At 65.6% G+C, this 57,671-nt stretch carries 48 protein-coding genes, 1 tRNA gene and 1 pseudogene (2 of these 50 running past the window's edge); 32 read left to right on the top strand and 18 right to left on the bottom strand.

Features of this window, described 5'->3' with window-relative positions; translation table 11 throughout:
• The 6 genes from AB1281_RS18960 to AB1281_RS18935 all read left to right on the top strand — a co-directional run.
• Positions 1–318, top strand: partial view of a DUF3658 domain-containing protein gene (locus AB1281_RS18960; RefSeq protein ID WP_430346689.1) — the 3' portion only. It extends 252 nt beyond the left edge of the window; the window shows 318 of its 570 coding nt (coding positions 253–570); its start codon lies beyond the left edge, outside the window; its stop codon occupies positions 316–318.
• Positions 319–461: 143 nt separating this feature from the next.
• Positions 462–1,007, top strand: a complete 546-nt coding sequence (locus tag AB1281_RS18955; protein WP_430346688.1) for an NIF family HAD-type phosphatase — start codon at positions 462–464, stop codon at positions 1,005–1,007.
• A 122-nt stretch (positions 1,008–1,129) separates the two neighbouring features.
• A complete protein-coding gene (locus AB1281_RS18950) occupies positions 1,130–2,470 on the top strand; it encodes a chloride channel protein (RefSeq protein ID WP_430346687.1) in 1,341 nt (446 codons plus the stop codon).
• An 84-nt stretch (positions 2,471–2,554) separates the two neighbouring features.
• Entirely contained in the window at positions 2,555–3,250 is a 696-nt protein-coding gene (locus tag AB1281_RS18945; RefSeq protein WP_430346686.1) for a ComF family protein, read from the top strand.
• A 58-nt stretch (positions 3,251–3,308) separates the two neighbouring features.
• Positions 3,309–3,860 (top strand): HdeD family acid-resistance protein, encoded by a 552-nt coding sequence (locus tag AB1281_RS18940; protein WP_049400854.1) that lies wholly within the window; start codon positions 3,309–3,311, stop codon positions 3,858–3,860.
• A complete protein-coding gene (locus tag AB1281_RS18935) occupies positions 3,857–4,327 on the top strand; it encodes a SecDF P1 head subdomain-containing protein (protein ID WP_430346685.1) in 471 nt (156 codons plus the stop codon). The genes AB1281_RS18940 and AB1281_RS18935 overlap by 4 nt, the downstream gene beginning before the upstream one ends.
• Before the next feature lie 52 nt (positions 4,328–4,379).
• Here the strand turns inward: AB1281_RS18935 and AB1281_RS18930 are convergent, their stop codons facing one another.
• From AB1281_RS18930 to AB1281_RS18905, 6 genes are all read right to left on the bottom strand, one after another.
• The gene (locus AB1281_RS18930; protein WP_430346684.1) at positions 4,380–6,182 is read right to left on the bottom strand and encodes an MFS transporter; all 1,803 of its coding nucleotides are present in this window, start codon (positions 6,180–6,182) and stop codon (positions 4,380–4,382) included.
• Positions 6,183–6,375: 193 nt separating this feature from the next.
• Entirely contained in the window at positions 6,376–7,491 is a 1,116-nt protein-coding gene (gene nagA, locus AB1281_RS18925) for an N-acetylglucosamine-6-phosphate deacetylase (protein ID WP_430346683.1), read from the bottom strand.
• Positions 7,488–8,264 (bottom strand): DeoR family transcriptional regulator, encoded by a 777-nt coding sequence (locus AB1281_RS18920; protein ID WP_014038836.1) that lies wholly within the window; start codon positions 8,262–8,264, stop codon positions 7,488–7,490. Before AB1281_RS18920 ends, nagA begins: the two co-directional genes overlap by 4 nt.
• Positions 8,265–8,297: 33 nt before the next feature.
• Positions 8,298–9,632, bottom strand: a complete 1,335-nt coding sequence (locus AB1281_RS18915) for a D-tagatose-bisphosphate aldolase, class II, non-catalytic subunit (RefSeq protein WP_430346682.1) — start codon at positions 9,630–9,632, stop codon at positions 8,298–8,300.
• Positions 9,633–9,648: 16 nt separating this feature from the next.
• Complete coding sequence (locus tag AB1281_RS18910; protein ID WP_430346681.1) at positions 9,649–10,587, bottom strand: ROK family protein; 939 nt, start codon at positions 10,585–10,587, stop codon at positions 9,649–9,651.
• A complete protein-coding gene (locus AB1281_RS18905) occupies positions 10,580–11,734 on the bottom strand; it encodes an SIS domain-containing protein (RefSeq protein WP_430346680.1) in 1,155 nt (384 codons plus the stop codon). Before AB1281_RS18905 ends, AB1281_RS18910 begins: the two co-directional genes overlap by 8 nt.
• Positions 11,735–12,056: 322 nt before the next feature.
• On the opposite strand from AB1281_RS18905, the gene AB1281_RS18900 reads away from it, so the two are divergent.
• The 12 genes and pseudogenes from AB1281_RS18900 to AB1281_RS18845 all read left to right on the top strand — a co-directional run bounded on the left by AB1281_RS18900 (position 12,057) and on the right by AB1281_RS18845 (position 28,924).
• Positions 12,057–15,416 carry a TIM-barrel domain-containing protein gene (locus AB1281_RS18900; RefSeq protein ID WP_430346679.1) on the top strand — a complete coding sequence of 1,120 codons (3,360 nt, stop codon included), beginning with the start codon at positions 12,057–12,059 and terminating at the stop codon, positions 15,414–15,416.
• Between the two features lie 132 nt (positions 15,417–15,548).
• On the top strand, positions 15,549–18,524 hold the full coding sequence (locus AB1281_RS18895; RefSeq protein ID WP_430346678.1) for a TonB-dependent receptor: 2,976 nt from the start codon (positions 15,549–15,551) through the stop codon (positions 18,522–18,524).
• A gap of 65 nt (positions 18,525–18,589) precedes the next feature.
• Entirely contained in the window at positions 18,590–19,945 is a 1,356-nt protein-coding gene (locus AB1281_RS18890; protein ID WP_430346677.1) for a Gfo/Idh/MocA family protein, read from the top strand.
• Between the two features lie 332 nt (positions 19,946–20,277).
• Positions 20,278–24,717 (top strand): annotated as a pseudogene (locus tag AB1281_RS18885) (RHS repeat-associated core domain-containing protein).
• Positions 24,714–25,169 carry a hypothetical protein gene (locus AB1281_RS18880; protein WP_049420889.1) on the top strand — a complete coding sequence of 152 codons (456 nt, stop codon included), beginning with the start codon at positions 24,714–24,716 and terminating at the stop codon, positions 25,167–25,169. The pseudogene AB1281_RS18885 and the gene AB1281_RS18880 overlap by 4 nt, the downstream one beginning before the upstream one ends.
• Before the next feature lie 372 nt (positions 25,170–25,541).
• Positions 25,542–25,949, top strand: a complete 408-nt coding sequence (locus AB1281_RS18875; protein ID WP_430346676.1) for a hypothetical protein — start codon at positions 25,542–25,544, stop codon at positions 25,947–25,949.
• Positions 25,950–26,033: 84 nt separating this feature from the next.
• Positions 26,034–26,663, top strand: coding sequence for a hypothetical protein (locus AB1281_RS18870; RefSeq protein WP_232289661.1), 630 nt, complete (start codon positions 26,034–26,036; stop codon positions 26,661–26,663).
• Positions 26,664–26,676: 13 nt separating this feature from the next.
• Complete coding sequence (locus AB1281_RS18865) at positions 26,677–26,853, top strand: hypothetical protein (RefSeq protein WP_430346675.1); 177 nt, start codon at positions 26,677–26,679, stop codon at positions 26,851–26,853.
• A 207-nt stretch (positions 26,854–27,060) separates the two neighbouring features.
• Positions 27,061–27,327 carry a hypothetical protein gene (locus AB1281_RS18860; RefSeq protein WP_430346674.1) on the top strand — a complete coding sequence of 89 codons (267 nt, stop codon included), beginning with the start codon at positions 27,061–27,063 and terminating at the stop codon, positions 27,325–27,327.
• Between the two features lie 24 nt (positions 27,328–27,351).
• Positions 27,352–27,849, top strand: a complete 498-nt coding sequence (locus AB1281_RS18855; protein ID WP_430346673.1) for a hypothetical protein — start codon at positions 27,352–27,354, stop codon at positions 27,847–27,849.
• A complete protein-coding gene (locus AB1281_RS18850; RefSeq protein ID WP_430346672.1) occupies positions 27,846–28,295 on the top strand; it encodes an adhesin in 450 nt (149 codons plus the stop codon). The genes AB1281_RS18855 and AB1281_RS18850 overlap by 4 nt, the downstream gene beginning before the upstream one ends.
• Positions 28,296–28,465: 170 nt before the next feature.
• Complete coding sequence (locus AB1281_RS18845; protein WP_087923905.1) at positions 28,466–28,924, top strand: hypothetical protein; 459 nt, start codon at positions 28,466–28,468, stop codon at positions 28,922–28,924.
• Between the two features lie 77 nt (positions 28,925–29,001).
• Here the strand turns inward: AB1281_RS18845 and AB1281_RS18840 are convergent, their stop codons facing one another.
• Positions 29,002–30,879: an aspartyl protease family protein gene (locus AB1281_RS18840; RefSeq protein ID WP_430346671.1), complete on the bottom strand. Its 1,878-nt coding sequence runs from the start codon at positions 30,877–30,879 to the stop codon at positions 29,002–29,004.
• 82 nt (positions 30,880–30,961) lie between these two features.
• A complete protein-coding gene (locus tag AB1281_RS18835) occupies positions 30,962–32,092 on the bottom strand; it encodes a helix-turn-helix domain-containing protein (RefSeq protein WP_430346670.1) in 1,131 nt (376 codons plus the stop codon).
• 241 nt (positions 32,093–32,333) lie between these two features.
• Between AB1281_RS18835 and AB1281_RS18830 the strand changes: the two genes are divergently transcribed.
• Positions 32,334–34,181 (top strand): endonuclease NucS domain-containing protein, encoded by a 1,848-nt coding sequence (locus AB1281_RS18830; RefSeq protein ID WP_430346669.1) that lies wholly within the window; start codon positions 32,334–32,336, stop codon positions 34,179–34,181.
• A gap of 79 nt (positions 34,182–34,260) precedes the next feature.
• Here AB1281_RS18830 and AB1281_RS18825 read toward each other — a convergent pair.
• A tRNA-Arg gene (locus AB1281_RS18825) sits at positions 34,261–34,337 on the bottom strand.
• A gap of 149 nt (positions 34,338–34,486) precedes the next feature.
• Here AB1281_RS18825 and ubiA point away from each other — a divergent pair.
• The 3 genes from ubiA to AB1281_RS18810 all read left to right on the top strand — a co-directional run bounded on the left by ubiA (position 34,487) and on the right by AB1281_RS18810 (position 37,423).
• The gene (ubiA, locus tag AB1281_RS18820; protein WP_049444132.1) at positions 34,487–35,380 is read left to right on the top strand and encodes a 4-hydroxybenzoate octaprenyltransferase; all 894 of its coding nucleotides are present in this window, start codon (positions 34,487–34,489) and stop codon (positions 35,378–35,380) included.
• A gap of 186 nt (positions 35,381–35,566) precedes the next feature.
• Complete coding sequence (locus tag AB1281_RS18815) at positions 35,567–36,991, top strand: short-chain fatty acid transporter (RefSeq protein ID WP_430346668.1); 1,425 nt, start codon at positions 35,567–35,569, stop codon at positions 36,989–36,991.
• A 273-nt stretch (positions 36,992–37,264) separates the two neighbouring features.
• Positions 37,265–37,423, top strand: coding sequence for a hypothetical protein (locus tag AB1281_RS18810; RefSeq protein WP_014038817.1), 159 nt, complete (start codon positions 37,265–37,267; stop codon positions 37,421–37,423).
• 54 nt (positions 37,424–37,477) lie between these two features.
• On the opposite strand, the gene AB1281_RS18805 is transcribed toward AB1281_RS18810, so the two are convergent.
• Positions 37,478–38,104, bottom strand: a complete 627-nt coding sequence (locus AB1281_RS18805) for a YiiX/YebB-like N1pC/P60 family cysteine hydrolase (protein WP_430346667.1) — start codon at positions 38,102–38,104, stop codon at positions 37,478–37,480.
• A gap of 82 nt (positions 38,105–38,186) precedes the next feature.
• Between AB1281_RS18805 and AB1281_RS18800 the strand changes: the two genes are divergently transcribed.
• Positions 38,187–38,699, top strand: coding sequence for a hypothetical protein (locus AB1281_RS18800; protein ID WP_430346666.1), 513 nt, complete (start codon positions 38,187–38,189; stop codon positions 38,697–38,699).
• A 73-nt stretch (positions 38,700–38,772) separates the two neighbouring features.
• On the top strand, positions 38,773–40,605 hold the full coding sequence (locus AB1281_RS18795) for a M3 family metallopeptidase (RefSeq protein WP_430346665.1): 1,833 nt from the start codon (positions 38,773–38,775) through the stop codon (positions 40,603–40,605).
• Positions 40,606–40,632: 27 nt separating this feature from the next.
• Here the strand turns inward: AB1281_RS18795 and AB1281_RS18790 are convergent, their stop codons facing one another.
• The 4 genes from AB1281_RS18790 to AB1281_RS18775 form a co-directional block, all read right to left on the bottom strand.
• Positions 40,633–41,967, bottom strand: coding sequence for a PD-(D/E)XK nuclease family protein (locus tag AB1281_RS18790; protein ID WP_014038813.1), 1,335 nt, complete (start codon positions 41,965–41,967; stop codon positions 40,633–40,635).
• Positions 41,968–42,096: 129 nt separating this feature from the next.
• Positions 42,097–42,771, bottom strand: coding sequence for a VOC family protein (locus AB1281_RS18785; protein WP_430346664.1), 675 nt, complete (start codon positions 42,769–42,771; stop codon positions 42,097–42,099).
• Positions 42,772–42,825: 54 nt separating this feature from the next.
• Entirely contained in the window at positions 42,826–43,905 is a 1,080-nt protein-coding gene (locus tag AB1281_RS18780) for an alpha/beta hydrolase family protein (RefSeq protein WP_430344867.1), read from the bottom strand.
• A 13-nt stretch (positions 43,906–43,918) separates the two neighbouring features.
• On the bottom strand, positions 43,919–44,746 hold the full coding sequence (locus tag AB1281_RS18775) for an AraC family transcriptional regulator (RefSeq protein WP_430344868.1): 828 nt from the start codon (positions 44,744–44,746) through the stop codon (positions 43,919–43,921).
• Here AB1281_RS18775 and AB1281_RS18770 point away from each other — a divergent pair.
• The 3 genes from AB1281_RS18770 to AB1281_RS18760 all read left to right on the top strand — a co-directional run bounded on the left by AB1281_RS18770 (position 44,715) and on the right by AB1281_RS18760 (position 49,250).
• The gene (locus tag AB1281_RS18770; protein WP_430344869.1) at positions 44,715–45,320 is read left to right on the top strand and encodes a hypothetical protein; all 606 of its coding nucleotides are present in this window, start codon (positions 44,715–44,717) and stop codon (positions 45,318–45,320) included. The two genes, AB1281_RS18775 and AB1281_RS18770, sit on opposite strands and share 32 nt — an antisense overlap.
• Before the next feature lie 226 nt (positions 45,321–45,546).
• On the top strand, positions 45,547–47,949 hold the full coding sequence (locus AB1281_RS18765) for a TonB-dependent receptor plug domain-containing protein (RefSeq protein ID WP_430346663.1): 2,403 nt from the start codon (positions 45,547–45,549) through the stop codon (positions 47,947–47,949).
• Positions 47,949–49,250 (top strand): aminotransferase class V-fold PLP-dependent enzyme, encoded by a 1,302-nt coding sequence (locus tag AB1281_RS18760; protein WP_430344870.1) that lies wholly within the window; start codon positions 47,949–47,951, stop codon positions 49,248–49,250. The genes AB1281_RS18765 and AB1281_RS18760 overlap by 1 nt, the downstream gene beginning before the upstream one ends.
• Positions 49,251–49,529: 279 nt before the next feature.
• On the opposite strand, the gene AB1281_RS18755 is transcribed toward AB1281_RS18760, so the two are convergent.
• From AB1281_RS18755 to AB1281_RS18740, 4 genes are all read right to left on the bottom strand, one after another.
• Complete coding sequence (locus AB1281_RS18755) at positions 49,530–51,044, bottom strand: PLP-dependent aminotransferase family protein (RefSeq protein ID WP_430346662.1); 1,515 nt, start codon at positions 51,042–51,044, stop codon at positions 49,530–49,532.
• A 9-nt stretch (positions 51,045–51,053) separates the two neighbouring features.
• The gene (locus tag AB1281_RS18750; RefSeq protein ID WP_154264704.1) at positions 51,054–51,653 is read right to left on the bottom strand and encodes a DUF6436 domain-containing protein; all 600 of its coding nucleotides are present in this window, start codon (positions 51,651–51,653) and stop codon (positions 51,054–51,056) included.
• Entirely contained in the window at positions 51,653–51,913 is a 261-nt protein-coding gene (locus AB1281_RS18745) for a hypothetical protein (protein WP_005411478.1), read from the bottom strand. The genes AB1281_RS18750 and AB1281_RS18745 overlap by 1 nt, the downstream gene beginning before the upstream one ends.
• Positions 51,914–51,986: 73 nt before the next feature.
• On the bottom strand, positions 51,987–53,402 hold the full coding sequence (locus tag AB1281_RS18740) for a PLP-dependent aminotransferase family protein (protein ID WP_430346661.1): 1,416 nt from the start codon (positions 53,400–53,402) through the stop codon (positions 51,987–51,989).
• Between the two features lie 183 nt (positions 53,403–53,585).
• Between AB1281_RS18740 and cyoA the strand changes: the two genes are divergently transcribed.
• The 5 genes in view from cyoA to AB1281_RS18715 are tightly spaced (at most 11 nt apart) and all read left to right on the top strand, a layout consistent with a single transcriptional unit that may run on beyond the window.
• On the top strand, positions 53,586–54,491 hold the full coding sequence (cyoA, locus tag AB1281_RS18735; RefSeq protein ID WP_430346660.1) for a ubiquinol oxidase subunit II: 906 nt from the start codon (positions 53,586–53,588) through the stop codon (positions 54,489–54,491).
• 5 nt (positions 54,492–54,496) lie between these two features.
• Positions 54,497–56,473 (top strand): cytochrome o ubiquinol oxidase subunit I, encoded by a 1,977-nt coding sequence (cyoB, locus tag AB1281_RS18730; protein WP_014038802.1) that lies wholly within the window; start codon positions 54,497–54,499, stop codon positions 56,471–56,473.
• Positions 56,470–57,105, top strand: coding sequence for a cytochrome o ubiquinol oxidase subunit III (gene cyoC / locus AB1281_RS18725; RefSeq protein WP_005414759.1), 636 nt, complete (start codon positions 56,470–56,472; stop codon positions 57,103–57,105). Before cyoB ends, cyoC begins: the two co-directional genes overlap by 4 nt.
• A gap of 1 nt (position 57,106) precedes the next feature.
• Positions 57,107–57,439, top strand: a complete 333-nt coding sequence (cyoD, locus tag AB1281_RS18720; protein ID WP_006399830.1) for a cytochrome o ubiquinol oxidase subunit IV — start codon at positions 57,107–57,109, stop codon at positions 57,437–57,439.
• Positions 57,440–57,450: 11 nt separating this feature from the next.
• Positions 57,451–57,671, top strand: partial view of an SCO family protein gene (locus tag AB1281_RS18715; protein ID WP_164114987.1) — the start only. The gene runs 460 nt beyond the window's last position; the window shows 221 of its 681 coding nt (coding positions 1–221); the start codon lies at positions 57,451–57,453; its stop codon lies off the right edge, out of view.

Here is a 57,671-nt window from a genome sequence, read left to right as displayed (position 1 = left end):
TGCCTGCGCGACACCGAGGAGGAGCCCGACAGCGATGCCCACCTTACCGAGCAGCAGCGACAGAACATCGCCGCGCTGACCGACGAGGACATCGCCTGGATCGATGCGCAACTGCTTTCCCACTGCGATGGGCAGTTCCGGAAAATCGCCTTCATTGTGGGCAACGCGATGTCGCTGGACCCGCAGCGCCGCGCCGGCATTGCCGATGTCTTCTACGCCCAGCGCGTGCGCAAACTGGTCGCGCGCGGCGTACTGGAAGCGCAGGGCGACCTGGCGCGCATGCGCCATGGCGAAGTGCGCATCCGGCAGCAGCCCTGACCGCACCGCTACACTGGGCCACCCAGCACAGCAACGGCCATGAATCTGCCCCGCTTTCCCTGCCATCCCGACCTCGTCAGCACTGGCAGCGTGGTGGCCGTCGATACGCCGAGTGTCTGCTGATGAGCACCGGATCGGGCGCAATGCCGCCAGGTGGAAAGCTGCTGGTACTCGACCTGGATGAGACGTTGGTGCACGCGAGTGAGCGCGAACTGGAGCGGCCGGCGGACTTCCGCCTTGTCGGCTACCACGTCTACCTGCGGCCGCACCTGCAGGCGTTCCTCGACTATGCCTTCGCCCATTTCACGGTGGGGGTGTGGACGTCTTCCGGGCAGTTGTACGCAGAGCCGCTGGTGGCCCGCCTGATGCCGGGCCGCCCGCTCGCATTCCTGTGGTCCGCGCAGCGGCGCAGCACGGCGCGTGACTGGGACACTGGCGGCTATGCGTCGCAGAAGCGGCTGGGCAAGCTGAAGCGTCACGGCTTCCGGTTGGAGCAGATGATCGGTATCGACGACACGCCCAGCAAGTACGCCAGAAACTACGGAAACCTGGTCGAGGTGCGTGAGTTCACCGGTGATGCGAGCGATGATGAGTTGGCACATCTGCCGCTCTATCTGGAGTGGCTGCGGCAGCAGCCCAACGTGCGCAGCGTGGAAAAGCGCCGGTGGCGGGAGCGCCTGCCGGTCTAGCGGTGCACGCACGGGGCAGGCTGTCAGCAGGATCCATGGACGGGCATTTCACCGCATCCTGCAAGGCCTTCAGCCACAGTAGCCGCTGTCCGCCTTCCTCCGCAGCGTCCAGACTGCCCCGCATGACCGATCTCCATCGCCTCCGCGGCCGCATCACCGCGCTGGTTCTCAGTGAGGCCTGGCGCCGCCGCGCCGCACTCTGGGGCGGCGCCGTGGCCGTGGCACTGGTGGCCATCCTGTTCGCCAAGGCCAGCGATGCGGCCTTCCACCTGTTCCAGCGCATCACCTCGCATTCGCCGTGGTGGGCCCTGCTGCTCACACCGGGCATCTTCGCGTTGTTGGCCTGGCTCACTTCTGGTGTGCTGAAGCCCACGCGGGGCAGCGGTATTCCGCAGGTCATCGCTGCGTTGGACAAGCCGGATGAGTCGTTCCGGAAGACCAATCTTTCGCCCGCGGTCTCGGCGGGCAAGCTGCTGCTGACCTCGTTGTCGCTGCTTGGAGGCGCGTCGGTCGGACGCGAAGGGCCCACCGTGCATGTGGGTGCCAGCCTGATGTACCTGTTCGGCCGCTGGTTCGGCTTCAGGGATCCACGCGAGCTCTCGCACTTCCTGCTGGCGGGCGGCGCGGCGGGCATTGCGGCGGCATTCAACACACCGCTGGCCGGTATCGTCTTTGCCATCGAGGAGCTCAGCGGCCGTTTCGAGCATCGGTTCTCCGGCACCTTGCTGACCGCAGTGATCGTCGGTGGCGTGGTGTCGCTCGGCCTGCTCGGCAACTACACCTACTTCGGTCATGTGAGTGCGCGGCTGCCGCTGGGACAGGGCTGGCTGGCGATCCTGCTGTGCGGCGCAGTGGCCGGATTGCTGGGTGGATTGTTCGCGCGCGCGGTGCTGGCGAGTGCAGCGGGTCGTCCGCGCTGGCTGGGCCAGCTGCGGCAGCGGCATCCCGTGCTGCTGGCAGCAGGCTGCGGCCTGGTGGTGGTGGCGCTGGCGTTGACGTTTGGCGAAGGCGCGTTCGGTACCGGCTACGAGCAGGCGCGCAGCCTGGTGCAGGGGCAGGCGATGGTGGGCCATGAATTCGGTCTGATGAAGCTGCTGGCGAATCTGGCGTCCTACGTGGCGGGTATCCCCGGTGGCCTGTTCTCGCCGGCGCTGGCGGTCGGTGCCGGCCTTGGGCATAACCTGGCGGTGTTGATGCCGGGCGTGGATCCGCGTGCGTTCGTGCTGCTGGGCATGTGTGCCTACCTGACCGGCGTCACCCAGGCACCGCTGACGTCGGCGGTGATCTCGCTGGAGCTGACCGACAGCGGCGATCTGCTGCTGCCGATACTTGCCACGGTGTTGATCGCGCGTGGTGTGTCCGGGCTGGTGTGCCGGGTGCCTATCTACCGTGGGTTGGCGGAGTTGTTGATGATGCCGGCTGCGCCGCCGTCGGATGCTGGACATCGCGAACGTCCTTCCTGACGGGGACGCGATGACGGATAGCGCCGACACCGCAGCACGTGCTTCGCCGATGGCGAAGCCAGCGCAGCGATGGAAGGCTGGCGCATGCGCATCAACGTCCTGCACCTGGCAAGCACCGTCCCCCGTGCGCTGCTTCGCGTTCTGTTGCCATTGCGGTGTCTGGTCTGCGGCGACCCGGGCCACGATGATCTTGACCTGTGCCGCACCTGCCTTGCCGACCTGCCGTGGTCCGGCCGCGCCTGCCTGCGCTGTGCGTTGCCGTTGCCCGACACGGCGTTGATCGTCTGCGGCAGCTGCCGCGAGGAAGCCCCACCGCAGACGGCCACCCATGCCAGCTTGTTGTACCTGCCACCGGTCGACCAGCTGTTGGTGCGCTACAAGTTTCATCAGGACCTGGCGGCCGGCCGCCTGCTGGCGCAGTTGATGCAGCGGGCACCGGCGCCCTGGTCATGCCCACCGCTGGTGCCGGTACCGCTGCACCGGCGCCGCCTGCGCCAGCGCGGCTACAACCAGGCCGCCGAACTGTGTCGCCTGCTGCCGATGCCGGTCTGGCACGGGCTGTACCGGCAGCGGCATACGGCGCCGCAGTCCGAACGCACGGCCGAACAGCGCCGGGAGAACCTGTTCGATGCGTTCGATGTACGCAGTCCGGTGCCACCGCGACTGACCGTGGTCGACGACGTGATGACCACCGGCAGTACGGTGATGGAGATTGCCGAAACGCTGCGCTGCGTGGGCGCTGAAGAGGTGCGAGTATGGGTGTGTGCGCGGGTGCCGTGATCGTCCTCTTCATCGCCAGGGGCTAGGATGAGGCCGGTTCCGGATCGAAGGAGTGGCCATGAATTCCCCTTTGTCTCCCTTGTTGTCGGCGGTGGGTCGCAGCTGGTGGATCCTGCTGCTGTATGGGCTGGTTGCGCTGGGCTTCGGCATCATCGCCATCGGCTGGCCGCTGTCGGCGGCGATGGCACTGGCGTGGACGCTGGGCGTGATGGCCATCGTTGAAGGTGTCATCAGCCTGTTCGCACTGGTCAGCGGCGGCAGCGGTGCGTCGCGTGGCTGGCTGGCACTGTATGCCATCGCCTCGCTGGGTTTCGGCATCCTGGCGGTGATCAATCCGCTGGCCACCGCCAGCGTGCTGGTGCTGTTCCTGGCGGCATGGCTGCTGGTGGCCGGCATCTATCGCATCGTGTTCGCGATCCGCGTACGCAAGCAGATCCAGGGCGAGTGGCTGCTGATTCTCAGTGGCGTGCTGGCGGTGGTGCTGGGCCTGCTGTTCGCTGCCAATCCGTATGCAGGCGTGGCGGTGACCACGCTGTGGATCGGCATCGGCAGCCTGCTGTACGGGCTGTTGCAGGTGCTGGTGGCGTTCAAGCTGCGGAAGCTGAAGTGAGGGTTGCGCTTCCGCTTCTGCTGGGGGCAGCGCTGGTGCTGGCCGGATGCATGCCAGGTGCCGCGCCCGGTGCGCTGGCAGGCAAGGAGCATGCGCCGCGCGCCGGTGTGGACGTGCGCCTGAGTGCGGTCGACGCAACCGGCAAGGGCACGCCCGCGCAGTGGCAGGGCGAGACGCTGGCCCTGCGCGAGCCGCCGATTGCCGGCAGCGCGGACATCGCCGATGTGCGCTATGTGCTGGAGGAAGGCAAGCAGCCGGGACTGCAGATCCGCTATCGGCCGGAGGCGCATCAACGCATCCACGATGGCACCGCTGCCCTGGTGGGCCAGCGCGCGGCGATCAGCGTGGACGGCCGCGTGCTGATGGTGGCAACCGTGCAGGGGCCGTTCGGCGAATCGATGATGCTGAGCGGGCTGTCCAGCGTTGCCGAAGCGCAGGCGCTGGCCAGGCACATCACCGGCGAATGACGGGCGCGCCTGCGACCCCGCGCTGCGCGCGGGGGTCGACCCAGGCCGACTGCTACCGTGCGAAGCGGGCCTCGATTTCTTCCAGCGACTTGCCCTTGGTCTCCGGCAGCCAGAATGCGGCTACCAGGAAGAACACGAAGGTGCACGCCGCCCAGAACACGAACATGCTGGCGTAGCCGTAGTGGCCCACCGTGGGCAGGAAGATGGCGGCGATGGTGGTGGACACGAACTGGTTGATCAGCAGCGCGATGCTCATGCCATTGGATCGGATGCGGTTGGGCATCAACTCCGACAGTGCCAGCCACACGCAGACGCCGGGGCCGACCGCGAAGAACGCGACGAACATCAGGATGCAGGCGGCCACCGCCCAGCCGTGGGCCGGCGGCGGCACCGGGCCGATGCGTGCCTGCTCGATGCGCAGCGGTGCCTGTGCGGCCTTGGCCGGGTCGGCGAACGGGTTCAGATGCAGTTTGCGGAAGAACGCGCCGATCACGCTGTCTGGCTGCACGGTGCCGGCACGCTCGATGCGCAGCTCGCGGTCGGTCAGGTTGTCGCTGCGCAGGGCGCGCACATTGGTGAAGTCGCCGTAGGCATACGACACGGTCAGCTGCAGCGGCCTGCCTTCACTGTCGATGCCAGCGCCCAAGCGCCGCCACTGCGCGTCATCCAGCACCAGCTGCAGGCCGTCGCCGCTCACCGCCGCCCGCAGCTGCGGCTGCACGTCGGTACGGCCGCGTTCGGCCTGGAAGAACAGCGTGGCGGCGGCCAGCAGGGCCACGCAGATGCCGCCGCTGCCGAGCATCAGCAGGAACTTGCGGCCCTTGCGGTCGACCAGCAGCAGCGCGACCACGGTCATCACCGCATTGAGCAGCTTGATCGCCACGTCGGCGCCGTTGGCCACCGAGCCGGACAGGCCCGCCTGGTTGAGGATGTTCACTGCGTAGGCCAGCACCGAGTTGATGCCAGTGGCCTGGGTGCAGGCCAGCACCACGCAGGCGAGCAGGAACGGCACCACGTAGCGGCGGCTGAGCAGCGGGTCGCGCTTGCCGCTGCTGCTGCGCGATTCCGGCGCCTGGATCTGTGCAAGCGTGGGGTCCACCTCCGCAGCCGGCAGCACGCGCTGCAGGCTGCGGCGCGCGTCATCGATGCGGCCGCGCCGCACCAGCCAGCGCGGTGACTCGGACAGCCAGAAGATGCCGGCGCAGAACAGCAGGCCCGGCGCCAGGCACGTCCAGAAGATGGTGCGCCAGGCGTGGTCCTTCACCGCAAACAGCTCCTGCGCCTGCTGCGCGACCGGCAGTGAGCGCACGGCTTCGGCGGCGGCATCCACTGCATGGGCCTGGTACAGGCCGATCAGCGCCGCCAGCACCAGGCCGACGGTCAGCAGCAGCTGGAACATCGCCGCGCCGCGCCCGCGTCGTTCGGGGCTGAGCACTTCGGCCAGGTACAGCGGAATCACCACGCCGATCAGGCCGCCACTGATGCCCTGCAGCAGCCGGCCGAGCAGCAGCGGCGTGTAGCCCGAAGCCAACGCCATGATCGGAATCGAGGCGGTGAACAGCAGGCCGGCCAGCAGCATCGCGCCGCGGCGGCCGATCAGGTCGGCGACCATGCCGGCGAACAGCGAGGACAAAACACTGCCCAGCAGCACCGCAGCCACGACAAAACCGAGCTGCTGGCTGCTGAGCTGCCACGCGTGGCTGGCCGTTGCCTCCAGGTAGGGCAGGGCGCCGGCGATGATGCCGATGTCGATGCCGTACAGCAGGCCACCGAGGCCGCCGATGAAGAGCAGGTAGCGTACGGGCCAGCGCGGGGCGGTGGAAGCGGGTACGGCAGGTGCGGCGGCTGCGGTCATCGGCGTATTCCTGGAATAACGGGGATGGTGCGTGGCTGAGGCATTGCGCTTGCGCGCTTCATGTAGAGCCGAGCCATGCTCGGCTGCTTTCCGTTCCGATATCGAGGTTCCCCACGCCGCGCTTCGCGCGGTGAGCCGAGCATGGCTCGGCTCTACAGGGAGTCCGCGCGGCGTCCGGGCCGCATCGCGTGCGTCAGGTCAGATCAACGACGTGCCCGCCGACAACCACCTGCTGCAGGCGCAGTTCGGCATCCAGCACCACCAGGTCGGCGCGGGCGTCGGGCGCGATGCGGCCGCGATCGTCCAGGCCGAGATACGCGGCGGGGAAGGTGGAAACACGCTGCGAGGCATCGGCCAGCTCCAGGCCCACTTGCACCAGATTGCGCAGCGCCTGGTCCATGGTCAGCGCGCTGCCGGCCAGCGAACCGGTCGCCAGGCGTACGCAGCCGCCGCACTTGTGCACGCGCTGCTCGCCCAGCGCGTACTCGCCATCGGGCATGCCGGTGGCGGCGGTGGCGTCGGTCACCGCGTACAGGCGCGGGATCGCACGCGCGGCCAGGCGGATCACGCCGGGGTGGATGTGCTGCAGGTCGGGGATGATCTCGGCGTACTGTGCATGTGCCAGCGCCGCTGCGGCGATGCCCGGGCGATAGTGATCGACGCCGGTCATGCCATTGAACAGGTGGGTGAAGCCGGAGGCGCCGGCCTGCAGCGCGGCCACGCCTTCCTCGTAGGTGCCGGCGCTGTGGCCAAGCTGCACGCGGATGCCCATCGCCGAAAGCGCAGGTATCAGCGCGGTGTGCTCGCCGATTTCCGGGGCCAGCGTCATCACCCGGATCGGTGCCAGCGCATGCAGCTGCTGCACCAGCGCCAGTGTTGCTTCGATCGTACGGTTGGGCTGCGCACCCAGCCGCTGCGGGCTGATGAACGGGCCTTCCAGATGCACGCCGGCAATGCAGGCGGCGTCGGCATCGGGCGCCGCCATGGTGGCGGCCACACCCTGCAGCGCGTGCTCGATCTCGTCCAGCCCGGCGGTCATGGTGGTCGCCAGCAGCGTGGTGGTACCGAAGCGCAGATGGGTGCGGGCGATGGTGCGTGCCACGTCGCCGCCCTGCATCAGGTCCACGCCGGCCGCGCCGTGCACATGCAGGTCGATGAAGCCGGGCAGGATCACCGGCAGCTGCAGATCGTCAGCACCGCTGTGGTCATCCACCTGCAGCTGGCGCACGCGCGAATCGAAGTGGACGTGCCCGCGCCGCCAACCCAGCGGGGTGAGGATGCGGCCATGCAGGGTGCGGGTGTCGGTCATGCGGTGGGCTCGGCGATGATCACTTCGATGCCCAGCCGCTGCAGCCCTTCGCGGGTCGCATCGTCGATGCCGGCGTCGGTGATGATGGCGTGGATCTGATCCAGCAGGGCGATGCGGTGCAGGCTGACGCGGCCGAACTTGGAGGCGTCGGTCAGCACCACGATGCGGCGCGCGCGCTCGACCATGCGGTGGTTGAGGCGGGCTTCGGCCTCGTCGTGGGTGGTCAGGCCGAACTGCAGGTCCAGGCCGTCCACGCCCAGGAACAGGGTGTCGAAGCTGTACGAGTTGAGGCTGGCCTCGGCCTGGCTGCCCTGCAGCGACAGCGACTGCTGGCGCAGCAGGCCACCGGTCAGCAGCACGGTGATGCCCGCGGCATTGGCCAGTTCCCAGGCGATGTTCAGGCCGTTGGTCATCACCGTCACGTCGCGATGCGCGCGCAGGTGGCGGGCCAGGGTCATCGTGGTCGAGCCGGAGTCGATGATGATGTTGTCGCCGGGCTGCACCAGGCGCGCGGCGCGCGCACCGATCGATTCCTTCAGCGGCAGGTTCAGCGCGTCCTTTTCGTGGATGTCCTGTTCCTGCGGCGGCGTACGAACGAGCGTGGCACCACCGTGGGTACGGTTGGCCAGGCCCTGCGACTCGAAGTGGGTCAGGTCGGCACGGATGGTCACCGCCGACACGCCGAAGCGCTCGACCAGATCGGCCACCTGCACCGAGCCGTGCTCGATCAGCAGCTGCAGGATCTGTTGCCGGCGGGAGCGGGTGTTGCGCATGGCCATTCTCGGTTTCGCGGGAAAAGGTAGAGATTAGCCGTTCACAGCAGCGCCGGCAGCCGAACCAGCGCTCTGCACGCGGGCTCCGGCCTGGTTGGCGCTGCAGGCGCGGGCGTACTCGCCCAGGCACAGGCCGATGCGGTGCTGCACCAGTGCGGTGGGGGTGTTGGCCAGGCGGCCTTCGCGCACGGCGCGGTACTGCTCCGGCAGGTACTGGCTGAGCAGCACCAGCGGCGGCGCGTGCTGCTCCAGGTTGCCGAACAGGGTCTGCACCGCCTGCACCAGCGCTGGCTCGCCCCAGTAGTAGCGGCAGCGGTCGCTGAAGGAATAGTGGCGCAGCAGGCGCAGCGCGGCCTCATCGCCCTGGTAGTAGGACTGCCAGTACTTCGGCTGCGCCACCATCACCTCGTCCAGCACCTGCGGCAGGCGCGAGCACTGCGCGGCTGGCAGCAGCTCGGCCTCGATCGCGGCCAGCGCGAACAGTGCCTCGCGATAGGCGAAGGTGGCAGCCGGGCCGACCTTGAGGATGGCGAAGTGGTCACGTACCAGCGCGTGCAGGCCACTTTCGCGCTGGTAGTCGGTGGAATGCGCTTCGAACACGATGCGCGGCTGCTGTTCGAGGAAGCCGGCCAGCGTGCTGGCGGCGGCCGGGTCGTATTCGTGCACGCTGCTGTGGTCGAAGTCCACGCCCGGCTGCACCACCATCGCGATCACGCGCTGCCACGCATCGCGCAGCTGCGGCGTGTCGAACGCCTGCTGGTGGATGGCCAGGGTCTGCGCGGCTGCGGCCGGCGTGGTCACCTGCAGGCCTTCGGCCAGCGAGGCTTCGCCACCGGGAATCGGCACTTCGGTACCGATCACGTAGACCGGCGGCGGCAGGCCGTGTTCGGCGGCGGTGCGTTCGGCGATCTCGGCCAGCTCGGCCGAGCGCGCGGCAACGATGGCATCGGGCAGCGGCACCGGATCATCGGCGCAGGACATGCTGCAGTCGAGGTGGATCTTGTGGAAACCGGCGGCGACGTAGGCTTCGATCAGCACGCGCGCGTGGGTCATCGCTTCGGCGGCCGGGCGCTTCTGCCAGGCATTCGGGCCGAGATGGTCACCGCCCAGGATCAGCCGTTCGCGCGGGAAGCCTTCTTCGTGGGCCAGGGTGCGGACGTAATCGCGGTACTGCGGCGGGGTCATGCCGGTGTAGCCGCCGAACTGGTCGACCTGGTTGGAGGTGGCCTCGACCAGCAGCACGGTGCCATGTGCCTGCGCGACGTGCATGGCCGCGCGCAGCACCTGCTCGTTGCTGCAGCAGACGCTGTACAGGCCGACGTTGGCACCGGCGCGGTGGGAGGCAAGCAGGGTCTGCAACGGGGACATGGTCAGGCTCCGGACATCAGGAAAACGAGGGTTGGCAGGCGAGCAGGGCAGCACCACGTGCGCCGCCGGCATCGCCGAAGCGTGGCGGCACGATCGGTGGCACCTGCACGCCCTTGAACAGATGGGCGGCGATGGCGGCGGGCAGGTGCTCGTACAGCGGTGCGTACTGCGAAAGACCGCCGCCGAGCACGATCACGTGCGGGTCCAGCGCCAGCACCAGCGCGGCCAGGCTGTGGCCGAGCAGGTCGCGATGGATGTCCAGCGCGTTGCGCGCGCGCGCATCACCGGCTTCAGCCAGGGCGATCACCGCGCTGGCGTCGGCGGCGCTGCCACCGAGGTGACGCTCGATCATCGCCACGCCACTGCCGGACACATAACGCTCCACGCAGCCCTGCAGGCCGCAGGCGCAGTCGATCAGCGGCAGGCCGTGGCGTTGCAGCAGGTGGCCGGGCACGCTCCAGTGGCCCCATTCGCCGGCCAGGCCGTTGAAGCCGGACAGCAGGCGGCCGTGCAGGCAGAAACCACCACCCGCACCCGTGCCGAGGATGGCGCCGAACATGCTGGGGTAGCCATCGGCGGCGCCGCCGTGCGCTTCGGAAAGGGCAAAGCACTGCAGGTCGTTGCCGAAATGCAGTGGGCGCTGCAGGCGCGCCTGCAGGTCGGCCGCCACGCTGTGGCCGGTCAACGCCGGCACATTCGCGCTCAGCTGGCGGCCACTGCGGCGGTCGCGCACACCGGGCAGGGCGATGCCGATGGCCGCATCACTGCGGCCAAGTGCAGCGTCTGCCTCGGCCACCAGCGCTACCACCGCCTGCAGGAAACCGTCGTAGTCGCCCTGCGGCGTGGCCACCCGGCGGCGCCAGGTGACCTGCATCGTCGCATCGCACGCCACCAGCTCAATCTTGGTGCCGCCGATGTCGATGCCGTAGCAGGCGTGGGCGATCAGCTCAGCCATGGTGGATGGTGACGCCCTTGACGACGCGGTTGACGGTGCCGTCCGGGAACGGGTTGTCCGGGGTCAGGCCGAGCGCGGCCGAGCGCTGCAGCGCGAACAGCTGCGCAAAGCCCAGCCACACCGGTGCCAGCCACGGATCGTCCAGTGCCGGCACGATGAGTGTGTATTCGTCGTCGGCACCGATGTCCGAATGCGGGCCGATCGCCAGGACCTGGCCGGCCACGCCGTCGCGGCGCAGTTCTTCCAGCAGGTCCTGTTCGTAGCGGCGCGCCAGCGGCTGCACGCTGCGCAGCACCACCACCAGGGTGTTGCCGTCCAGCGTCGATTTCGGGCCATGGCGGAAGCCCAGCGGGGTGTTGGCCAGCGCCAGCACGCGGCCGGCGGTCAGCTCCAGCACCTTCAGCGCGCACTCGCGTGCCAGCGCTTCCAGCGGGCCGCTGCCGAGGTAGATCACGCGATTGAACGGGCGTTGCGCCAGCGCCGCCACCGGTGCATCCCACTGTGCCTGGCCTTCGCGGGCCAGCGCGGCGATCTGCTTCAGGCGCGCCACGCGCGCATCCCACGGCGAACGATCGAACACGGTCAGCGCGGCCAGCAGCATGCAGGTCAGGCTGCTGGTCATGGCGAAGGCGCGGTCGCAGCTGGCCGACGGCATCAGCAGGGTGCAGGTATCGGCACGGCCGGCGCCACGACGGGCCAGTTCGCCATCGGCATTGCAGGTGATGTCGAGGAAGCGCGCGTCATCCACGTCGCTGCGCACGCGGTCCACTGCCGCCACGCTCTCCGGGCTGGAGCCGCTGCGGCCGAACGAGACCAGCAGGGTCGGGCGGTCGCGCTGCAGGTACAGCGCCGGGTGGGTCAGCAGGCTGGTGGTGTGCACCACGCGCACATCGGCTGGCCACTGCGCGTTGATCGCATCGGCCACCATCTCGGCGATGAAGCCGGAGCTGCCGGCGCCGGTGAACAGCACGCGCTGGTTGGGATCGTTGAGGCTGTCGCCAAGGAAGGCCTGCAGGCGGTCGCGGGCACGCGACAGGTCCTGTGCGAGGGCGTCCCACAGCGCGGGCTGCTGGGCGATTTCGGTAGCGGTATCGGCTCCGCCAAGGCGCTGCCAGGCGGACACATCGGAAAGCAGGGTGACGTCCATTCGGAGGTTCCAGTTGGGCCAGCGCACCATCAGTGTTTTCTTTCGAAATGTCAAACATCGAAAGTAAAAGGAAAGAAAATGGGTGAGTGACTTTCCGCGTCGTGAGGTGCCCGGGAAAACGAAAGGACCGACGAAATGCCGTATCGCACAACGCTTAACAGGCACCTGCAAGCGCTTACACAAAGTATTGCGGCGCAACAACTTTCGTTTCAATGGAATATATCTTCCTTTTTCCTTTCAATTTGTTGACATCTTTCGAATCGCTGCCCTAGAGTCGGCCCAACCGCTTTCGAAACGCCCGGTGAACGGGTTGGGAGTCCGCGTGGAAAACTGCGTTCGTCGCTCGCCGCTGATGCTGGCCCTGTTGCCGGCATTGATGCTGGCGTCCATGCCGGCCCGGGCCGAGCCGGTCGGCAATCTGCGTTCGGTGGCCGCCAGCGACAGCCGCGACGGCGTGCAGGGTTGGGACCTGCAGACCGACAAGGGCGCGCGCATCCGCATCGAGCTGCCGGCCACCGACATCATCCGCGTGCAGGCCGGCCGCAACGGCAAGTTGACCGGTTCCGGCGACAAGGCCGCACCGATCGTGCTGCCGCAGCCCAAGGCGAACGTGCAGGCGCAGCTGGAAGAAGACGCGCAGGAGATCCGCGTGCGCACCGATGCACTGGTGCTGCATGTACAACGGCAGCCGCTGCGCCTGCGCCTGGAGCGGCTGGACAACGGCCAGCCCACCGCCCTCTGGCAGGAGCTGCAACCACTGGACCTGGATGCCACGCAGAGCGTGCAGGTGCTGTCCTCGCAGGCCGACGAAGGCTATTACGGCGGTGGCCAGCAGAACGGCCGCTACCAGTTCAAGGGCCGCGAGCTGGAAGTGTCCTACTCCGGCGGCTGGGAAGAGGGCGACCGCCCCAGCCCGGCACCGATGCTGCTGAGCAGCCGCGGCTGGGGCATGTTGCGCAATACCTGGAGCGATGGAAGCTACGATCTGCGCGAGGCCGACCAGGCCACGCTGCTGCATCGCGAAGACCGCTTCGATGCCTATTACTTCGTAGGCGCCGATCTGCCGAAGCTGATCGAACGCTACACCCAGCTGACCGGTCGCCCCAACATGGTGGCGCGCTGGGCGCTGTCCTACGGCGATGCCGATTGCTACAACGACGGCGACAACCGCAAGAAGCCCGGCACCGTGCCTGAAGGCTGGAGCGACGGCCCGACCGGCACCACGCCGGATGTGATCGACAGCGTGGCCAAGCAGTACCGCGCCAACGACATGCCCGGTGGCTGGATCCTGCCCAACGATGGTTACGGCTGCGGCTACAAGCAGTTGCCGGAAACGGTGAAGGGCCTGGCCGGTTACGGCTTCCGCACCGGCCTGTGGACCGAGAACGGGGTCGACAAGATCGCCTGGGAAGTGGGCAAGGCCGGCAGCCGCGTGCAGAAGCTGGACGTGGCCTGGACCGGCAAGGGCTACCAGTTCGCGATGGATGCCAACCGCCAGGCGTTCAACGGCATCCTCGACAATTCCGATTCGCGCCCGTTCCTGTGGACGGTGATGGGCTGGGCCGGCATCCAGCGTTACGCGGTGGCCTGGACCGGCGATCAGAGCAGCAGCTGGGACTACATCCGCTGGCATGTACCGACCCTGGTCGGTTCGGGGCTGTCCGGCATGGCCTACGCCAGCGGCGACGTCGATGCGATCTTCGGCGGCAGCGCCGAGACCTTTACCCGCGACCTGCAGTGGAAGGCATTCACCCCGGTGCTGATGGGCATGAGCGGCTGGTCGTCGAATGCGCGCAAGCACCCTTGGTGGTACGACGAGCCCTACCGCAGCATCAACCGCGATTACCTGAAGTTGAAGATGCGCCTGACCCCGTACATGTACGGGCTGGTGCACGAGGCCGCGCAGACCGGTGCACCGCCGGTGCGTGGCCTGATGTGGGACAACCCGCGCGACCCGCACGCGCAGGATGAAACCTACAAGTACCAGTTCCTGCTCGGCCGCGACCTGCTGGTGGCGCCGGTGTACCGCAGCCAGGCGGCCAGCCGTGGCTGGCGCCGCGACATCCACCTGCCGGCCGGCGGCTGGATCGACTACTGGGACGGCCGCCGCGTGCAGGCCGCCGCCGATGGCCGCCAGCTCGACCGCCAGGTGGACTTGGCCACGCTGCCGGTGTTCGTGCGTGCCGGTGCGATCCTGCCGATGTACCCGTCGATGCTGTTCGACGGCGAGAAGCCTCTCGATGAAGTGACGTTCGACCTGTACCCGCAGGGCGATTCGCAGTACACGCTGTATGAAGACGACGGCAACACCCGCCGCTACCAGCAGGGCGAATCGAGCACGCAGCAGATCCGCGTGCAGGCGCCGGCGCAGGGCAGTGGTCCGGTGCAGGTGCAGATCGACGCCGTGCAAGGCCAGTACAACGGCCAGCTGGCGCAGCGCCGCTATGGCCTGCGCGTGCTCAGCCGCCAGGCGCCGCGCGCGGTGCAGGCCGGTGGTCGCGCGCTGCCGGCGCTGGCCGATGCCGCCGCCTTCAACAGCGCCAACGAAGGCTGGTACTTCGACGCGCAGAAGCGCCGCGGCACGCTGCATGTGCGCACGGCCACACAGGACATCCGCCAGCCGCTGCAGCTGCAGCTGGACTTCGCAGTCGCTGCCGCAGCCGCCGACGATGCCTATCCGGCCGCGCCTGTGCTGGGCCGCGAACTGCCGGCCGACAGCCTGCTGGTGGTCAACCGCCCGGCCGAAGAGCCCGGCCATGCGCTGGAAAATGCCTTCGATGATGATCCGGGCACCTGGTTCCGCAGCGTGCGCAACCAGGCCGTGCGCACCGGCGCGCATGAGTGGGTGATCGGCTTCGGCGAGCGGAAGATGATCGATGGCATCGACATCGCGCCGCGCAACGACAAGAACTGGAAGCACGGCCAGGTCCGCGACTACGAGGTGTATCTGGGCGACAGCAATGGCGAGTGGGGCGAGCCGATCGCCCGCGGCCGCCTGCAGCTGAAGGAAGGCGTGCAGCGCATCGACTTCCCGGCCCACGCCGGTCGCCTGCTGCGCTTCCGCGTGCTGAGCGTGCAGAACCCCGAAGGCGACGGCGCCAGCAGCACCGACCCGATGGTGACCGCCGCACAGGGCAGCGCCCGCGCGTTCGATGCATTGCAGCCGCGCGATGTCGGCCCGATCGCACTGTCCACCTTCCACATTCTTGAACACCAGGAACCGGAGCGACCGGCCCGGCAGCGCTATCTCTCCGAGCTGCCGGTGCCGGCCGCGCTGGCCAGCCAGGTGCGCACCGACCAGTCCTTCCGTGGCGACGCCGGCATGCGCATGAACGGGCTGCAGTTCCGCCGTGGCCTGGGCGTCGGCGCCAACAGCCGCATCGACCTGCGCCTGCAGGGCGGCTGGCACCTGCTGCGCGCCGACCTCGGCATCGACGACGCCTGCCGCAACGCCGGTGGCCTGCAGTTCCAGGTCTGGGGTGACAACCGCCTGCTGTACGACAGCGGCCTGGTGAAGGCGCCCGGCGTGGTCAAGCCGGAGCTGGACATCCGAGGCCTTTCCACCCTGAGCCTGCGCACGCTGGGTGCGCAGGGCAGCCAACCCGCCCAGGTCTGCGCCAACTGGGCCAACGCCGTACTGATCGGCCAGGAGGGCGACTCCGCCAGCATCGTCGCCCCATGACTCCCTCGTAACACCGCTCCTCCCCCGCCCATTCCGACTACGGCCCTCAGGGCCGTGGCCCGGGAGCGTTTTGCCCGCCGAACGCCCACGCGCTCACTTTTTGCGCCGCACCCCTGCCAGGAGAGAACCCCGATGTTGCCCGCCCGCCACCACCGCCCCCCCTGTCGCTCGATCGCTCCGCTGACGCTGGCCATTGCCGGCGCGCTGTTCTCGCTTGCTGCTCCTGCCTTTGCCCAGGAGAGCAAGGACAAGGCCACCGACCTGGCCCGCATCGAGGTCACCGGTTCCAACATCCGCCGCACCGACGTTGAAACCGCGTCGCCGGTGCAGGTGATCAGCAAGCAGGACATCCAGAACATGGGTGCGCGCACGCTGCTGCAGGTGCTGGACAACCTGCCGGCCGCACGCCCGGCGCAGCAGGACGCGCGTTCGCTGTTCACCGGCTCCGACGGTGCCTCGCAGGCCAACCTGCGTGGCCTCGGTGCACAGGGCACGTTGGTGCTGCTGAACGGTCGTCGCCTGTCGTACTACGGTGCGCCGGCCGGCTTCCAGACCCAGTTCGTCAACATCGATGCGATCCCGGCCGCGGCCATCGAGCGCATGGAAGTGCTGACCGACGGCGCCTCGGCGGTGTACGGCACCGATGCGGTGGCCGGTGTGATCAACGTGATCACCAAGCGCAACTTCCAGGGTGCCGAGGTCAGCTTCACCAACGACACCTCGTCGCGCATCGATTCCTACGGCGAGCGCCAGGCCAGCATCACCGCCGGTTTCGGTGACCTGACCGAGAACCGCTTCAACATCTACGGCGCGGTCAACATGTACCGCCGCGACGCGATCCCGCTCAGCGACTTCTACGACAAGCGGCCCGACCAGTACTACGTCAACAAGCCGAACTACCTCAACGACCTGCGCCTGGGCGTGGGCAGCAAGCCGGGCGAGTTCAACCCGGGCAGCTACTTCGCCTTCGATCCAGTCACCGGCCGCCGCGTGCAGGAAGCTGCGCCGGGCTGCAAGAACGTGCTGACCAGTGAAGCGGCGGGTCCGCGTTGCGTCTGGGAAACCTGGATGAACAACGAGATCGATGCCGGCGCCAAGTCCGAGCGCAACACCGCCTACCTCAACGGCACCTTCCTGGTGGGCGACAGCACCGAGATCTTCGCCGAGGCGACCTACACCGACATCGATCTGCGCGCCAACGGCGGCACGCCGCGCACCTACGGCACCACCACCGGCAACCCGACCAGCTGGTTCTCGCGCAACACCGGCAACACCGTCAACCAGTTCCTGTACCCGTTCCTGGGCCCGAACAACGAGTACAACCACGCCAGCCCGCAGATGAAGGCGATGATGGGCGGCGTGGTCGGCCTGAATTACCTGCTGCAGGATGCCGGCCCGAACTACTTCGGCCAGCGCAACACCGACAAGAGCTATCGCGTGCTGGCCGGCGCGCGTGGCGACGTGGGTGACTGGAACTGGGAGACCGCGTTCGCCAGCGCCGGTACGCACTCCACCACGTACCAGACGATCAACGTCAACATCAAGGGCTTCGAGAAGGCCTTCGGCCCGTACTCGATCGATCCGACCACGGGCCGCGTGATCATCTCCGACCACCCGGCGTACAAGTTCGGCGAGATCAGCGAAGCCAACGCTGCGCTGATCCGCGAAGCGTTCCCGACCTTCGACATCCAGTCGTGGACGCGCCTGCACACCCTGGACGGCAAGATCGAAGGCCCGCTGTTCCAGCTGCCGGCCGGCGAGATGCGGGCCGCGTTCGGCTTCAACGCCAGCCGCGAAACCTTCTACACCCCGGGCAACGCCGATGCAGCCAATGGCCTGATTTCCCAGCAGGGCGGCTCGTGGTTCGACGGCAAGCGCAATACCTACGCGCTGTTCGCCGAGACCGTGGCACCGATCACCGACAAGCTGGAACTGGATGCCGCGGTGCGCGTGGACAAGTACCCGAACTTCAGCGCCAACATTGCGCCGAAAATCGGCTTCAAGTACCAGGCGTTCGACCAGCTGATGCTGCGCGGTACCTACTCCACCGGCTTCCGCGCACCGAGCCTGGCCGAGTCCGGTAATGGCGGCGTGTTCGCTCAGCTCGGCGGCTTCCGCGACGAGCTGCGCTGCAACGAGACCAACGCCATCGCCAACCTGCTGCTGAAGTCGCAGCGGCCGGGCGATGTCGATCTCGGCAAGACCCTGCTGAACGTCGACTGCAACCGCACCGTGGCGCGCATGACCCAGCCGAACAAGGACCTGAAGCCGGAGAAGGCGAAGATCGCCACCCTCGGCTTCGTCTACGAGCCGGCGAGCTGGCTGTCGGTGTCGGCCGACTACTGGTTCATCTACCGCAACAATGAAATCGTCGCGCCGGACTATCGCCGCATGGAAGACATCATCTCGATGTCGCGCTCGCCGATCACCGACAGCGACCGTGCCAACCTGGCCCAGCTGGCGGCGATGTGTGCCGACCCGGCCAGCGGCGTGAACTGCCCGGCGAATCTGCCGGGGTACTCCGCCGGCAACGTGGCCAGCGTGGTGGGCCAGTACAAGAACCGCGGCAAGACCCTGATCGACGGCTTCGACATCGATGCGCGCAGCCGCTTCTCGCTGGGCGACTGGGGCAACCTGAACATCGGCCTGGCCGCCACCATCGCCAACCGCAACCGCTTCTACATGGACGCCGAGAATGGGTGGTACTACGGCGACGTGGTCGGCTACTACAACAACCCGCGCCTGCGTGCCACGCTCAATGCCGACTGGACCTACAAGCAGGTGACCACCAGCATGTTCGTCAACTACGTGGGCGGCACCAAGTGGGCCACCGACCAGGTCGATGAAGTGAGCAACAACAAGGAAACCTGCACCGGCGGCTACCTGGCCCTGCAGAAGAGCAAGTGCGACGGCGCGCCGTCGTGGTGGACCGCCAACATGAGCGTCACCTGGCGCCCGGATGATGCGTGGAACCTGAGCTTCACCGTCAAGAACCTGTTCAACCGCCTGCCGTTCTACGATCCGAACAGCTTCCTGGGTGACTCCAGTGACTACGCAACCATCTTCGGCCGTGGTTACAGTGTGACCATCGGCTACCGGTTCAAGTAATTCCGTTTGCGTGACCTGGCGTGCCGGCTGCGGCCGGCACGCTGCCAAGAGGAGAGATGTTTGCCATGAAGCGTAGGGAATTCATCGCGGCCACTGCCGCTGTCGCCGCCAGCAGCCTGCTGCCGCAGACCCCGGCCTGGGCACGCGGGCGCAAGGTGCGCCTGGCCATGATCGGTACCGGCATGCGCGGCCTGGTGCTGCTGAAGGAACTGGTGCGTCGCGACGACGTCGATGTGGTTGCCGTCTGCGATATCGAGCCGATCATGCTTGGCCGCGCCGTGGACATGGTGGCCAAGGCGGGTAAGCCGGCGCCGAAGACCTACGGCCAGGACCGCGACACCCATGCGTGGAAGCGACTGCTGGAACAGAAGGGCATCGATGGCGTGATCATCGCCACGCCGTGGGAATACCACGCACCGATGGCGATTGCCGCGATGCAGGCTGGCGTGGCCGTGGGCTGCGAAGTGGTGGCTGGCATCACCCTGCAGGACCACTGGGACGTGCTGAAGACCCAGCTGAGCACCGGCACCCCGTACATGCTGCTGGAGAACGTCTGCTACCGCCGCGACGTAATGGCGGCATTGCAGATGGTGCGCCAGGGCCTGTTCGGCGAACTGGTGCACCTGCAGGCCGGCTACCAGCACGACCTGCGCGGCGTGAAGTTCAATTCCGGCGACCCGAACCAGCCGTACGACAGCGGCGTGGAATTCGGCCCCAAGGGCTGGAGCGAAGCACGCTGGCGCACCGAGCATTCGGTGGAGCGCAACGGCGAGCTGTATCCCAGCCACGGCATCGGCCCCTGCGCGATGTACACCGGCATCAACCGTGGCAACCGCTTCACCCACATCAACGCCTTCGCGACCAAGGCGCGCGGCCTGCACGAATACACCGTGGCCAAGAGTGGCGGCACCACCCACCCCAGCACCAAGGTGAAGTTCAAGCTGGGCGACATCGTCACCACCACGCTGGCCTGCGAGAACGGCGAAACCATCCTGCTGCAGCACGACACCTCGCTGCCGCGCCCGTATTCGATGGGCTTCCGCGTGCAGGGCACCAAGGGCCTGTGGATGGACGTGAACCACTCGATCCACATCGAAGGCCGCAGCCCGCCGCACCAGTGGGAAGAGTTCAAGAAGTACCAGGACGAGTACGAGCACCCGCTGTGGAAGCAGAATGCCGACACCGCCGCCAGCGCTGGCCACGGCGGCATGGACTGGTTCGTCATCCATGCATTTGTGGAAGCGCTGAAGGCCAAGGCGCCGATGCCGATCGACATCTACGACGCGGTGACCTGGAGTGCGATCACCCCGCTGAGCGAGCAGTCGATCGCCAACAGTTTCCAGACGCTGGAGTTCCCGGACTTCACCGCCGGTGCGTGGAAGCAGCGCAAGCCGATCTTCGCGTTCGACGGCAAGTACTGACCTGCTCTGTGTAGAGTCGAGCCATGCTCGACTGCTTTGAATGCAACGCCGGGCCATGCCCGGCGTTGCTGTTTGTGTGGGCATTGGCCCCTGTAGAGCCGAGCCCATGCTCGGCTGCCCATCTGATCGGACCCCCTGTATCAGAAAACTCTGAAATCCGACCCATTCCACGGTTTCTGACTTGAATGTGTAAACCACATCGGAGATAACGTCCCCCGTGCGGTCAGGCCGCATTCCGGACCAGGGACGATCCGAAGCATGACGTGGTGAGGCAACCGCCCCACGTTCTCGTTCCTGCCGGTGCTGTGTTCGTCCAGGAAGGAGAAAAGGTCATCTACGATTACCGGGTGAGACCCGAGAAGATCGTTACTACTGACTGGGTCTACACCCACTCAGGGCAGGAGTACTCATCCGAAGATCAGATTCGTAGCGTGATCCTCGCTACCCGCGTCAGCGACCCGCAGTGCCCGGCGACTTCACTCACGGAGGATCCTTGGGTGGAGCTCCTTGGACTTGGCAGGGGCGACGACGGTAGCGTCACCAACGAGGAGAAAAATTTCCATTACACCTTGAACTTCTATCACCAGAGCACTCAAGAATGCTCGTCGATAGTGGGGTGGGAGCATGTGCGCCGGGCCAGAACGGCGCTTTGTCCGAATCGACCGTCCCTGACGTGGAATGAGGGCCTGCAGATGTGCTCCCTGGTCCAGCAGGACGAGCCGCACATGTCGCCCATGCTCTCCTACACAAGCGTGCCGCTGCCGCCGCAGCAGTGCCCTGTGGGTAACCCGTGTGATCCGACCACTGGCGATAAATCCCAGCCTGAGCCGGATTTCAACCTTGGATGGGTGAGCTTCCAACGCCACTATCACTCCCTGACAAGCACGGCGGGCGGCGCGTTGGGTACGGGCTGAACCCATTCCCACAATCTGCGGCTTACCGCAGGCGTGGATGATTCCACTTTCCCTCCAAGCTCCGAACTGAAGGTCGGGCTGGTCGGAGCCGATGGCGGGCAGACGGCATTCCAGAAGGTGGGAGCAGGCTACGAAGCCATGGACGGAAGCGGCGATCGTGCTGTCCAGCAGGGCGCCAACTGGCAGTTGTCACGGGCCGGAGAGCGGATTCAGTTCAACGCGGCGGGCCTGATGCAGCGCCGCGATTTCGAAGACGGAACGTCGCTGACCTATGCACACGACGGCCGCGGCCGCCTGCTCAGCATCACACATTCGACCGGTCGGCACGTGGACGTCCAGTACCTGGTGTCGGGCGACGATTCACTGATTTCTGCGCTGGTGGTCGCCGGCCTGCCTGTGGTGAGCTACGCCTATTCCGCGACCGGCGAGCTGATCAGAGCGACTTATGCAGATGGCGCCAGCCGCGCCTATCACTATGAGGACACCCGCTTCCCGGGTTACCTGACCGGCGTGACCGCCGAAGACAACCAGCGCTACAGCTGGTACGGCTACGACCCCAAGGGGCGGGTCACCTGCAGCCGCCATTCAGGCGACTGCAGTCAGGCCGACGTGGGCATTGATGGCGTGCGCCTGGAGTACACCCCGGCAGGCACCACCATCGTCACCGACGCGCTGGGCAAGCAGAGTACGTACGCATTGACCGCCAGCGGTACCAGCGGCCTTCCGCGCAAGGTCAATGGCATCACTGAAAGCAACGGCAGCATCACTCGCGCCTATCTGCCCGAGGGCACCGATTTCCGGCGTCGGCTGCAGTCGGCGACCGACCGCCGTGGTGTCGTCACCAACTACGCCTATGCGGAGGCCAGCGATGCCGCCGCGGGCGCCGTCAGCGTGACCACCACGACGGAAGCGGCGGGTACCCCGGATCAGCGCGTCAGCGAAACGCGCGTGGCCATGGACAGCAATCGGCTGGTGCAGCAGACCGTCGGTAACCGTGAGATCCGCATCGCGCGCAATGCACGCCTCCAGCCGACCACCATCACCGTGTGCGACATGGTGACCGGTGACACCCGCGTCACCACGCAGACCTACTGTGAGGCCGAAGGGCCGGAGTGCCCGCTGGTGGGATCGCTGCGCAGTGTGGATGGCCCGCGAAGCGATGTGGCGGATGTCTCCACCTATGCCTACTACACAGCGGACGACGCGGGATGCGCGGCCAATGGTGCCTGCAGTTATCGCAAGGGCGACCTGCGCAGTGTGACCAATGCGCTGGGCCAGACGGTCGAGACTTTGGCCTACGACGCGTTCGGGCGGCCGTTGTCGGCGAAGGATGCCAACGGCGTGGTCACCGATTACACCTACCATGCGCGCGGCTGGCCGACCTCGATCACCGTGCGCGGTGCCACCACTGCCGAGGATCGGGTCACCCAGATCAGCTACTGGCCGACTGGCCAGGTGCAACAGATCACCGAGCCTGACGGCAGCAGCGTCACCTATGTCTACGACGCTGCCCAGCGGTTGACGGACATCGCGGACAGTGCGGGCAACACCATTCACTATGCGCTGGACAACGCCGGCAACCGCCTCAAGGAGGACACGCTGGATGCTGCTGGCACCCTTCGTCGCACCTTGGCACGGACCTTCAATACGCTTGGTCAGCTGACCGCATTGAAGGACGCAGGCAATCACGCCACCGGCTTTGCCTACGATGCCAATGGCAACCCGCAGACGGTGACCGACGCCCTGCAGCGCGTGACCAGCCAGCAGTACGACCCCCTGAATCGTCTGGCGCAGACCCTGCAGGACGTGGGTGGCGTGGCGGCGGAGATCCGCAGCCAGTACAACGCGCTGGATCAGGTCACCCAGGTCACCGACCCGAAGGGCCTGCATACCACCTACGCCTACAACAGTTTCGGTGACCTGACTGGACAGGTCAGCCCGGACACTGGCGCCAGCAGCTTCACCGTGGATGCCGCCGGCAACCGCAAGACGGCCACCGATGCGCGTGGCGTCACCGCCACCTATCACTACGATGCACTCAACCGCCTGATCGGCATCGCCTACCCGGACCCCAATCTGGACGTGGGCTACAGCTACGACGTGGCGCCTGCCGCGTGTACCGCCGACGAGCGCTTTGCCAAGGGGCGCCTGGGGCAGGTGCTGCACGCCAATGGCAGCACCCAGTACTGCCATGACCGCTTCGGCCAGGTCACCCGTAAAGTGCAGACGATCAATGGTGTCGCCAGCACGCTGCGCTACGCCTACAGCAAGTCGAGCCGTCTGACTGCGTTGACCTACCCCGATGGCAGCGTGGCCGACTACGTGCGCGATACCCAAGGGCGCATCAGCCAGATCGGTCTGACCCGGCCCGGCCAGGCCCGCCAGATCGTGGTGAACAACGTGACCTATGCGGCCTTCGGCCCGGCCACTGGCTGGACCTATGGCAATGGTCGCCAGCTGCAGCATTCGCTGGACCTGGACTATCGCCCGCAAGCGGTGCACGACCCGGCCGCGGGCGGCCTGTCGCTGGGCTACGGCTATGACCCGGTCGGTTCGATCACCGAACTGAAGAACGGCGCGGGCTCGGCGGTGCTCGCCAAGTACGCCTACGACGCGCTGGGCCGCCTGACCCAGACCCAGGACGGTGCGACCGGCACGCCGATTGAAACCTATGCCTACGACGCCACCGGCAATCGCACCGCGCTGACCACCTCGGCGGGCACTGCCAGCTACACCTATCCCGCAACCAGCCACCGGCTGACCGCCGTGGACGGCGAAGCGCGCAACCATGACGCGGTGGGCAACACCACCAGCATCGGCGGCAAGACGTTCATCTACAACGATGCCAACCGCATGAACGCGGTGAAGCAGGGGGCTGCCGTGCTGGAAAGCTACGGTTACAACCATCGCGGCGAGCGCGTGCTGCGTACCCCGGCTAGTGGCGCAGCGCAGATCACCCTGTACGATGAGGCCGGGCAGTGGCTGGGCAACTACTCGGCCACGGGCCAAGTGCAGCAGCAGGCCATCTGGCTGGACAACTACCCGGTGGCGCTGATCAATGTGCCGGCTACCGGCGTGCCGGAACTTGCCTACGTGCAGCCGGATCATCTGGGCACACCGCGCGTGGTGATCGATCCGGTACGGAATGTCGCGATCTGGGAGTGGAGCAACAAGAGCGAGGTATTCGGCAACCAGATTCCGAGTGCTGACCCGGATGGCGATGGTGTGGTGTTCGAGCTGGCGCTGCGCTTCCCGGGCCAGCAGGCGACGGATGCGAGTGGGTTGTTCTACAACTACCAGCGCGAGTATGACCCGGCGGTGGGGCGGTATTCGCAGAGCGATCCGATTGGGTTGACGGGGGGGATCTCGACCTATGGGTACGCTAGCGCTTCCCCGGCAAGGCGGGTCGACCCACACGGGCTCACCGACCTAAACTATATTCCACCCCACGACAATCCTGATTCTTATCTGGGCAATAAAATGATTCCGTCGCCCCCGAATATGCTTACCATTAGCATTCACCACAACGGAAATAACTTCATAGGGCCGGATGGTAGAAGCATGTCTGTTGAATCGCTGGCGCAGTCAATTCGACGCGATGCAGATCTTTCAAAGTATCTGTATATCAGGATCTATTCCTGTCGAACAGGTAAGTCGGTAAATGGTGGGCCGATCCCAGCCCAGCAGCTATCTAAGGCGTTGAATATGACGATTCAGGCGCCTACCGAGTACACCTGGGCGAAGAACGATCCTTTGTATCCGGATCAAGGAAACTATGGAAAAACACCTGAAGGGAAAAAAGATAAAAGCAATCCTGGAGAGTGGGTGAATTTCATGAAAGAGGGTGGGGTCAAATGAGCATGTTCAAGAAGACTGGTCTTCTCCTGTATCTGGTGGGTGCAGGGTACGTGAATGCGCAGGTGCCCCCTCAGCCGGAAAGGCCAGTGGTTGAGCTTGACGGCTCGATCGCGACGGATAGTGGCGCTGAGCTTGATGATAAGCAGCTACTTGCGTTGACTGGCCGCGCAGATGCGGGCGACGCTGAGGCAGCGTTTCGAATCTCACGCCACTTTGAGGGCAGAGGCACGGCTGGCAGCTCCCACATGTGGCTTGTCTATGCCGCAGCGCTGGGGCACCCGATTGCACAGTACAACGTGTTCTTCATGTTGAAGGACAAGAAGGACTGCGCGTCATCAAGTGAGGCATACGCATGGCTCAAGAGTGCCGCGTTGAAGGGGGTGAGAGGCGCGGACTCTGAACTTGAGCAAGCGGCCCGCATAGCAGCTCAACGATGCGGTAGTAAACGATAGGGAGAGAGAGGTCACTTGCCGATTGAGGGCTAACAAAGTCCAGCTACGCACTAAGTCCCCAGGCTCACATGGTGCGCATAGGGTCTGCAAGTCATGCGCAGCGGCGTGCACGCAGGCTCACGCGCTATGATGAATTCGAACCAAGCTCCTACAGGAGACAAATCAATCAAACTTCGCTGCGCCCACTTCTTGGGGGGGCTTCTGGCCTTGCCGCAACGACAAATGCGCTGAGCAGCCTTAGCCTAACTCACTCAAGCAGCATCTTAAATCCGCAAGGCCCCGCGTCAATTCTAACGCGAAAAATCATATCCGATGGCTGATATATATCCGGTTGGGATTGCTGCGCAGGGGAGAGTCGTCTGGTTTGCGTGGGTGTCTGATGACTATGATTATGTTCTATCAAAAAACGGGAGGCCTGTGTCAGCCGGCAGTAGAGAGAGGCTCGATTACGAAGTCGCTGCTTGCGAGGGCGCTGTGGACTGGGAAGGTGAATCGTTACTTGACTTCGAATCATTGATAAATTCGGTCGATTCGGGAGTTGAAGTTAGCCCAGATGCTGTTATTGATGCTTGGAACTTCATGACTGATCTTTTCAGGGTGGTAGCAAATGCTCCACGGAAGATGTTTCACGCCGACATGATCGATACGTACGACACATTCTTCTCGCAATGCGAGATCGCTCGAGCCGTTGGGCTGGCGGCGGTCTCCATCTCTAGACGTGACCTCAATCGCGCGAAGATCGTTTTGCAGAACGGGTTGCAGATGGTGCTCAGCATTTAGCCAGCCCCTTCTAGGGCTTTCATGTCTATGGCTGGCGAGTCGACCCGCAGTGACCCCGATGTAGAAGATTGGGAGTGGAACAATATGAGTGAAGCGTCCGGTGTTCGGGCATCAGCCAGTAGTCCCGATGGGATGGGCCTACCCACCAGCGGCCATCTGATCGGTTTGTGGTGCGGCAAGCGCAGGGGGATCCGGGGTGCCCAAGCAAGAAACGGCGTCACCATGCCGAAGGCTGGCATCTTGCGTGCAGCGGTGCTGCTCTTGCCAATGCTGGGGGGCTGCAGCATTCACCAGTTTCAACATACGGAATGGAAGTCGGACTGGGTAGATGTTTCGTCCGGTGCGATTTTCCCTGGCAATTCAACGACCCTGCCGCTTGACCGCATTTCCACGCTTGATCCTGATAGTGAAGCAGCCATTGCGGAGTGGATGTTGAAGCATTCGCTGGCCGTGGTATCTGCATCAGAGGTTGAAGGGAAGATCGGTCCAATGCCGTTGAGTGACCTGAAGCCAGCGCCCGGGGAGAGCGTCTATCTCGTCAGGGCCGCTTCGGATGAAAGTTGGGGCAAGTTCATCGGCTACGTCAACGACAAGGGACTTCTCATCATGTATGGGGTGATGGGGGGCTGCGGTGAGCAGAAGCAACGGGTGGTTGCCGTGAGCCTTCGAGAGAAGCCCGCCAGCGTTTTCGGCCGATGCTCGGCGGCGCTATAGTCGAGTGCCATGGTTGGAACGCCACTCCATGGGCGGTGAGCGGGTGGAGCTTGAAGATGGAAGTCTTTTCGATGACTACTCTGATATTCAAAGAGTCGCATTGGGGCAGCAGGAACCACTGGCCTATCATCTTTCCGCCCTGGCCTGCCTTCTCTACGAGATAGGGGCTGGGTTGAGTGAAGAAGTGTGATTGCAGATATGCGCGTGCAGGTGCCGGAGCATCCCATGCGCCGCGTGATCGCTGTTAGCTTGAAGGAGAAGCCCAACAGTGTCTTCGCAGGATGTTCCGCAGCGCGCTGACAGCTCTGTTCGTTGTCGCCGCTCCAGAGTAATCAATGCAAAGGCTGGAATGGGACGGGCAATCCAAATGGCTTGGTTGAATGGATGGTGATTTACCATGGAGCTTGAAGCGAAAAGGGTAGTTTTCTTTTCTCAACAGGATGAACGGCTCTTCTTTGAGTGGATTGGTCGAATCGGCTGCATCGGGAATGTGGTCGGCAGAGGGGATGTCATCTATCTACCCCTGGATCCAGATGCGGTTCTGGAGGAGGAGGTCTGGGAACTGGCCGCACTGTTCAGGAGGTATCGGATTCCACTGGCCCAGCTGCAAATGCTGGAGGCAGGCAGGTACTCTCGAGCGCTGCGCGATGCGTTGCGCGAGTAGGGTGCCAAGCGGGAGGCAAGGTGCATGAGCTCCCGCACTCCTCCACAAAAGTACGCGATCGACCTGCACGCCTCGGAGAGGTACAAGATGAAAGCCAGGCAGATTCTTCGGTACGGGCTGGCCTACGCGGTGTCGTGTGGAGCGCTCTGGCTGTTCCTGCACTTTGTGGGCAGGGCGCTTTACGCCTTCGACTCACATCAGGTTTTCTTCTGGCTGTATGCCGTCAGCCTTCTGTTGCTGGGAATTGGCGCACGGGTTCCCGCCGCTGATCGCCTGACGATCAGGCGGCTTGCCAAGGGGGCTGGCTTGGGGTTGCTCGCTGGCCTTCTGGCCCAGGTCGTGGTGCTTGCACTGGAAGCCTATAGATTCAGCGGGTTCAGGTCATCGCTGCTCTGGCAGGTACCGGTTTCGCTGATGGTGATGAGCGTCGTGCTGCTCACGCCGATCTGGGGCGTAGTGCTGGTTGCCCTCACCGCCGCATGCCGCCGCGACAACAACCCACATCAGGCCTCGAACCCATGAAGCGACTGACTGCCTTTTGCCTCGTGGTTGCACTGACATCCTGTGCGGCGCATCCGAACCGCACCACGAAGTGTCCGCCGGCCCATTTCACCTATGTCGGCACCGAGAGAGTCGACGGGTTGACCTACGGGCGCTTCCAGATCACCCACAACGCTGATCAGCCACTTCAGCTGTGGGTGGATGAAAGACGCAGGTTGAACTCAAGGACTGCTCGCGCGGAGATGAGGCGTACAGGCGAGGATGCCTGGCGGCCTTACAACGTGATCCTTGAGGAAATCACACCGGGAGCGATCAGGCTGTCGATCGGGCAGGGTGAACAGCAGAGCGTTTTGTTCGATGGTGATGGCGTGTTCCTGCCCGGCCAATCCAGCGCGGACACGGAGTACTCCATCGTGGTACGGGATACAGCCGGTTGCGAACATCGCTCCGCGTCATTCATTCCCTGACGTCGCCGCCGCTGTGCGAGATTCTCGGTCACCCCCGCTCAGCGACACCCACCGCATGCGCAGCGGGTGCCCCACAGCGGTCTGCGCGATCTCAATCGGCACGCCATCCCGCAGCCACCCGGTCCGCCAGCGCCAGCTCGGTATCTGAGGTCAAACTACAATAAATGCCAATGTCCGGCGAACTGATCTTCATAAGGTGCATGAAGGGCGCAGCTGCAGTTGGAGCGTTGGCGATCTGCTGCGCGCTGATTGCGTCCATGATGAGTATGGGCTGTCCAGTCGTTGGCTACTCTCCATCAGTTATGTTTGCTCTTTTTGTGGCATTGCTGGTGCTGTTTGTGTATTCCAAGTTCGAACTGGCGAGAAGGGGAATTCTGTCGGTTGAGGTTAGGCGAGTGCGATTCGCATTCGCCATGGCTTTCCTGGCCGAGATGTTCATGATTGGGTTGCTGGTCGCCCGCAACCTCGAATGCGATAGCTTCGTTCGCGCGATTCCCATTCCTGGGGCACTACTTGTTTTCTATACAGCTGCCGCCTTCTCATTTGTATTCAGTGACTTCTATCTTGGTGCCGCGCGAAAAATCATCAGACTTGGCGCTCGGCCGAGGAACTTCTTAAGAGACAAATAGTTGGCACTGCCTTTGTGGTGCGTGAGCATCCGCCACGTGAGTGGCGGGTGCTCTGCAGGGATAGCGCCAGTACTGACTCAATCGGCACGCCATCCCGCAGCCACCCGATCCCCCAGCACCAGCTCGGTATCCACCTGCCCGCCATCGCGCAGATAACGGATGCCCACGCGCGTCCCAACCGGGCGCTCACGCAGCAGCGCACGCCAGTCCGCCAGTCTCCGCGTGGCAATCGGCTCGCCTGAAATCATGACGATGCGATCATCCCTTCGCAGCCCCGCGCGCGCACCAGCGCTGGTCGGCGCCACATCGGCCACACGCAGTGCACCGTCCTCGGCCTGCAGCCACAATCCGCTGCGGTCGAAGGCATCGGCCCGCGTGCTTTCAGCGTTGGGCACCAGATAAAGGCGCTTGGCGTCGTAGTCGATGCCCATGGAGAAGCGCCGCAGCACGCCGCCACCGAGAATCGCGCCATAGTCGGCCAGGGCCAGCGCACCCTTGTCGGTGCTGGACAGGTCACCGACCAGGCCGGTGACCTCGATGCTGCCCATGCGCAGCACACCGAGCCGGGCCGGTCGCGCGCGGCCCGGGCCACCGAGGCCCCATCCAAGCACCGCCTCCTCACTGGCGTGGTATTTCTCCAACAGACCATGGGTACGCACGAACGGGCTGCTCAGGCTCAGGGAATTGCGAGAACCGGTGTCCAGCCACAACCGCAGCGGGATACCGTCAAGCTCGCCATTCAGTACCGGTGCGCGGTCGTCCTGTTCGAACGGCAGCACCACAGCGTTGGCGGGCGGCTGGTAGTGGCCCGGTCGGGTGAAGCTGAGCACGCGCGCGCCATAGTCGAAGGTGGTGACGAAGCGCAGGAAGGTCTCGTAGCCGATGAAGCCATCGTGAGGCACGCCCATCGAGTTGATCTGCTGGCCGAGGTCGATGATGTGGAACACCGGGTTTGCAAGGTGCGCGCCACCGATGCGCAGGTGGCGGGCCTGCGCCAGGCCCAGGTCGCTGGCGTTGTCGCCGGCACCATGCACGCTCAGGCGGCCCGCTGTGGTCAGCCCCAGGCGTTTGGCGGCGGTCGGTGTCAGCAGGTTGATGGCGCCGGTGTCCACCAGGAAGCGCGCCGGCTGGCCGTCCACCTCGGCCTCGATGTAGACATGGTTGTTGATCAGGTCGAACGGGACGCGGGTGGTGCCGCTGGCATCCTCGATGTAGCTGTCGTCGGCCATCGCTGGTGGTGCATACAGTACATCCGGCACGGGGAAATCCACCCGGTAGCGCTGCACCTGCACGTCGCTGCGCAGTCGCGGATCAGCACGGCCCTGGGCATCGAGCGTATCGGTGATGAGGCGATGGGGCAGCAGCAGGCCATCGACCGCCCGGTAGTCTTCCAGCGTGGTGGCGGTGGGTGTGCGCGCGGAGGCGATGACCACCCGGCCGAGCAGGCCACTGCGGGTGTCGAACCAGAGTTCGATCGGGTCCGCGCCCTCCGGCGTCGTCGACAGCACGTCATAGCGCTGCCCGTCGTGGGCCTCGATGCGTGGGCCCGCAAAGCGCGAAGCCGGATAGGCGCTGGACCAGTAGGCGCGGGTGGCCAGCCACGCCTGCGTGCTCGCGGTGCGGCGTGGCACGGTGCCGTCCAGCAGGCCGACCTCGCCGCCATAGTCACGCCGCCAGGACAGCTGGCCGTCGAACCCCTGGGCGACGGCGAAGGCTCCCAGCTGCGCCTGTTCGGTATAGCGCCCGGCGCGCAGGTCCTGGTTGAGCTGCCAGCGCCCGTGCAAGCCACCGAGCGACTGCTCGCCCTCAGCCTGCAGGCGCTGCACCGACAGCCACGGCTCGCCGCCACTGGCTGCACGGGCTCGGGCCAGAACGCTCGCCGCATCCCCCACCGCAGCCTGCACGGGAACTGCCAGCATCCACAGCAGGCCGAACATCATCCGTTGCCATCGCATCGCATCACCTTCTTCGTCGGGTCGAGCGTTGATGGCAACGCAGCGGCGGGCGCCGTTCGACCGGGCGTGAAGGATTGGACGTTCAGCCGGAGGTGGCGCGGCTGCGGCGGTACTCGCTCGGTGTCTGCCCGGTGGCGCGCTTGAACGCGCTGTTGAAGGTGGACTTGCTGCCGAAGCCGGCGGCCAGGCCGATGTCCAGCACGCTGCGTGGGTCGGCGGGGTCGGAGAGGAAGGACTTCGCGGCTTTGATGCGGAAGCCGGTCACGAACTCGGAGAAGCTCTGGCCCAGGCCCTGGTTGAGCGCCTGCGAGACCTGGTTGGGTGACCAGCCGCTGTGCTGGCTCAAGCCCTGGAGATCGAGTCCCGGGGCCTCATGCAGGCGCTCGTCCTGCATCAATGCGGTCAGCGCGCTGGCGATGGCCGCGCACTGCGCTGCGTCGATGCCCGAGCGCTCGTAGCGTGCGACGGCGACGTCCTCGATGGGCGCGGGGATGAGATTCCCCACGCCCGGTGCGGCGGCACTCGCAGGCGCGCGCAGCTGCTGCCGCACCACGCGGCAGGCCAGCAGGTACATGCCGGCGGTGGTCAGCAGGCTGAGCCCGATGCTGGCCAGCAGCGGAGCGGCGTCCGGCGGCCACCGGTTCATCGCGCTGGCAAGCCAGCAGCCTGTCATCACGATCGCCAGTCCGCGCAGCCCGCTGCGTTGGATGGCGGTTCCGCGCGAGGCCGAAGACGTACGCAGCGACAGCCACAGCGTGGCGAGCAAGTAGGGCGCGCCCTGCAGCAGCCAGCCATGGAAGCTGAGCTGGAACAGCGCCTTGCCCAGCGGCGAGACGTCGAAAGGGGCAACAGCATTCGACAGGGAAACGACGAACGCGAGCATGGCCAGCAGCAGATGCGCGAGCGACAGCGACGATGCGTGGTCCGGCGCAGGGGACAGCAGCGCACGCGCATGGCCATACAGCAGCGGACCGAGCAGATAGACCAGCGGCACTTCGATGACCCGCAGCCAGCGCACCGCGTCGGGCGAAAGCCAGGCCTGGCCACCCAACAGCACCAGTCCGAACAGATTGGCGGTGGCGAAACAGGCGAAGAAGATGGTGAGCAGGCGGCTGCCACGCCGGGCGTGGCCGAAGCTCACTCCGGTGGACAAGGCGGCCAGGCCCAGAATCGCAGCGCCTGCCGCCAGCTGCAGCAGATCCGGTGGCGTCATGCGTGCAGTGTTGATGAAGCGCGCGGCAACGTCCAGCGCGGGTTGGCGGCATGCAGGGAATCAAGGACGGGAGTTGGCCCGCTCTGCCTGTAGATGATGAGGATAGTGAACCCTGACTACAGCGTTCTTATTGTTCGGAACGCGACGGGGTAGATTCCAGTGCTCATCACGTGTTTGGAGCCTGACAAGAGGGTGTTGCCAGGTTTAAAGTCAGGGCCTGCATTGCGGAAAGGATGCCTTCTTGGCCAGGACAAAGATCACCGAAGGCGATATTCGCGACCATATCGCCGCCAATCTCGACCTGGTCGAGCAGGGCTTGACCTTGGTCGATACCGAATTCCATTTGCCAAACCGACAGGGCGCTTCGGGCTTTCTCGACATCTTCGGGCGCGATGCGGTGGGTAAACTGGTGATCATCGAGATTAAACGGACCGACGCGGCGGCACGAGAGGCGATCCAGGAGCTGTATAAGTACGAGTCGCTTCTGCGTGAAAAATTCCTGATCAAGGCCACCGATGTTCGCTTGATTCTCTTGTCGGTGGAGTGGCACGAGCTAGCGATTCCGTATGCCGAATTTGCGGCCGCAGCACCGTTTGAAGTGACCGCCGGAGCCATCGTCCTTGATGGGAGGGGCGTTCCGGTTGCGATCAATCCCATCGTTCCGCCGACGCTTTCGGTTGAGCGCAAGATTGGAGTGCGACATTTTCTTTGGGGATTCCCGGATGAGGCGGCGGCCGCCAACGCGGTCGGTTTGATTGCGCAGCGGGTGCGGCGCTTCGGTCTCGATGACTTCGTGCTCATCCAGAGCCGTGCGACCAAGCCGATCCTGAGGGGACGCCATTTTCTCTATTTCGCACAGCGCGAATTACGCCTCGAGGAATACATGAAACTCATCGAGGTCAATTTCTCGGGCTGCCAACTCGATGAATTTCGTGAGACCATCTCCGAGCTCGAAGACCAGGTTGCAGAGGCGTCGGATGCGCTTTGGCATTTCGATGGAGGTGCGCCCTGCCGGGACCTCGGCGCCGATACAGCCGAGATTGCCCACCCCGAGAAGGGCAATGTCTGGTTTGAGAGCGGCGCGCAGGAAGACATCATCGTTCATCGCTTCGGTCGCTTCGACGACCCATGGCTTGAGGACCAGACGATCATCGATGAAATCCGGGGTGAAGGCGGCGAATCCGACTGTCGCCTGCGCTTCTCGGTGCGCACGAATTCTCCACCGCAGATGATGGCGTTGCGCAAGAGAGTCGAGAATGTATTCTTCTACAATGATGCCTGGCTCGGCATCGTCATGCAGCTGATCAGATATGCCGAGCGCAAGGGTGGGTCTGCGCGGATCGATCTCATCGTCTATAGCCCGGATGACATTCTGCGCGCTATCGCCGCATCTGCATGTGGTTTCCCCGGTTATGTCCCGGCCTTCAGTCTCGAGGTTGAATGCAATGGCACGGTCGAGCGCTTCTTTGGCTACCCCGAATGGGATGGCTCGCCGCCGGACTTCGACAGGATTTTCGTCGAGCATTTCTCGGGCGACAGCTCCGGTTACTTCCTTGCTTGCCACTTCGGCGCAAACCGGTCGTTGAACGGCGACATCATGGCCGATCTAGGCTTGAGCTACGGGGTCTTCCGCGAGGGCGCGCCCAGTCCCGAACGAGTTCGCGTCCAAGGAGCATCGATTGTTCCAGTCAAGGGCGCGATCCGTCCGATGAATCAGATGGCCTTGGAGCACCACGAGGAGGTAGGAAAGCTCGTCGAGATCTTCATGACCACCGATCAGGGTTTCGCCAAGACGATACGAACCTTCCTCAATAGCGAACACAGTATGGCCGAACGGCAGCTGGCGGAGATGATCGAGAACGAAGTCTCACCTGCGGTCGATATGTATTGGAGCGGCGATATCACCGTTTGCGATCTCTGCCATCAGCCGTTCTCGCCGATGCGCTACATGATCGATGCCATCCTTCAGGGCGGCGTCGGGGCAAATGTCTGTGCGTTGTGCTTTCTGCAAGTCGGACGAGGAATGGGTACCGGTCGCGGCCAGGTGTATGAGGCCAGCCGTAAAGGCTGGCGCCACGTCGCCGGGTGACCCCAGCGGCCTCTGGCTCCTGGAGAGAAGCGCTGCCGCCATACGCCGAGAGGGCTTTAACCCTGCATGTTCGAGAAGATGGCGCGCCCGGAGGGATTCGAACCCCCGACCAATGGCTTCGGAAGCCACTACTCTATCCGGCTGAGCTACGGGCGCGTTGTAGAACCGCCGCGCCGTCGGCCAGTGCCGGGGCGGGCATCGCAGCGCCATGAAGCGGTGCGGGACCGGCATTCTATCCAGTTTCGCCGAACAAATCTCCCCCCACGGGCAAAGCCCTGCCAGAGGGGCAGGAGTATCCTATCGCCATGGCTGATACCCCCCTCACTTCGCCGCAGTCGCCGGCGACGCCGCGTTGGCGGCATTACTGGAGTCTGATGCGCGCTGATCGCCCGATCGGCACGTTGCTGCTGCTGTGGCCCACCTGGTGGGCGTTGTGGCTGGCCGCGGGCGGCCTGCCGCCGCTGTGGACGCTGTTCGTGTTCACCGCCGGCGTGTGGCTGACCCGCTCGGCCGGTTGCGTCATCAACGACTACGCCGACCGCTGGCTCGACCCGCATGTGGAGCGCACCAAGGCGCGCCCACTGGCCACTGGCGCAATCAGCGGCCGTGCCGCGCTGGCACTGTTTGCCGTGCTGATGCTGGTGGCGTTCGGCCTGGTCTTGACCCTGAACGGGCTGACCATCGGCCTCAGCTTCATCGGCGTGTTCCTGGCCGCCAGCTACCCGTACCTGAAGCGCTACACCCATCTGCCGCAGGTCTACCTGGGCATGTCGTTCGGCTGGGGCATCCCGATGGCGTTCGCCGCCGTGCAGGGCGAGGTGCCGATGCTGGGCTGGCTGCTGTATGCCGGCAACATCCTGTGGTCCACCGCTTACGACACCTGGTATGCCATGGTCGACCGCGAGGACGACCTGAAGATGGGCTCGCACTCCACCGCGATCCTGTTCGGTGATCTCGACCTGGTCATCCAGGGCGTGCTGTACGCGCTGTTCCTGGCCACGATGGCGCTGGTCGGCGTGCGCGGCGGGCTGGGCGGGTACTACCTGGCCGGCGTGGCCGTCGCCACCGCGCTGGTGGTCTACGAGTTCTGGATCTGCCGCCACCGCGAACGTGGCCCGTGCTTCAAGGCGTTCCTGCACAACAACTGGGTGGGCGCCGCGCTGTTTGCCGGTATCGCCGTGGACCTGGCGCTGCGCTGAGCCCAGGGTCGGATCCCTTTTCCTGTGGGAAAGGGCTCTGACCCTTCTGCCGCGCCGATACCCGGCTCGGGGTCAGAGCCCTCTCCTGTGGAGAGGGATCCGACCCCGCCACCTACGACCAATAGGTGGCTGACAGCCCGCACCCCACCGCCCAGAATCGATCCATCGAACCTGGGAGGGTAGGCGATGGCCTCGACGGCAGCAGTACAGGACGGCTGGATGGCGCGCGCAGCATTGCGCTCGGCCGCCTGGGCGGAAAAGTGGTTCCCCGACGCGTATGTGTTCGCGGTGCTGGGCGTGGTCATTGTCGCGCTGGCCGCGATGGGCTTCGGCTCGACCCCGCAGGCCACTGCCAGCGCCTTCGGTGATGGCTTCTGGAGCCTGATCCCCTTCACCATGCAGATGGCCTTCGTGGTCATCGGTGGCTACGCGGTGGCGACCGCGCCGGTGGTCGCACGCTTCATCGACTTCCTGGCCCGTGTGCCGCGCACCGGTCGTGGCGCGGTGGTGTACGTGGGCCTGGTCAGCATGCTGGCCTCGCTGCTCAGCTGGGGTTTCTCGCTGGTGTTCGGCGGCCTGCTGGTGCGCGCGCTGGCCCGCCGTACCGAACTGCGCATGGACTACCGCGCGGCCGGTGCGTCGGCGTATCTCGGCCTGGGTGCGGTGTGGGCGATGGGGCTGAGTTCGTCGGCCGCACAGCTGCAGGCCAACCCGGCCAGCATGCCGCCGGGGCTGGTGGAGATCACCGGCGTATTGCCGTTCACCGAAACCATCTTCCTGTGGCAGTCGATCGCGCTGACCTCGGTACTGATCCTGGTCTCGCTGCTGATCGCCTGGCTGACCGCACCCGCCGCCGGCAGCGCCCGCACCGCCGAGGAGTCCCCTGGCGCTGCGCAGGCCGAGCCGGAGCCGCTGCAGCGACGCACGCGCCCGGGCGAGTGGCTGGAATACAGCCCGCTGCTGACCGTGCTGCTCTCGCTGCTGGCGTTCGGCTGGCTGTTCAACGAGTTCGCCAACAAGCCGGTGATCACGGCGATCGCCAACCTCAATACCTACAACTTCCTGTTCATTTCGCTGGGCCTGCTGCTGCACTGGCGCCCGCGCAGCTTCCTCAACGCGGTGGCCAAGGCGGTGCCGAGCACCACCGGCGTGCTGATCCAGTTCCCGCTGTACGGCGGCATCGCGATGATCCTCACCCACGCCGCTGGCGGTGACGGTCAGACCCTGGCACACCGGTTGTCGAGCCTGTTCGTGCACGTGGCCAGCACCGATTCGTTCGCGCTGGTGATGGGCGTCTACTCGGCGGTGCTGGGCTTCTTCGTGCCGTCCGGTGGCGGCAAGTGGATCATCGAGGCGCCGTACGTGATGCAGGCCGCCAACGAACTGAAGGCGCACCTGGGCTGGGCGGTGCAGGTCTACAACGCGGCCGAAGCGCTGCCGAACCTGATCAACCCGTTCTGGATGCTGCCGCTGCTGGGCGTGCTGGGCCTGAAGGCGCGCGACATCGTGGGGTTCACCTTCATCCAGCTGCTGGTGCATATCCCGCTGGTGCTGGGCCTGCTGTGGCTGCTGGGCATGACCCTGGCGTATGTGCCGCCGGTGATGCCCTGAATGCAGGGCTGGCGTCCGTGCTCGACCAGGACGCCAGCCTCGTTCAGCGCGTGTTTCCGGCGGAGGACGCCATGAATGGGCGGACCCGCGCCGCCTGCATGAGCACATGCCGAACCCGCATGAATCCTTCATCTGCCTGTGCCGCAAGGGGCTCTGCGCGTTCATTCACGCGCGTACACACGAATGTAGCCGGCCCCCCACGCGTGATTAACCAATCGCTGCAGACGATGGCCACGTCCACCGCATTCCGCGCGTGGCTTTCGGAGAACGGACATGGCACAGCAGAACCAGAACCCGAACCAGAAGCAACCGGGTCAGCAGAATCAGCAGGATCAGCAGCAGGGACGCCGTGACCAGCAGCAGCAACAGCAGCAGGATCAGCAGCGCAAAGAGCGCAACCAGCAGCAGGGCGGCCACGACGAAGAAGAATGACCGCGCCGCGCATGCGCAGTGACCGGTGAAGCCCCGCCTTGCGCGGGGCTTCGCTTATTGCGGCACGCCGATGCGCTGCAGCGCCGGTGCTGCCGACATGTCGTTGGGGTTGGTGCCGGGCTGGTCCTGTGGCACCTCCATGCCCATGCCGCGGTAGAGATCGACCCAGTGCTGTGCGATCTGCCCGGTCTGCGGGTTGCGGAAGTTCATCGGCTGCAGTGCGAACACGTGGTGCGCACGGAACGCGCGTTCGATGAAGTCCGAGCAGTAGTAGCTGTCTTCATTCAACACATACGACGTGTTGTAGGGCTTGCCCAGCATCGTGCGCGCGGTGGCGACCGCATCCTTGATCGCCGCCTGCTGCGGTGCGCGCAGGCGATAGACCACGATCTGCCGCTGCTTGGCCCGCGCATCCTGGCGGAACTCCACCAGCGATTGCCGGCGCGATCCCTTCTCGTCGGCGTGCAGCACGTCATAGCCCTTCGGCGCCGCGGCGACCAGGGCCACATGATCGAAGCTGGGTGCGCCCTGCTTGCCGGTGGCATCGTCGATGGCGGCGCTGAGCCCGCTGCGGCCGGCGGTGACGAACAGCAGATCGCCCTCGTGGACATCGACGGCCATCGCCACCGCTGGCCACAGGGCGGGCAGCAGCAGGCCGATCAGGAGCAGGAGGCGACGCATGGGGTGTCTCGGACAGGCGGAATGCCGGAATTGTAGGGCGCGCGGTAGCATGGGGCGACCGAACCGGATTCAGGATGAGCCCATGCGTCGAAACCGTTCCGCTGCCGTGCTGATGCTTGCCTGTGGCGTGGCGCTGGTTGCCTGCACGCGCGAACCGCAGGCGACGCCCACGGAAGCCGCACCCGCGCATCCCGCGCCGTCGTCCACGGCGGCGGCGGTCCAGCCTGCATCGGCGCCTGCCGGCAGTGAATGCCCCTACCCACAGTTCGATGCGTTCCTGAAGCACTTCGGCAACGAGATCAAGCTGCAGGAAAAGGCCACTGCCGATCCGCTGCTGGACAGCTACATCGATGCCGAGGCCGAGCCGGAACCGCGCAAGGTGGAAAGCCGCCTGGCGCTGGCCGATGTCGAGTGGCCGGTGATGCCCGATCCCGCCGCGTTGGCCGGGCAGGGCCGCGAGATGCAGGTCAGCACGCTGGCCGATGGGCAACGACAGGTACAGATCCGCACGCCGGACAGCAGCGACCAGCAGACCTACACCTTCGCGCAGTCGCCCTGCTGGACGCTGGTCAAGCGCGAGGATGAGTCGATCTGACGCCTGTTCCGGCACAGGCGCGGCCGGGCGGCGGCTGTTAGGCTCGGAGCCTGGTCCAGGCAGGGAGACGCCGATGCAGGCTCGCAGTATGCGCACCATCACCGCCACCATGGCCGTCATGCTGGCGATGGCACCTTTCATCGGCGCCCAAGCGCAGTCGTTGCGGGCCGACGATCGCGCCTACTTCGCCAGCGCGGTAGCCGAAGAGGCTGCGCGTGGCGAGCTGGGCAAGCGTGTCGAGGCCCTGCAGCAGGCTTCCGCGCTTGCACCTGCGCAACGCTTCCAGCAGGCCGAGGCACTGCAGGCACAGTGCCTGCGCCATCACGGCTATCTGCACCTGCAGGCCGCCCGCAACGCGCGCGATCTTCGCCCGGCGCAGGCGCTGGATCAGGTGATGGGGCTGTGCAGCCGCATCGCCCACGCCGGTCGCGCGGCACTGCGCGAAGCACCCGCCGACGCGGCGTGGGCAGCACCGTATGCCTTCCTGCGCGCGCGTGCGCTGAAGGAAGCTGCAGCCCCGGCCAATGCCGCACTGGACGAGGCCGTGGAGGCGCTGGCCGATCCGGCGCTGGACAGTTTCGCGCGGCTGCGTGGGCAGATCCTGCGTAGTGCCGAGTACCCGCAGATCGAGCGTGATGGTCGGCACTGGGACACCGGGCACGACAAGCAGGCACTGGCCCAGCAGCCGGACCGCGCGTTGCGGGAAGCCGGCTGGAAGGGTTACTGGCAGGGCCTGCACTCGCGCCGTGAGCCGATGGCCTCGGTGCTGCTGGGCCTGGTGCAGGTGAACGATGCCGCCGCGCGCCTGCAGGGCGATGGCTCCGCACCGGCGCGGAGCTACCAGCGCATGGGCCTGGATGCATCGGCGGTGGACGCGACGCTGCAGGCGATCGAACGCCATGCAGGGGACCGTCGCGCCTACCAGGACATGCTGCTGCGCCACGCCGCGCGCTCAGGCATCGATGCGCCGCAGCTTTGGGACACCACGCTGCCCGATGCCGGCTACACACCGCCGGTACTGACGCTGGTGCAGTTGCGCGACAATGCCGCCGACGCCATGCAACACCTGGGCCCGACGTATGTTGCCGAGCTGCGCGCGCTGCTCGATCCGGTCAACCAGCGCATGGACCTGTCCGCCGAGCAAGGCAATCGCAGCCAGGATGCGTTCGCAGTGAATGCTCCTGGCGCACCGGCGATGCTGTACGTCGGGGTGCGCAGGGGGAATCTGGAAAGCGATGTTGAAATCGCCCACGAAGCCGGTCATGCCATGCACGGTGAGTGGATGCAGCGCGGCCATGCGTCGCCGCTGCAGCGCAATGGCAGCCAGTGGCTGACCGAGGCGTTCGCGATATACAACGAGCTGCGTTTTCGCGACCAGCTGTACCAGCAGGCGCAGGATCCGCGTGCCAAGGCTTACTACCTGAAATCCCTGCTGGATGACATGGTGCTGCAGCTGTTCACCTCGTCCGAGGAAGCGCAGCTGGAACAGTCGATCTACCGGGGCGTGGCCGCGGGTACCTTGGGCACCGCCGATGATCTGGACGCGCTGACCGGCCAGGTGCTGGCGCGCTTCGGCCAGCAGCCGGAGCGCTATCCGCAGCTGCGCAACAGCTGGATCGGCAAGCGCCTGATGTATGAAGACCCGAACTATCTGGTGAACTACCTCTATGCAGGGCTGCTGGCAGTGCAGCTCTATGTGCAGGACCAGCGCGACCCGGAAGGGTTCCGTGAGCGCTATCTTGCCGTGCTGGGCGAAGGCTTCGACCGCGCGCCGACCGAGCAGGTGGCGCAGTTGCTGGGGCACGTGCCCGACTGGCCGGCATTGGTCGATGCCGATCTGCAGGTGTTCAACCAGACGGTCGCGCAGCTGCAGGCGCTGCATGCGCAGGTTGAGGCAAGGCATTGAGACTGATACTGCAGCCTGAAGCGGGACTCAAGTAGCGACTTCTGCGGAGCCAATCGGGCCGAGTTCATTGAGAAGTGATTCCACTTTCTCGGCGGTTTTTTCGATACTGAGATTGTCCTCCAGGAGAACGTGGCGATAGTTCGCAGTCCTGTAGGTTCCGAATTTCTTGTGGAATCGCTGAAGGCGCTTTCTTGCCTCCAGGGCCAGCGATGGCGAAGGTGCATGACGGCCTTCCCACATCAAGCTGATCCGATACTTCAGCTTCTCATCATCGACCGCACGTATTCTCAGATAGACAGCCTCGTAGTCGTAGCTCCCCGTTTCATCGGTGACACTGTGCGTGTACTTCTCCCAGCCGGGTATGGATACCAGTAGCTTCTGTCGCGAGGAGTAGAAGTGCTTGGACTGCAGCGTCGCGATGTTCCTGTCGAGGATTCGCTGCTGCAGAAGTGCGGTTCCGCGCATCTGCCTGAGCATCGCTACAGCGTCGCGATTCTGCAGCATGAATCGCAGGGCCAACGTGTCTCTTCGTTCCGTCATCCAACGGCTGTGCATGTTCCCCTTGGAACCAAGGAGGCGGTGGAGCGCTTCGCCATGCTGGTTGTTGAGATCCCCCGCGAGCGCCTCCGCTCTGCGAACAGTGGCACTCTTCCAAAGGTCGGTCTGGCGGTTGCAGTAATTGACAACGAGGCGGGCGGCGGCGTTCCCGCGCTCCAGATCAACATCCGCGCGATCTGCAGAATTGCGCAGCCATTCGTATCCCAGGTGCAGCCATTGGTGGCTCATAGGGTGAATCTGGCTTTCATCAGGATCGAAATTTCGATCAAGCGCAAGGAATACAGGATCGAATCTCCGTAGCTTCGGATTCTTCTTCGTGACCTCGGTCCAGCCATTGTAGTACCGCTCCAGCTGATTCCCCGTATGCGAGCTTCCTGCCTTGTTCTCGATCAGGACTACAAAATTCTGGTCAGGAACAAACACCGCCAGGTCAATCCTGTCCTTTGAATTGACGATCACCTCGCGGAGCGTGAATGCAGAGCCAAAGCTGGTCGTGCGAAGATTCGATGGGGACCATCTGCCGAAGAATGCCGCGGTCTTTCCGTTCTTTCGCAAGCCGCAATGCTCTACCTGTGCCATCTGCCAGGAGGCGAGCAACAGATCCCTGAGGATCTGGTCGCCTTGTCCATGGCCTTCGCGGGGATCAAACATCCACGCGAGAATGCGTGAGTGGCCGTTCTCGGGAAGGTCAATCAGATCGAGAATGTCATCGCCAGTACGCAGCACCTCACAGAGCTCCGTGAGCTTGGGGTCCACCAGCAGATTCTCGATCTTGAGTTCGAGCGCACGGTCCTTCCTGGGCATGCTGCGAGTCATCCTTGTTGTCGGCTCGGGTAGATCATGGTTGATAGCGGCTCCCCAGCGGGATTCTGTAGGGTGGCAGCAAGGAGGTGGCCTTGTTGGACCCGACTGATGTGGCTCAGTCTGAACAGCTCAAGCGCTTGCCTGCACCCGCCAACCCAATGCAACCTCTTCCACAACGCCCGGGCCAACCACGTCACCCACCTGCAGCAACAGCCCCTGCGCATTGGGCAGGTCCTTCTGCTCGGGGAACCAGCGGCGATCGGCGGCGACTACGATCAGCAGGCCTTCGTCGTCGCCCATCGGCGCGAACTGCGGCGAAGCCGGGCTGATCGGTTGCAGGCCGAAATGTTGGTTGGACCGTTCGCGTACGGCGTCGACATCGTGGCTGGGCAGGCCGACTTCGCTCAGGCAGGTCAGCTCACTGCCATGGAACACGCCTTCGCGCGCGCTGGCCGGCAAGCGGCGGCGGCCGATCAGTTCCAGGATCAGCCCGTCCGGGCCGGTGAAGTACACCGACTGCGACTGCCAGCTGCTCTCCAGCGCGAAGTAGTCCAGTCCCGCCGGATTGCGTTGCAGCGGCGTGCGCTCACGCAACCAGGTCATCGCCTCGCTGAAGCGGTTGTCCGGTACGTTGAAGGCCAGGTGCACGCCGCCGACCGGATGATCACCCGTCGGCTGCAGTTCGATCGTGCTCCAGCCGATGTGCACATGGTTGCCGACCACGCGCTGCTGCAGCACATCGTGGAAATACGTCGCGACGGTGGCGACGTCGGACACCGGCAGGGTGAGGCGAAGCAGGCGCATGACCGAACCTCCATGGACGCGCCCACTGTAGCGCCGGGGCCAGCCCGGCGGCCACTATCGCAGTGCGTCGGCGAAGAATCGCACCGCGACATCCACTGCCTGCTGGTGGGTGTTCGTCCTGGGAACTGACGCGGTGCACAGCTCGGGAAGCCTCTGCGCGCCGGCCGCCGTACAGGTCGCCAGGAAGTCGTAGTGGCCCACATCCGGCAGACGCTGCAGCGCAGCGCCCGGAATCAGTGCCTGAGCAGCCTCGCCATTGCTCTGCGGTGGCGCAACCGTGTCAGCCTCGCCCAGTACGATCGACACCGGCTGCCTCAGCGAGGACAGCTGTTCCGGCGTGAATGCCTGCACGATTGCTGGCGCCAGCAGGAATACCGCGCGCACGCCGGGGATCGCGCGCGATTCATTGGCGTGGGAGATCCATGGCGACAGTTCCGGCGAGCTTGCAGCGGCAATACGGGCCTCCATCGTGTGCGTGACGGCTTCCTGCTGGGGCCGGCAGACGCCGTCATCCGGATGCGCTTGGCAGAAGGCCAGAAGCCGCTGCAGGTCGGGGCGTGCACCGGCGGCGAGCAGTGCGGTGTAGCCACCGGCGGAGAACCCGGCCACACCCAGCCGTTCGCGATCGACGTGTGGACCGAGCAGCGGATCGGCCTGCACCGTCGCCAGCGCGGCGCGCAGATCATCCGCACGCAGCCAGCTCAGCATGCTGCCAGGCAGGGTCATCTCGTCCACGCCGTTGTTGCCGGGATGATCGACCGCGATCACCAGGTACCCGGCGCGTGCCAACGCCGTACCCAGCCAACCCATCATGCGCGCGCTGCCGCCGTTGCCGTGGGAGAGCAACAGGGTTGGCAGGCGTGCACCCGCAACCGGCGCATCCAGTGCCACGCGGCCGACGTCGAACAGCGGTGCATCGGGGGGACCGATGGTCAGGGCGGTTTCCCTGCTGCCAGCGGGCGCCGGATACCAGACCGTGTAGCGAAGGGCGTCGCGGTGTTGCGCGTCGCGCGTCGCGGCGCTGGCCACCGTGGTGGTGCCGTGGCGTTCGCCTGCTTTCCAAGGCTCGCCAGCGCTGGCGGCCCACGCGGAGGCCATCAGCATCATTCCCAGCACAGCGGCTGTCATGCGCATCCTCAACTCCTTGTCAGCGTGGGCGTTCGTCCACCGGCAGCCAGATCTCCACGCCGCCGTTGCCGGTGTGCTCGTCGAAGCGCGTGTCGTAGCGCTCCAGGTCCGGTGCATCGGCCAGAATCAGCCCGGAGCCAGGAAGGTAGTGGTCCAGCAGCCAGAACCAGGTCGAGCGGATGGTCGAGATATGCCCGCCGTGCCAGGCCACAAGATAGCGGCGCGCCGGCACGTCGATCCGCTGCCAATGCGCGGGCACGGTGGACAGCGCGCTGGCGGGCAGCGCAGCGACGTAGTCGAAGCCACCGTCGTCATCGCTGTTGCAGCACACGCCGAAACTGATCGGTGCCGGCGTCGGCCATTCGCGGTTGAGCTGCGCCCACTGGCCGGGAATCGCGCCGCCACTGTCGCGGGTATGCCGCATGCCGATACCCGCGACCTGGAAGGCGGGGGTATCGAGCAGTCGCGGTGCTTCAGTGCAGGCAGCCGGCGCATCCTCCACGCGGATCGCCTGCACTAGTACCAGTCCATCGGTGCCCTGTTCGCGTACGCGCTCCGGCGTCTGCCCGAACTGTTCGCTGAAGGCGCGGGTGAATGCGGCATGGGTGGTATAGCCGGCCCCCAGCGCGACCTGCAGGATGTCGCCGGCCCCGTTGGCCAACCGCTGCGCGGCAGCGGTCAGGCGCCGTCCCCGCAAGTAGCGCACCACCGAGGTACCGGTGCGGGCCTGGAACAGGCGTGACAGATGGAACGGCGAGAGCCCCGCTGCGGCGGCGATATCGGCCAGCGCCAATGGCTGGTCCGCATGGGTTTCGATGTACCACAACGCCTTGCCTGCCGCGCTCATCCTGCCGTTCCCCGATTCCGATGCCGGGCACAGTAGCGGATCCTCAGGCAGGGCGTTTAGCAGTTCTTGCGCTGCCGGGGCCTTGCGTCTGCCGGCGTACCGGCAACAATGTGCGCTTCATGGATGCGAGGGAGGGCAGGGAGATGCGATCGACGACGTGGGATGCCCGACCAGCGGAGCCAGGCCCATGATGGAATTGGTACTTGTCTACCTGGTGCTGCCGGCGGTGCTGACGCTGGCCTTGCTGGTGCTGATGGCGTACCGCGCGCCGCGCTGGAAGGGCAATCCCTGGCTTTATCGCGCCGGCTTCGCGTTCCTGGCCGGGTTGCTGTCACCCACGTTGCTGATGGGCGGTCACGGTGGGCTTCCTGGCCCGACCATCGGTGGGCTGGTGATGGTGCTGACGCGGTTGGAATGGATCGGTGACCTGCGTGCCAGCTTCATCGGTTTTGGCAGCAAAGACTTTGGTTTCCTGTCCGCTCCCTTCCTGGTGGTGTTCGCCCTCGCGATGTTTGTTCCGCTGCGAACGGCACGGCCGGCCCGCTTCGGGTTCGACGACGACAGCAACGGCTGACGCCGTGTGCGCGGCCATGAAGGGCCGGGTGTCCGTCGGCACCGCCCATCCACGCACGGCGTGGATCTACGGATGGGCCCTGGCAGCGCTCAACCATGGTTGGCGCATCAAGCTGTCGCACTGACGTCATGGCTCCTTCACAGATCGCGCCGAGACTGCGCGCCTTGTCCAGCCCTGTTGTTTCCGAACAGGTACTGGCCCTGTCGCGTCCTCCCGGAGCCCTGCCGTGCATCGTTCGAAGCTTTCGCGTTCCATCCTCCTTGCCCTTTCCTTGGCCAGCGCAGGAGGCGCGACTGCAGCGGAGGCCGATGCGGTCGATGCCACGGCGGGCAGCCGTGCGGCGCCCACCCAGCTTGATGCGATGCTGGTCACCGGCACCCGCGCCTCCAACCGCACCCAGTTCGAAACGCTGGCGCCAGTAGACGTGTTCACCAAGGAGGACATCAGGTCGGTGGAATCCACCGACCTGAAGGACGTGCTGGCGCAGCTGGTGCCGTCGTTCGTGGTGCAGCGCCTGCCGATGGCGGACGGCCAGGTGTTCGTGCGCCCGGCCACGCTGCGTGGCCTGTCGCCGGACCAGACCCTGGTGCTGGTCAACGGTCGTCGCTTCCATCGCAGCGCGCTGCTCGGCAACCGTGGCGCGCAGGCGGCCGATCTGGCACAGATTCCAACCAGTGCGATCAAGCGCATCGAAGTGCTGCGCGATGGTGCGTCGGCGCAGTACGGCTCGGATGCCATCGCCGGTGTCATCAACATCATTCTCGAGGATGGCCCCGGTACCGAGATCACCGCCGGCTATTCGCAGTACGCACAGGGCGATGGCGCGTCGCGTGATTTCAGCGCACGTACCGGCTGGTCGCTGGGTGACTACGGCAGCCTGGTGCTGTTCGCCGAATCGTCCAATTCCGACGCCACCTCGCGCACCCGCCAGCGCCCGGATGCGATCGCCTTCCAGGCCGCGCATCCGGATCTGGACGTGCCCAACCCGGTACAGCGCTGGGGCCAGCCGGAACTGGAAAGCCGCCGCGTCGGCTTCAACGTAAAGGCCAATGCCAGCGACACGCTGGAGCTGTATGCGTTCGGCCTGTACAGCCACAGCGATGGCGTCAGCGATTTCAACTGGCGCAACCCGGACACTACCACCGGTGCCTACCGCACCACGGCGATCTTCCCCGGCTGGAACCTGCGTTCGATCTATCCGGTGGGCTTCAGCCCGCAGTACGGCAACGTCCAGAACGACCTGCAACTGGTCGGTGGCCTGCGTGGCGAGATCACTCCGAAGCTGCGCTGGGATGTCAGCGCGTCGTATGGCCGCAACGCCATCGACTACAGCCTGAAGAGCTCGATCAACGCCTCGCTCGGTCCGGCCAGTCCGACCGCGTTCGATCTCGGCCGCCTGACCCAGACCGAGAAGAACGCCAACGCCGACTTCAACTACGAGTGGGACGTGGCCGCGCTGGCCAAGCCGATCAACGTCGCCTTCGGTGGCGAGTTCCGCCAGGAGACCTACCAGGTGCGCGCCGGTGATCCGGCCTCGTACGCGGTAGGCCCGGGCGCGGCCGCGGGCCTGGAGGCCAACTCCAATGGCGCACCGGGCTTCTCGGCCAGCCAGGCCGGGCAGTGGAGCCAGCGCAGCAAGGCGGCCTATGTGGATATGGAAGTGCCGCTGGGCGAGCGCTGGAGCATCGGTGCGGCCAGCCGCTACGAGGACTTCTCCAGCTTCGGCAGCACGCTGGACGGCAAGCTCTCGGCGCGATTTGCGATCACCCCGGACGTGGCCCTGCGCGGCACCGTGTCTACCGGCTTCCGTGCACCGACCCCGGCGCAGCTCAACACCACCAGCACCACCCAGGGCTTGGATACGCGCACCCTGCAGATCTTCACCAGTGGCCGCCTGTCGCCGAACGACCCGCTGGCGCAGATGCTCGGTGCCAGGCCACTGAAGCCGGAAGAATCGCGTACCGCGTCGCTGGGCCTGACCTGGCGCACTGACCTCGGCCTGTCCGGCTCGGTGGATGTCTACCAGATCAAGCTCACCGACCGCTTCAGCCAGTCGGCCAGCTTTGCCATTCCGGCAGGCACGCCGAATCCGCTGGGCTATACCTCGGTGAACTACTTCACCAACGATTTCGATACCACCACCGCCGGCGTGGACGTGGTCGGCAACTACCTGCGCGATCTGGGCGCCGGCCGCATGACGCTGACCCTGGCCTACAACTACAACCGTACGCGGGTGGACAACGGCAGCACCTCGGTGGCCACCAACGAAACCCAGCGCGTGCTGTTCGAAGACCGCCTGCCCGAGCACAAGGGCAGCCTCACCGGTAGCTGGGACATCGGTGCCTGGTCGCTGATGGCGCGCATGCGCTACTACGGCGCCTGGACCGATTCCAGCGGCAATGCAGTGGGCGATATCTACCAGCGTTTCGGTGCGATGAGCTTCCTCGACCTGGCCGTCGGCTATCGCATCAACGAACACCACAGCCTGCGCGTGGGCGCGGACAACGTGTTCGACCGCTATCCGGACGAAGCGACCTTCCAGGCCAGCCGCGGCCTGGTCTACTCGCGCAACGCGCCGTACGACACCGACGGTGCCAACCTGTACGCGCAGTACCGGCTGAGCTTCTGATGGACCGCAACCGCCGCTCCCTGCTGCGTGCCGGTGCACTGCTGCCGGCTACGGCCGCGCTGTCTTCACTGCCCGCCATGGCCGCCACGCGTTACGCTGCGCCCATGCAGATTCCCGCAACGACCGTAGCGCCGGACGTGCTGGCCCGCGATGAAGGCTACTGGACCGCCGTCGCCAGCCACTTCGACATCACCGACGAAGTGAACCATCTGGAGAACGGCTACTGGGGGGCGATGGGCCGCGAAACGCTGGCCAGCTACCAGCGCCACACCGCCGAGGTGAACCGTGGCAACGCGTGGTATGGCCGTCGCGAGTTTCCGGTGCAGTACATGGCGGTGCAGCGGCAGGTGGCCGAGTTGCTGGGCGTGGGCGCCGACGAGATCGCACTGACCCGTGGCGCCACCGAGGCGATGCTGGCGCTGATCGGTGGCTACAACCGCCTGCAGCCCGGCGACCAGGTGCTCTACGCCGACATCGACTACGACAGCATGATCGGCGCGATGCGCTGGCTGCAGCAGCGTCGCGGCGTGCAGGTCGAGCGCATCGCGCTGCCGGCCGTGCCCGACCACGCGCAGATCCTGCAGGCCTACGAGGCCGCGTTCGCGCGGTTGCCGCGCCTGAAACTGGTGCTGCTGACCCAGGTCAGCCATCGCCATGGGCTGGTGCTGCCGGTGGCGGAGATCGCCGAGCGTGCGCGTGCGCGCGGCATCGATGTGATCGTTGATGCGGCCCATGGGTTTGGCCAGATCGACTACGCGGTGCCGCAGCTGAAGGCCGATTTCGTCGGGATCAATCTGCACAAGTGGATCGGTGCGCCGGTCGGTGTCGGCGCGATGTACGTGCGCAAGGGGCGCGTGACCGACCTGGACCCCTACATGGGCGAGACCGACGATGGCCGGGTGGGCAGCCGCGTGCATACCGGTACGGTCAACTTCGCCGCCTACCTGGCACTCCCGGACGCCATTGCCCTGCATCAGCGCATCGGCGTGGCCAACAAGCAGGCGCGCCTGCGCTTCCTGCGTGAGCGCTGGACCGTGCCGGCGCGGCAGATGGCACATATCGAAGTGCTGTCGTCGCCGGACCCGGCGCTGGCGAGTGCGCTGGCCAGCTTCCGCCTTCGCGGGCGCACCAGCGTGGCCGACAACATCGCGCTGCAGAAGCGCCTGCTGGATGAGCATCGCGTGTTTACTACCCACCGTGACGGCTTGGACTCCGGCGCCTGCGTGCGGGTGACACCGTCGGTGTTCACCCGGCCGGAGCAGATGGATGCCCTCGTGCAGGCGCTCTCCGCCCTGGCCTGACTCTGCTCTGGTGGGTGCCAACCTTGGTTGGCACAATCCGTCCGTGCCGGTGAATCTTCCGCCGGCCAGCGGCCGGCACTACCGATCGGGTGGGTGCCGACCGTTGGTCGGCACATCCCGTCCACGCCCTACCTCCGATCTGGTGGATGCCAACCTTGGTTGGCACACTCCAACCGTGCCGGGGAATCTTCCGCCGGCCAGCGGCCGGCACTACCGACCGGGTGGGTGCCGACCGTTGGTCGGCACATTCCATCCACGCATGGCGTGGATGTTCCCCACCTACCGCTCGATCGCCGGCAACGCATCCGACAACAACAACCGATCAATCCGCCGCAACGCACTTTCCAGCTGCCGGCGGTCCGCCGCCAGCCCCAACGACAACCGCACGCCGTTCTGATGCTGCACCCCCGGCGGGCAGAACGCCGATGAAGGAGCGATCGCCAGCCCCTGCAGCTGTGCGGTACGCACCAGCGTGGCATCGGTCCACGGCGCCGGCACCCGGCACCAGGCATGCAGGCCCTCGGCGCGCTGCAGCAACGACGGTGCCAGCAGATACCGCGCCATGCGCATGCGCTCGCGTGCCTCGGTGCGCACCTGCGCCAGCAGTGACTGTGCCGAACCATCCAGCAGCAGTTGGCTTGCCAGCGCCGCCACCAGCGGATGCCCCATCAACCGGGTGGCGCGCAGGGCCGACGCCATCGCCTCGGCATGCGCGGCGCTTGGGCAGCGCACGAAGGCGGTGCGCAGGCCGGGGCTGATCACCTTCGACAGCGTCGCCACGTGGAACACATGACGCGGTGCCAGCGTTGCCAGCGGTATCGGCGTCTCTTCGGCGAGGTGCCAGTACGGATCGTCTTCGATCGCCAGCAGGCCTTCGCATTCCAGCACACGCGCCAGCGCTTCGCGGCGCTGCAACGACAGCGTCAGCGCGGTCGGGTTCTGGCAGGTGGGATTGAGATAGACCAACCGCGCGCCACTCCCGCGTGCCTGCCGCACCAGTGCCTCGGGGCACATGCCGTGCTCATCGCCTTCCACCGGCACCAGCCGCCGGCCAAGTGCCCCCGCGGCCTGCAGCAGCCCCGGGTAGACCAGCGTGTCGCACAGGATCGCGTCGCCATCGCGGCCCTGACTGACCAGGATGGCGGCCAACGCCACCTGCGCGCCTTCGGTCAGCAGCAGGCTGGCATCGTCCACCGCGCCCAGCATCGGTTGCAGCCAGCGTGCTGCCGCGTGGCGGTCGGTGGGGTTGCCGCCGCCCAGGTGATACGTCATCAGGTTCGGCGCGTTGCTGCGCGCAAGCACGGCGGCAGCACCGCGGCGCAGGGTCTCGGCCAGCGCATCGGCATCGGGCACCGGCGGCACGTTCATGCTCAGGTCCACCACCTGGTCGAAGCCAGCCTTGGGCGGTGCGATGAAACTGCCCTGCGGACCGCGCGCCTCGATCAGGCCACGCTTGCGTGCTTCATCAAATGCCCGCGTCACCGTGGTCAGGTCGACGCCGAGCTGCTGCGCCAATGCGCGCTGCGAGGGCAGGCGCTGGCCCGGCGCAAGACCACCGCGGCGCACCGTGCGCTCCAGCGAATTGACGATGCGCAGGTAGATCGGCCCGTTGTGCGCGAGCACGTCCTGCACCCATTCGCGGGCTGCGACATCCGGTCGCGGCATGTAGGGAGCATGTCGGGGCGTATCGTTGCTTCCAACGGCGGGAGCCTGTCCATAACCATCGGTCGGTTCGGACAGGTGACCGCCGTTGTTGTTTGCAGCGGCCGCACCGGCCTGCGTCAGTGATGTCATTGCGCGTCCTCAGCGCTTGGCCTGCCAGGGGCAGTAACAGCCCACGGCAAGCAGTCCTTTCGGGCGCACGGTTTCGCCGCGCACCAGTTTGTCCAGCAGTGGTTCGACGAAGCTGTTGGCCGAGTTGCAGACCATGCCGATGCTGTACGGGCCGGCGTAGGCGAGGTGGCCCTGGCGATCCCAGATGGCTACGGCGGGGCTGGCCGGGATGTGTTCGATGCCATCGATGGTCGGCAGGTTGATTACCTTGTTGCGCAGCGGCTCGGGCAGCTCGCCCTGGGTGCCGGGGCGGCGGATGGCATAGAAGTCGATGCCGGCGCGGCGGTACATGCTGATCAGGTAGCTCAGGTGCGCACCGGTTTCGCGGTTGCACACGCCGCAGGCCGGGTCCCAGAAATGCACCACGCGGATGCGGCCAGTGTCACCGGCCAGATCGGCCGGCAGGCGCAGCTGCGAGTCGTCGAAGACGATGGCCTGTTCGGTGAAGGTGGACTGCGCGCTGTAGCCGAAGTACTGCCACAGCGCAGCCGCGACGCCGGCCATGAACAGGCAGGCGAGGGCGATCATCGTCGGCAGCAGCCAGCGGCGACGCGGCGCGGCTGCGCCCATCAGGAATCTTCCCGGCCGAACTTGTGCACGTACTGCTTGCGCATCTCGCGGCAGGAATCGGCCTGCGCGCGGCGCTGGATCTCACTGCGGGACGGATCCTCGCTGCGCTGCACGCACTGTTCGATGGCGTGGCGCTCGGCGGCCTGCACATCCACGGTCTGCGGCTGCAGGCAGACCCAGGCCAGCGCCGCCAGCATCAGCACCACAAAGCCGCCACAGCCGGCCATCACCAGGTGGAACTTCAGTTTCTCGGCGCGCATCGGGGCACGTCCCTTTATCCATACATTGCATACAAAATATCATTTTGTATGGATAAAGCGCCATGCGCCCCGTTCAGACGATGGCGTTGTGGCGTGCCTCGGGGGCCTCCGACAGGATCTCGTTCAGCTTGGCCAGCGCCCCGGCCAGCGCGCCCTGGTCGACTGCGCCGCCCAACGACAGGCGAATCGCATTGCCCGGTGGCGGTTCTTCCACGCTGAAGGCATCGGAGCTGGCAATGCCCAGACCCTGCTCCTGCGCGGCCTGGATCAACCGGTACTGGTCGAGCCGCGGCGGCAGCGGCAGCCACACATGCAGGCCGGCCGGATGCGCCTGGGCACGGGCCGGCAGGTAACGGGCGGCAATGGCCTGGCGCTCGCGCAGTTCCTGCTGGAAGCGCTGCACCATGTCCTGGGCCTGGCCGCTGCGGATCCACTGCGAGGCCACCGCCACCATCGACTGGGTCGGCATCAGCGCGATCGCGCGCAGCGCGTCCAGCACGGGTTCCATCGGCTCGCCGGCCGGCACCACCAGGTAGGCGGTGCGCAGGCCCGGCGCCAGGCACTTGGACAGGGTGGAGATGTAATAGACCGGGCAGCCCGCATCGCGGTGTGCGGCCAGCGGCGGTGCGGCGTCCCCGGCCAGCAACCAGTAGGGATCGTCTTCGATCACGGTCAGATCGTGGCACTTCGCGACCGCCAGCAGCGCCTGCCGGCGCTGTGCCGACATCGTCGCCGTGGTCGGGTTCTGGATGGTCGGCACCAGGTACAGCAGGCGCGGGCGACGCAGCTGGCAGGCCTCTTCCAGCGCTTCAGGCAGCATGCCTTCGGCGTCCATCGCCACCGGCACCACGCCCCGCTGCAGCACGCGCGCGGCGGCCAGCAGGCCCGGGTAGGTCAGCTGCTCGGCGGCGATCAGCTCGCCCGGCTGGGTGCGGGCCAGGATCAGCGCGCACAGCGCGGTCTGCGCGCCGGGGCAGATCACCACCTGGTCGGCGCCGACCGTGCCCAGCATCGGCGCCAGCCACTGCACGGCGGCGGCGCGGTCCTCGCGGGTGCCGGCACCGACGTGGTAGCTCATCAGTTCGCCCTGGCCCAGCTGCTGGCCGACGTGCTGGAAACCGGCCTCCATGCCCTGCGCGAACGGCGCGCTGCCCAGCAGCGGCGGGATGTTCATGCTCAGGTCGACCGAGGTGCTGCGGTTGCCGGCCGACAGTGCGATGAAGGTACCGCCGGCGCCCTGCGCGTCGAGCAGGCCGGCCTGGCGCAGCTCGGCGAAGGCGCGGGTGACCGTGGTCAGGTCCACGCCCACCTGCTGGGCCAGGTCGCGCTGCGGCGGCAGGCGGTCGCCCGGGCGCAGCACCCCATCGTCCACCGCCTCGCGCACCTGCTGGGCAATCTGCAGGTACAGCGGGCCGGCGCCCTCGCGGAAGGGGCGGACCCAGGTGCGATTGGGGTGTTTCAGGCGGCGGCCGGCGGCAGGTGGCGTCATCGGTCAGTTTTTTCCATACGTGCAGATGCACAAGTCCATACAATGATGTATCTTGTATGGGCTTGATTGGAGTGGCTCGCCCTCTTGTAGGCGACCTCGTACCCACAGTGTAGCCGCTCCACGCCCGGGCGCTGCGCGCAGGCGAGCCGGTCAAGCGCGCTTCTTCAACAGGGTTGACCTCCAATGAATATCTGCTGGAACCGCATCCGCCTGGCGCTGGTCGCCCTGGCCTGCGTCGGCCTGTCGGGCTGTGACTGGGTGCTGCTGGATTCGAAGGGCATGGTCGGGCTCGCCCAGCGCGACCTGATCCTGATCTGCATCGGCGTGATGCTGATCGTGGTGATACCGGCCATCGTGCTGACCTTCGTGTTCGCCTGGCGCTTCCGTGCCGGCAACACCAAAGCGAAATACACGCCGGACTGGTCGCACTCCACCAAGGTGGAGATCGTGGTCTGGGGCGTGCCGCTGCTGATCATTGCCGGTCTGGCGGTGATCGTGTGGAAGTCGACCCACGAGCTGGACCCGTACAAGCCGCTGGACGTGGCCGGTGAACCGCTGCACGTGGACGTGATCGCCACCGACTGGAAGTGGGTGTTCGTGTATCCGGACCTGGGCATCGCCACGGTCAACCAGCTCAACTTCCCGGCCAACCGCCCGCTGGCATTCAACATCACCTCCAACTCGACGATGAATACCTTCTTCATCCCGCAGCTGGGTGGGCAGATCTACGCGATGGCCGGCATGCGCACGCAGCTGCACCTGATCGCCAACGAGCCCGGCCAGTTCCGTGGCATGTCCGGCAACTACAGCGGGCATGGCTTCTCGAACATGAAGTTCATCGCCACTGCCAGCAGCAACGAGGAGTTCGAGCGCTGGGTGGCCGAGGTGCGCAGCGCACCACAGACGCTGGATTTCAACCAGTTCAAGGCGTTGGCCGCACCGTCGAAGAACGCGCCGGTGCAGCACTTCTCCAGCGTCGAACCGCTGCTGTTCAAGAAGGTCATCGACCAGTTCATCGGCGTCGGTGAGAACACCGCTGCTGCTACCCCGGCGGGTGCTGCCGGCGGTGCCCAGGTTTCCCAGGAGTAACGAACATGTTGGGTAAATTGACGTGGGAGGCCGTGCCGTTGCACGAGCCGATCGTCGTGGTCACACTGGCGGCCATGGTGCTGGGTGGCCTCGCGCTGCTCGGCGCGGTGACGTACTTCAAGCTGTGGGGCCCGTTGTGGCGTGACTGGTTCACCACCGTGGACCACAAGAAGATCGGCATCATGTACGTGGTGGTGGCGCTGGTCATGCTGGTGCGTGGTTTTGCCGATGCGCTGATGATGCGCGCGCAGCTGGCCGCGGCTGGCCCGGGCAGTGATGGCTTCCTGCCACCGGAGCACTACGACCAGATCTTCACCGCGCACGGCGTGATCATGATCTTCTTCGTGGCCACCCCGTTCGTGGTCGGCCTGATGAACATCATCGTGCCGCTGCAGATCGGCGCACGCGACATGGCGTTCCCGTTCCTCAACGCCTTCAGCTTCTGGATCTTCGTGGTCGGCGCCGCGCTGATGATGATCTCGCTCGGCGTTGGCGAGTTCGCCATGACCGGCTGGGTGGCCTATCCGCCGCTGTCGGGCATCGAGTTCAGTCCAGGGGTCGGTGTCGATTACTACATCTGGGCGTTGCAGGCTTCGGGCATCGGCACATTGCTGACCGGCGTCAACCTGTTCATCACCATCCTGCGCATGCGTGCGCCGGGCATGACCCTGATGAAGATGCCGGTGTTCACCTGGACCGTGCTGGTCACCAGCGTGATCATCATCGCCGCCTTCCCGATCCTGACCGTGGCGCTGGGTGCGCTCACCCTGGACCGCTACCTGGACTTCAACTTCTACACCAACACGTTGGGTGGCAACCCGATGATGTACGTGAACCTGGTGTGGGCCTGGGGCCACCCGGAGGTGTACATCCTGGTGCTGCCGGCGTTCGGCATCTTCTCTGAAGTGACTGCCACGTTCGCGCGCAAGAAGCTGTTCGGCTACAAGTCGATGGTGGGCGCCACGCTGGCGATCGGCATCCTGTCGTTCATCGTCTGGCTGCACCACTTCTTCACCATGGGCTCCGGTGCCAGCGTCAATGCCTTCTTCGGCATCATGACGATGATCATCGCCATCCCCACCGGCGTGAAGATCTTCACCTGGCTGTTCACCATGTACGGCGGCCGCGTCGAGTTCAGCGTGCCGATGCTGTGGACCATCGCCTTCCTGGTCACTTTCACCATCGGTGGCATGACCGGTGTGCTGCTGGCCATCCCGGGCGCGGACTTCCTGCTGCACAACAGCCTGTTCCTGGTCGCCCACTTCCACAACACCATCATCGGCGGCGCGCTGTTCGGCTACCTGGCCGGCTTCGCCTACTGGTTCCCGAAGGTGTTCGGCTTCACCCTCAACGAGCGCCTGGGCAAGTGGTCGTTCGCCTGCTGGGTGATCGGCTTCTACCTGGCCTTCATGCCACTGTACATGCTCGGCTTCATGGGCATGACCCGCCGCATGAACCAGTACGACAACCCGGCGTGGACGCCGTACCTGATCGCCGCCTTCATCGGTGCGCTGTTCGTGTTCGCGGGCATCATCCTGATGCTGGTGCAGATCTACGTGAGCGTGCGCGACCGCAAGCGCAACCTGGATCTGACCGGCGACCCGTGGAATGCACGCACGCTGGAATGGGCCACGCCGTCGCCGCCGCCGTTCTACAACTTCGCCGTGGTGCCCAAGGCCGATGAGCTGGACGCCTTCCACGAAGCGAAGAAGCGTGGCCTGCCGCCGCCGCCTAAGAAGTACGCACCGATCCACATGCCGAAGAACACCGGCGTGCCGCTGATCCTCAACATCTGGATCCTGGTGCTGTGCTTCGCCCTGGTCTGGCACATCTGGTGGATGGCCGCGGCCAGCTTCATCGCGATGATCGTCACCCTGATCGTGCGGTCCTACGACGAGGACGTGGACTACTACGTCAGTTCCGAAGAGGTGGCACGCACCGAAGCGGCCAGCCTGGCCAAGTTGAAGGAGGTACGCGCATGAACCTGTTGACCCGCCCGGAGCTGGCCAGCGATACGCAGGCGCACGAGGACCACCACGAACACGACCATGGCCACGAACAGGGCGGCATGAAGGTGTTCGGCATGTGGGTCTACCTCATGTCCGACCTGGTGCTGTTCGGCTCGCTGTTCGCCTCGTACGCGGTGCTCAGCACCGCCTACGCCGGCGGCCCCACCGGCAAGGAGCTGTTCTCGCTGCCGTTCGTGATGGCCGAAACCTTCCTGCTGCTGGTCTCCAGCATCACCTATGGCCAGGCCGTGCTGGCGATGCATCGCCACGACACCTCGGCAGTGCTGCGCTGGCTGGGCGTGACCTTCGTGCTCGGTGCTTCGTTCATCGGCATGGAGATCTACGAGTTCTCGCACCTGATCCACGAAGGCGCCGGCCCGAGCACCAGTGCCTACCTGTCGGCGTTCTTCGCGCTGGTTGCCACCCACGGCCTGCACGTGGCCAGCGGCCTGATCTGGATGGCCGTGGTCATGCACCAGGTCTACCGCCGTGGCCTGACCCCGACCAACATCACCCGCGTGTCGTGCCTGAGCCTGTTCTGGCACTTCCTGGACCTGGTGTGGATCTGCGTCTTCACCTTCGTCTACCTGATCGGAGCCTTCTGACATGGCCCACGTCGAAACCTCGCGCGCCGGCAATGCGCACGGTTCCACCAAGTCCTACCTGATCGGCTTCGTGCTGTGCGCGCTGCTGACCGTGGTGCCGTTCGCACTGGTGATGAATCCGGTGCTGTCGCGGCCGCTCACGCTGTTCCTGCTGGTCGGCTTCGCGGTGGCGCAGATCCTGGTGCAGCTGGTCTATTTCCTGCACATGGACCGCAAGTCCGAAGGCGGCTGGAACCTGGCCAGCTTCGTGTTCACCCTGGTGATCCTGTTCATCGTCGTCGCGCTGTCGGTCTGGATCATCTGGAGCATGCACTACCACATGATGATCAACTGAGCCTGCGAACCGTGAAAGGCATTGCGTTCCCCCATCGTGGCCTGCGGCTGGCCGCAGGCCTGCTGCTCGGCCTGCTGGCCGGCTGCAGCGCGCAGTCGCGCATGGACTTCTACGCGAAGGACATCGCCTGCGAAGAACTCGGCCAGCACTGGTCGATGCCCGACAGCCACGGCACCGTGCGTGGCCCGAACGACCTGCAGGGGCAGGTGACCTATCTGTTCTTCGGCTTCAC

Source organism: Stenotrophomonas sp. NRRL B-14846 (assembly GCF_050473585.1).
GTDB lineage: Bacteria > Pseudomonadota > Gammaproteobacteria > Xanthomonadales > Xanthomonadaceae > Stenotrophomonas.
This window is presented reverse-complemented; position numbering and strand designations above follow the sequence as displayed.

Coding starts and splice junctions, on each gene's coding strand:
- AB1281_RS18860 (WP_430346674.1), top strand. CDS start 27,061: ATGGAGCTTGAAGCGAAAAGGGTAGTTTTCTTTTCTCAACAGGATGAA.
- AB1281_RS18905 (WP_430346680.1), bottom strand. CDS start 11,734: ATGGACGTCACCCTGCTTTCCGATGTGTCCGCCTGGCAGCGCCTTGGC.
- AB1281_RS18920 (WP_014038836.1), bottom strand. CDS start 8,264: ATGCGCAACACCCGCTCCCGCCGGCAACAGATCCTGCAGCTGCTGATC.
- AB1281_RS18950 (WP_430346687.1), top strand. CDS start 1,130: ATGACCGATCTCCATCGCCTCCGCGGCCGCATCACCGCGCTGGTTCTC.
- AB1281_RS18790 (WP_014038813.1), bottom strand. CDS start 41,967: ATGCCCAGGAAGGACCGTGCGCTCGAACTCAAGATCGAGAATCTGCTG.
- AB1281_RS18740 (WP_430346661.1), bottom strand. CDS start 53,402: ATGACGCCACCTGCCGCCGGCCGCCGCCTGAAACACCCCAATCGCACC.
- AB1281_RS18890 (WP_430346677.1), top strand. CDS start 18,590: ATGAAGCGTAGGGAATTCATCGCGGCCACTGCCGCTGTCGCCGCCAGC.
- AB1281_RS18755 (WP_430346662.1), bottom strand. CDS start 51,044: ATGACATCACTGACGCAGGCCGGTGCGGCCGCTGCAAACAACAACGGC.
- AB1281_RS18775 (WP_430344868.1), bottom strand. CDS start 44,746: ATGAGCGCGGCAGGCAAGGCGTTGTGGTACATCGAAACCCATGCGGAC.
- AB1281_RS18810 (WP_014038817.1), top strand. CDS start 37,265: ATGGCACAGCAGAACCAGAACCCGAACCAGAAGCAACCGGGTCAGCAG.
- AB1281_RS18850 (WP_430346672.1), top strand. CDS start 27,846: ATGAAGCGACTGACTGCCTTTTGCCTCGTGGTTGCACTGACATCCTGT.
- AB1281_RS18770 (WP_430344869.1), top strand. CDS start 44,715: ATGTACCACAACGCCTTGCCTGCCGCGCTCATCCTGCCGTTCCCCGAT.
- AB1281_RS18780 (WP_430344867.1), bottom strand. CDS start 43,905: ATGCGCATGACAGCCGCTGTGCTGGGAATGATGCTGATGGCCTCCGCG.
- AB1281_RS18855 (WP_430346673.1), top strand. CDS start 27,352: ATGAGCTCCCGCACTCCTCCACAAAAGTACGCGATCGACCTGCACGCC.
- AB1281_RS18750 (WP_154264704.1), bottom strand. CDS start 51,653: ATGGGCGCAGCCGCGCCGCGTCGCCGCTGGCTGCTGCCGACGATGATC.
- AB1281_RS18840 (WP_430346671.1), bottom strand. CDS start 30,879: ATGCGATGGCAACGGATGATGTTCGGCCTGCTGTGGATGCTGGCAGTT.
- cyoC (WP_005414759.1), top strand. CDS start 56,470: ATGAACCTGTTGACCCGCCCGGAGCTGGCCAGCGATACGCAGGCGCAC.
- AB1281_RS18940 (WP_049400854.1), top strand. CDS start 3,309: ATGAATTCCCCTTTGTCTCCCTTGTTGTCGGCGGTGGGTCGCAGCTGG.
- ubiA (WP_049444132.1), top strand. CDS start 34,487: ATGGCTGATACCCCCCTCACTTCGCCGCAGTCGCCGGCGACGCCGCGT.
- AB1281_RS18845 (WP_087923905.1), top strand. CDS start 28,466: ATGTCCGGCGAACTGATCTTCATAAGGTGCATGAAGGGCGCAGCTGCA.
- AB1281_RS18870 (WP_232289661.1), top strand. CDS start 26,034: ATGAGTGAAGCGTCCGGTGTTCGGGCATCAGCCAGTAGTCCCGATGGG.
- AB1281_RS18835 (WP_430346670.1), bottom strand. CDS start 32,092: ATGACGCCACCGGATCTGCTGCAGCTGGCGGCAGGCGCTGCGATTCTG.
- AB1281_RS18895 (WP_430346678.1), top strand. CDS start 15,549: ATGTTGCCCGCCCGCCACCACCGCCCCCCCTGTCGCTCGATCGCTCCG.
- cyoA (WP_430346660.1), top strand. CDS start 53,586: ATGAATATCTGCTGGAACCGCATCCGCCTGGCGCTGGTCGCCCTGGCC.
- AB1281_RS18760 (WP_430344870.1), top strand. CDS start 47,949: ATGGACCGCAACCGCCGCTCCCTGCTGCGTGCCGGTGCACTGCTGCCG.
- nagA (WP_430346683.1), bottom strand. CDS start 7,491: ATGACCGACACCCGCACCCTGCATGGCCGCATCCTCACCCCGCTGGGT.
- AB1281_RS18910 (WP_430346681.1), bottom strand. CDS start 10,587: ATGGCTGAGCTGATCGCCCACGCCTGCTACGGCATCGACATCGGCGGC.
- AB1281_RS18805 (WP_430346667.1), bottom strand. CDS start 38,104: ATGCGTCGCCTCCTGCTCCTGATCGGCCTGCTGCTGCCCGCCCTGTGG.
- AB1281_RS18795 (WP_430346665.1), top strand. CDS start 38,773: ATGCAGGCTCGCAGTATGCGCACCATCACCGCCACCATGGCCGTCATG.
- AB1281_RS18930 (WP_430346684.1), bottom strand. CDS start 6,182: ATGACCGCAGCCGCCGCACCTGCCGTACCCGCTTCCACCGCCCCGCGC.
- AB1281_RS18955 (WP_430346688.1), top strand. CDS start 462: ATGCCGCCAGGTGGAAAGCTGCTGGTACTCGACCTGGATGAGACGTTG.
- AB1281_RS18945 (WP_430346686.1), top strand. CDS start 2,555: ATGCGCATCAACGTCCTGCACCTGGCAAGCACCGTCCCCCGTGCGCTG.
- cyoD (WP_006399830.1), top strand. CDS start 57,107: ATGGCCCACGTCGAAACCTCGCGCGCCGGCAATGCGCACGGTTCCACC.
- AB1281_RS18815 (WP_430346668.1), top strand. CDS start 35,567: ATGGCCTCGACGGCAGCAGTACAGGACGGCTGGATGGCGCGCGCAGCA.
- AB1281_RS18880 (WP_049420889.1), top strand. CDS start 24,714: ATGAGCATGTTCAAGAAGACTGGTCTTCTCCTGTATCTGGTGGGTGCA.
- AB1281_RS18785 (WP_430346664.1), bottom strand. CDS start 42,771: ATGCGCCTGCTTCGCCTCACCCTGCCGGTGTCCGACGTCGCCACCGTC.
- AB1281_RS18745 (WP_005411478.1), bottom strand. CDS start 51,913: ATGCGCGCCGAGAAACTGAAGTTCCACCTGGTGATGGCCGGCTGTGGC.
- AB1281_RS18800 (WP_430346666.1), top strand. CDS start 38,187: ATGCGTCGAAACCGTTCCGCTGCCGTGCTGATGCTTGCCTGTGGCGTG.
- cyoB (WP_014038802.1), top strand. CDS start 54,497: ATGTTGGGTAAATTGACGTGGGAGGCCGTGCCGTTGCACGAGCCGATC.
- AB1281_RS18915 (WP_430346682.1), bottom strand. CDS start 9,632: ATGTCCCCGTTGCAGACCCTGCTTGCCTCCCACCGCGCCGGTGCCAAC.